This is a genomic window from Methylobacterium hispanicum, assembly GCF_022179285.1.
Taxonomy (GTDB): domain Bacteria; phylum Pseudomonadota; class Alphaproteobacteria; order Rhizobiales; family Beijerinckiaceae; genus Methylobacterium; species Methylobacterium hispanicum.
In genome coordinates this window covers 1-56,090 of record NZ_BPQO01000036.1, presented here as the reverse complement: position 1 = coordinate 56,090, position 56,090 = coordinate 1, and the positions used below count along the sequence as shown (strand labels likewise).

The 56,090-nt window shown below is 71.6% G+C and carries 49 protein-coding genes and 1 pseudogene (1 of these 50 running past the window's edge); 17 read left to right on the top strand and 33 right to left on the bottom strand.

Going from position 1 to position 56,090, the window contains the following annotated elements:
• Positions 1–707 carry the 3' end of a squalene--hopene cyclase gene (gene shc, locus MFF56_RS28075; protein WP_066922288.1) on the top strand. It extends 1,291 nt beyond the left edge of the window, so 707 of the gene's 1,998 nt are visible here — the last part of the coding sequence; its start codon lies off the left edge, out of view; it ends in the stop codon at positions 705–707.
• Positions 708–733: 26 nt separating this feature from the next.
• A complete protein-coding gene (locus MFF56_RS28070; protein ID WP_066922286.1) occupies positions 734–1,423 on the top strand; it encodes a phosphorylase in 690 nt (229 codons plus the stop codon).
• A gap of 143 nt (positions 1,424–1,566) precedes the next feature.
• Here MFF56_RS28070 and hpnH read toward each other — a convergent pair whose 3' ends face one another.
• Complete coding sequence (hpnH, locus tag MFF56_RS28065) at positions 1,567–2,730, bottom strand: adenosyl-hopene transferase HpnH (RefSeq protein ID WP_066922284.1); 1,164 nt, start codon at positions 2,728–2,730, stop codon at positions 1,567–1,569.
• Between the two features lie 596 nt (positions 2,731–3,326).
• Here hpnH and MFF56_RS28060 point away from each other — a divergent pair.
• Positions 3,327–5,975, top strand: a complete 2,649-nt coding sequence (locus MFF56_RS28060; protein ID WP_066922282.1) for an MMPL family transporter — start codon at positions 3,327–3,329, stop codon at positions 5,973–5,975.
• A gap of 98 nt (positions 5,976–6,073) precedes the next feature.
• On the opposite strand, the gene MFF56_RS28055 is transcribed toward MFF56_RS28060, so the two are convergent.
• The 6 genes from MFF56_RS28055 to MFF56_RS28030 form a co-directional block, all read right to left on the bottom strand.
• Positions 6,074–6,949 (bottom strand): hypothetical protein, encoded by an 876-nt coding sequence (locus MFF56_RS28055; RefSeq protein ID WP_066922281.1) that lies wholly within the window; start codon positions 6,947–6,949, stop codon positions 6,074–6,076.
• A 113-nt stretch (positions 6,950–7,062) separates the two neighbouring features.
• A complete protein-coding gene (gene hpnK / locus MFF56_RS28050) occupies positions 7,063–7,899 on the bottom strand; it encodes a hopanoid biosynthesis-associated protein HpnK (protein WP_066922278.1) in 837 nt (278 codons plus the stop codon).
• A gap of 123 nt (positions 7,900–8,022) precedes the next feature.
• Positions 8,023–9,447 (bottom strand): hopanoid biosynthesis associated radical SAM protein HpnJ, encoded by a 1,425-nt coding sequence (gene hpnJ / locus MFF56_RS28045; protein WP_066922276.1) that lies wholly within the window; start codon positions 9,445–9,447, stop codon positions 8,023–8,025.
• A gap of 58 nt (positions 9,448–9,505) precedes the next feature.
• On the bottom strand, positions 9,506–10,690 hold the full coding sequence (gene hpnI / locus MFF56_RS28040; RefSeq protein ID WP_066922274.1) for a bacteriohopanetetrol glucosamine biosynthesis glycosyltransferase HpnI: 1,185 nt from the start codon (positions 10,688–10,690) through the stop codon (positions 9,506–9,508).
• A gap of 64 nt (positions 10,691–10,754) precedes the next feature.
• On the bottom strand, positions 10,755–11,354 hold the full coding sequence (locus MFF56_RS28035; RefSeq protein WP_066922272.1) for an MlaC/ttg2D family ABC transporter substrate-binding protein: 600 nt from the start codon (positions 11,352–11,354) through the stop codon (positions 10,755–10,757).
• Positions 11,345–12,460: a flippase-like domain-containing protein gene (locus tag MFF56_RS28030; protein WP_066922270.1), complete on the bottom strand. Its 1,116-nt coding sequence runs from the start codon at positions 12,458–12,460 to the stop codon at positions 11,345–11,347. Before MFF56_RS28030 ends, MFF56_RS28035 begins: the two co-directional genes overlap by 10 nt.
• 206 nt (positions 12,461–12,666) lie before the next feature.
• On the opposite strand from MFF56_RS28030, the gene MFF56_RS28025 reads away from it, so the two are divergent.
• Positions 12,667–13,842: an amidinotransferase gene (locus MFF56_RS28025; protein WP_066922298.1), complete on the top strand. Its 1,176-nt coding sequence runs from the start codon at positions 12,667–12,669 to the stop codon at positions 13,840–13,842.
• Positions 13,843–13,910: 68 nt separating this feature from the next.
• On the opposite strand, the gene MFF56_RS28020 is transcribed toward MFF56_RS28025, so the two are convergent.
• The 10 genes from MFF56_RS28020 to MFF56_RS27975 all read right to left on the bottom strand — a co-directional run bounded on the left by MFF56_RS28020 (position 13,911) and on the right by MFF56_RS27975 (position 24,058).
• A complete protein-coding gene (locus MFF56_RS28020; RefSeq protein WP_066922268.1) occupies positions 13,911–14,114 on the bottom strand; it encodes a hypothetical protein in 204 nt (67 codons plus the stop codon).
• 79 nt (positions 14,115–14,193) lie between these two features.
• Complete coding sequence (locus tag MFF56_RS28015; protein WP_066922266.1) at positions 14,194–15,330, bottom strand: alpha/beta hydrolase; 1,137 nt, start codon at positions 15,328–15,330, stop codon at positions 14,194–14,196.
• A 153-nt stretch (positions 15,331–15,483) separates the two neighbouring features.
• On the bottom strand, positions 15,484–15,684 hold the full coding sequence (locus MFF56_RS28010; protein ID WP_066922264.1) for a hypothetical protein: 201 nt from the start codon (positions 15,682–15,684) through the stop codon (positions 15,484–15,486).
• 72 nt (positions 15,685–15,756) lie between these two features.
• Positions 15,757–16,215, bottom strand: a complete 459-nt coding sequence (locus MFF56_RS28005; RefSeq protein WP_066922262.1) for a response regulator — start codon at positions 16,213–16,215, stop codon at positions 15,757–15,759.
• 237 nt (positions 16,216–16,452) lie between these two features.
• The gene (locus tag MFF56_RS28000; protein WP_066922260.1) at positions 16,453–17,343 is read right to left on the bottom strand and encodes a dienelactone hydrolase family protein; all 891 of its coding nucleotides are present in this window, start codon (positions 17,341–17,343) and stop codon (positions 16,453–16,455) included.
• Positions 17,344–17,423: 80 nt separating this feature from the next.
• Entirely contained in the window at positions 17,424–18,860 is a 1,437-nt protein-coding gene (locus MFF56_RS27995; RefSeq protein ID WP_066922258.1) for a short-chain fatty acid transporter, read from the bottom strand.
• A gap of 73 nt (positions 18,861–18,933) precedes the next feature.
• Positions 18,934–19,620, bottom strand: coding sequence for a metallophosphoesterase family protein (locus MFF56_RS27990; RefSeq protein ID WP_238231858.1), 687 nt, complete (start codon positions 19,618–19,620; stop codon positions 18,934–18,936).
• 73 nt (positions 19,621–19,693) lie between these two features.
• The gene (locus MFF56_RS27985; RefSeq protein ID WP_238231857.1) at positions 19,694–20,725 is read right to left on the bottom strand and encodes an aldo/keto reductase; all 1,032 of its coding nucleotides are present in this window, start codon (positions 20,723–20,725) and stop codon (positions 19,694–19,696) included.
• 167 nt (positions 20,726–20,892) lie between these two features.
• The gene (locus tag MFF56_RS27980; protein ID WP_066922252.1) at positions 20,893–22,245 is read right to left on the bottom strand and encodes a sigma-54-dependent transcriptional regulator; all 1,353 of its coding nucleotides are present in this window, start codon (positions 22,243–22,245) and stop codon (positions 20,893–20,895) included.
• A complete protein-coding gene (locus MFF56_RS27975) occupies positions 22,232–24,058 on the bottom strand; it encodes a sensor histidine kinase (RefSeq protein WP_238231859.1) in 1,827 nt (608 codons plus the stop codon). Before MFF56_RS27975 ends, MFF56_RS27980 begins: the two co-directional genes overlap by 14 nt.
• A gap of 380 nt (positions 24,059–24,438) precedes the next feature.
• Here MFF56_RS27975 and MFF56_RS27970 point away from each other — a divergent pair, with 380 nt between their 5' ends.
• Together MFF56_RS27970 and MFF56_RS27965 are read left to right on the top strand one after the other, a co-directional pair.
• Entirely contained in the window at positions 24,439–25,782 is a 1,344-nt protein-coding gene (locus MFF56_RS27970) for a dicarboxylate/amino acid:cation symporter (RefSeq protein WP_066924413.1), read from the top strand.
• Positions 25,783–25,936: 154 nt separating this feature from the next.
• The gene (locus MFF56_RS27965; protein ID WP_066924416.1) at positions 25,937–26,686 is read left to right on the top strand and encodes a ComF family protein; all 750 of its coding nucleotides are present in this window, start codon (positions 25,937–25,939) and stop codon (positions 26,684–26,686) included.
• 4 nt (positions 26,687–26,690) lie between these two features.
• Here MFF56_RS27965 and MFF56_RS27960 read toward each other — a convergent pair whose 3' ends face one another.
• Positions 26,691–27,287 carry a GNAT family N-acetyltransferase gene (locus tag MFF56_RS27960; protein WP_066924414.1) on the bottom strand — a complete coding sequence of 199 codons (597 nt, stop codon included), beginning with the start codon at positions 27,285–27,287 and terminating at the stop codon, positions 26,691–26,693.
• A 263-nt stretch (positions 27,288–27,550) separates the two neighbouring features.
• Between MFF56_RS27960 and zapE the strand changes: the two genes are divergently transcribed.
• Together zapE and MFF56_RS27950 are read left to right on the top strand one after the other, a co-directional pair.
• A complete protein-coding gene (gene zapE, locus MFF56_RS27955) occupies positions 27,551–28,768 on the top strand; it encodes a cell division protein ZapE (RefSeq protein ID WP_066924415.1) in 1,218 nt (405 codons plus the stop codon).
• Positions 28,769–28,852: 84 nt separating this feature from the next.
• On the top strand, positions 28,853–31,786 hold the full coding sequence (locus MFF56_RS27950; protein WP_238231856.1) for a response regulator: 2,934 nt from the start codon (positions 28,853–28,855) through the stop codon (positions 31,784–31,786).
• A 55-nt stretch (positions 31,787–31,841) separates the two neighbouring features.
• Here the strand turns inward: MFF56_RS27950 and MFF56_RS27945 are convergent, their stop codons facing one another.
• The 7 genes from MFF56_RS27945 to ileS all read right to left on the bottom strand — a co-directional run bounded on the left by MFF56_RS27945 (position 31,842) and on the right by ileS (position 41,338).
• Positions 31,842–32,615, bottom strand: coding sequence for a ferredoxin--NADP reductase (locus tag MFF56_RS27945; protein WP_066925042.1), 774 nt, complete (start codon positions 32,613–32,615; stop codon positions 31,842–31,844).
• A 150-nt stretch (positions 32,616–32,765) separates the two neighbouring features.
• Complete coding sequence (locus tag MFF56_RS27940; protein WP_066925044.1) at positions 32,766–33,692, bottom strand: ring-cleaving dioxygenase; 927 nt, start codon at positions 33,690–33,692, stop codon at positions 32,766–32,768.
• 176 nt (positions 33,693–33,868) lie between these two features.
• Positions 33,869–35,152 carry a M16 family metallopeptidase gene (locus MFF56_RS27935; RefSeq protein WP_066925046.1) on the bottom strand — a complete coding sequence of 428 codons (1,284 nt, stop codon included), beginning with the start codon at positions 35,150–35,152 and terminating at the stop codon, positions 33,869–33,871.
• 71 nt (positions 35,153–35,223) lie between these two features.
• Complete coding sequence (locus MFF56_RS27930; protein WP_066925049.1) at positions 35,224–36,621, bottom strand: M16 family metallopeptidase; 1,398 nt, start codon at positions 36,619–36,621, stop codon at positions 35,224–35,226.
• A gap of 156 nt (positions 36,622–36,777) precedes the next feature.
• Positions 36,778–37,434, bottom strand: coding sequence for a hypothetical protein (locus tag MFF56_RS27925; RefSeq protein ID WP_066925055.1), 657 nt, complete (start codon positions 37,432–37,434; stop codon positions 36,778–36,780).
• A 186-nt stretch (positions 37,435–37,620) separates the two neighbouring features.
• Positions 37,621–38,124 (bottom strand): signal peptidase II, encoded by a 504-nt coding sequence (gene lspA, locus MFF56_RS27920; protein ID WP_066925051.1) that lies wholly within the window; start codon positions 38,122–38,124, stop codon positions 37,621–37,623.
• A gap of 238 nt (positions 38,125–38,362) precedes the next feature.
• On the bottom strand, positions 38,363–41,338 hold the full coding sequence (gene ileS, locus MFF56_RS27915) for an isoleucine--tRNA ligase (protein WP_238231855.1): 2,976 nt from the start codon (positions 41,336–41,338) through the stop codon (positions 38,363–38,365).
• A gap of 382 nt (positions 41,339–41,720) precedes the next feature.
• On the opposite strand from ileS, the gene MFF56_RS27910 reads away from it, so the two are divergent.
• Both MFF56_RS27910 and MFF56_RS27905 read left to right on the top strand, forming a co-directional pair.
• A complete protein-coding gene (locus MFF56_RS27910; protein WP_066918523.1) occupies positions 41,721–41,990 on the top strand; it encodes a hypothetical protein in 270 nt (89 codons plus the stop codon).
• Positions 41,991–42,185: 195 nt separating this feature from the next.
• Positions 42,186–42,464, top strand: coding sequence for a GCG_CRPN prefix-to-repeats domain-containing protein (locus tag MFF56_RS27905; RefSeq protein ID WP_238231854.1), 279 nt, complete (start codon positions 42,186–42,188; stop codon positions 42,462–42,464).
• 4 nt (positions 42,465–42,468) lie between these two features.
• Here MFF56_RS27905 and MFF56_RS27900 read toward each other — a convergent pair whose 3' ends face one another.
• On the bottom strand, positions 42,469–43,503 hold the full coding sequence (locus MFF56_RS27900; protein ID WP_066918527.1) for an LLM class flavin-dependent oxidoreductase: 1,035 nt from the start codon (positions 43,501–43,503) through the stop codon (positions 42,469–42,471).
• Positions 43,504–43,693: 190 nt separating this feature from the next.
• On the opposite strand from MFF56_RS27900, the gene MFF56_RS27895 reads away from it, so the two are divergent.
• Positions 43,694–44,896: a pyridoxal phosphate-dependent aminotransferase gene (locus tag MFF56_RS27895; RefSeq protein WP_066918528.1), complete on the top strand. Its 1,203-nt coding sequence runs from the start codon at positions 43,694–43,696 to the stop codon at positions 44,894–44,896.
• A 101-nt stretch (positions 44,897–44,997) separates the two neighbouring features.
• Positions 44,998–45,270 (top strand): hypothetical protein, encoded by a 273-nt coding sequence (locus tag MFF56_RS27890; protein ID WP_066918530.1) that lies wholly within the window; start codon positions 44,998–45,000, stop codon positions 45,268–45,270.
• A gap of 13 nt (positions 45,271–45,283) precedes the next feature.
• Here the strand turns inward: MFF56_RS27890 and MFF56_RS27885 are convergent, their stop codons facing one another.
• Both MFF56_RS27885 and MFF56_RS27880 read right to left on the bottom strand, forming a co-directional pair.
• Complete coding sequence (locus tag MFF56_RS27885) at positions 45,284–45,460, bottom strand: hypothetical protein (protein WP_238231853.1); 177 nt, start codon at positions 45,458–45,460, stop codon at positions 45,284–45,286.
• Positions 45,461–45,579: 119 nt separating this feature from the next.
• Positions 45,580–46,485 carry a histone deacetylase family protein gene (locus MFF56_RS27880; protein WP_197430418.1) on the bottom strand — a complete coding sequence of 302 codons (906 nt, stop codon included), beginning with the start codon at positions 46,483–46,485 and terminating at the stop codon, positions 45,580–45,582.
• A gap of 114 nt (positions 46,486–46,599) precedes the next feature.
• On the opposite strand from MFF56_RS27880, the gene MFF56_RS27875 reads away from it, so the two are divergent.
• Both MFF56_RS27875 and MFF56_RS27870 read left to right on the top strand, forming a co-directional pair.
• On the top strand, positions 46,600–47,754 hold the full coding sequence (locus tag MFF56_RS27875; protein WP_066918534.1) for a ceramide glucosyltransferase: 1,155 nt from the start codon (positions 46,600–46,602) through the stop codon (positions 47,752–47,754).
• A gap of 51 nt (positions 47,755–47,805) precedes the next feature.
• The gene (locus MFF56_RS27870; RefSeq protein ID WP_066918536.1) at positions 47,806–48,492 is read left to right on the top strand and encodes a glutamine amidotransferase-related protein; all 687 of its coding nucleotides are present in this window, start codon (positions 47,806–47,808) and stop codon (positions 48,490–48,492) included.
• An 11-nt stretch (positions 48,493–48,503) separates the two neighbouring features.
• On the opposite strand, the gene MFF56_RS27865 is transcribed toward MFF56_RS27870, so the two are convergent.
• Together MFF56_RS27865 and MFF56_RS27860 are read right to left on the bottom strand one after the other, a co-directional pair.
• A complete protein-coding gene (locus MFF56_RS27865; protein WP_066918537.1) occupies positions 48,504–50,372 on the bottom strand; it encodes a DEAD/DEAH box helicase in 1,869 nt (622 codons plus the stop codon).
• Between the two features lie 168 nt (positions 50,373–50,540).
• A complete protein-coding gene (locus MFF56_RS27860) occupies positions 50,541–52,001 on the bottom strand; it encodes a DUF2252 domain-containing protein (protein WP_308445286.1) in 1,461 nt (486 codons plus the stop codon).
• Positions 52,002–52,197: 196 nt separating this feature from the next.
• Between MFF56_RS27860 and MFF56_RS27855 the strand changes: the two genes are divergently transcribed.
• Both MFF56_RS27855 and MFF56_RS27850 read left to right on the top strand, forming a co-directional pair.
• Positions 52,198–53,316, top strand: a complete 1,119-nt coding sequence (locus MFF56_RS27855) for a phosphatase PAP2 family protein (protein WP_238231851.1) — start codon at positions 52,198–52,200, stop codon at positions 53,314–53,316.
• A gap of 89 nt (positions 53,317–53,405) precedes the next feature.
• Positions 53,406–54,083, top strand: coding sequence for a DUF4142 domain-containing protein (locus tag MFF56_RS27850; protein ID WP_238231850.1), 678 nt, complete (start codon positions 53,406–53,408; stop codon positions 54,081–54,083).
• Positions 54,084–54,130: 47 nt separating this feature from the next.
• Here the strand turns inward: MFF56_RS27850 and MFF56_RS27845 are convergent, their stop codons facing one another.
• Complete coding sequence (locus MFF56_RS27845; protein WP_066927719.1) at positions 54,131–54,400, bottom strand: hypothetical protein; 270 nt, start codon at positions 54,398–54,400, stop codon at positions 54,131–54,133.
• 163 nt (positions 54,401–54,563) lie between these two features.
• Here MFF56_RS27845 and MFF56_RS27840 point away from each other — a divergent pair, with 163 nt between their 5' ends.
• Complete coding sequence (locus tag MFF56_RS27840; protein ID WP_066927717.1) at positions 54,564–55,439, top strand: metal-dependent phosphohydrolase; 876 nt, start codon at positions 54,564–54,566, stop codon at positions 55,437–55,439.
• Between the two features lie 17 nt (positions 55,440–55,456).
• Here the strand turns inward: MFF56_RS27840 and MFF56_RS27835 are convergent, their stop codons facing one another.
• Positions 55,457–55,864: a PRC-barrel domain-containing protein gene (locus MFF56_RS27835; protein ID WP_066927715.1), complete on the bottom strand. Its 408-nt coding sequence runs from the start codon at positions 55,862–55,864 to the stop codon at positions 55,457–55,459.
• Positions 55,865–55,939: 75 nt separating this feature from the next.
• A pseudogene (locus tag MFF56_RS27830) lies at positions 55,940–56,090 on the bottom strand (glucose-1-phosphate thymidylyltransferase RfbA); the annotation flags it as partial.

Genomic DNA, 56,090 nt, shown 5'->3' with positions numbered 1-56,090 from the left:
GGGTCGAAGGGCTGCAGTCGAAGGACGGCGGTTGGGCGGCCTTCGACGCCGACAACAACCACATGTACCTCAACCACATCCCGTTCTCGGACCACGGCGCGCTGCTCGACCCGCCGACCGCGGACGTGACGGCCCGCGTCGTCTCGATGCTCTCGCAGCTCGGCGAGACCCGCGAGAGCTCCAAGGCCCTCGACCGCGGCGTGACCTACCTCCTGAACGATCAGGAAGCGGACGGATCCTGGTATGGCCGCTGGGGCATGAACTTCATCTACGGCACGTGGTCGGTGCTCTGCGCCCTGAACGCGGCCGGTGTCGATCCGCAGAGCGCCGAGATCCGCAAGGCGGTCGCTTGGCTCATCCGCATCCAGAACCCGGATGGCGGCTGGGGCGAGGACGCCTCGAGCTACAAGATCGACCCGGCCTTCGAGCCAGGCTCGTCCACCGCCTCCCAGACCGCCTGGGCCCTGCTCGCCCTGATGGCGGCGGGCGCGTGCGAGGATCCGGCGGTCGCGCGCGGCATCAACTTCCTGACGCGGACGCAAGGGTCGGACGGCTTCTGGAACGAGGAGCGCTACACGGCGACCGGGTTCCCGCGGGTGTTCTACCTGCGCTACCACGGCTACCCGAAGTTCTTTCCGCTCTGGGCCATGGCCCGCTACCGCAACCTGAAGCGCGGCAACTCGCGGCAGGTGCAGTTCGGCATGTGAGGAGCAGGCGACCGGAGGCGCACGCCTTGGCCAACCTCCCCGTCCTGACGGTCAGCGGCCTGGCCAAGGAGATCCGTCTGGCCGCCGGCCCCGGCGTCGAGGCGGTCGGCGCGGGCGGCGACCCCGAGCGCCTGACACGGCTCCTCGACGCCCGGACCGTGCCGGCCTGCCGCGCCGTCGTCAGCTTCGGGATCGCAGGTGGCCTCGACCCGGCCCTGAGGCCGGGCGATGTCGTGGTCGCGACCGGAATCGTCTCGCTGGCGGGACGGTTCGCGTGTGATCCCGTCCTGGTTGCCGCCCTCGCCCGCTCCCTCGCGGGCTCCGGCACGCGCCTCGTCCAGGCGGATCTCGCGGGCGCCGACGCGGCGGTGCTGAGCGTCGCGGAGAAGGCCGACCTGCACAGGGCGAGCGCCGCCGCCGCCGTGGACATGGAATCGCACGTCGCCGCCGCCTTCGCGCGTCGCCACGGCCTGCCCTTCGCGGCGCTACGCGTCGTGTGCGACCCGGCCGAGCGGGCCCTGCCCGCCTTCGCGGCCGCTGCCCTGACACCGGAGGGCGATCCCGACATCCGCGCCGTGCTCGGCGCCCTGCTGCGCGGGAAGGCCCGGGTCGGAGACCTGATCCGGCTGGGGCGCGACTCCTCTGCCGCCTTCGCCGCGCTGGCCCGCTGCCGCCGGGCGCTCGGGCCGGGGCTCGGGCTGCCGAGCGGCGCCTGATCCGGCTTTTCCGGACACAGGACTCCGCGCCCCGAGCACCCGCGCAGGGCCGCCAGCGCTTCAGGATCCCGCCTCTGCAAGGCATGAAAAAACCCGCGACCGGTGCCGGCCGCGGGTTTCGTCCGTTCGGCGATGCGCGCCGCTCAGGCGGCGCTGCGCTTGCGGGCTTCCTGCTTCGTGTCGACGCCGGAGGCTTTGATCTCGGAGAGCTTCTGGGCGACGTTGCGCGAGAACACGAACTCGGCCGGGCGCTGGTTCTCGAGGCTGACCTCGGGGGCCATCTCGCCCTCGGTCCGGATGCCGCGGATCGCGTGCAACACCGGCTTCCAGGGCTTGCGCACCGAATCGACGACCGAGGAGGCCTCGTAGCCCGAGTGGACCATGCAATCGGCGCACTTCTCATAGTTGCCGGTGCCGTAGGCGTCCCAGTCGGTCTCCTCCATCAGCTCCTTGAAGGTGGCCGCGTAGCCCTCGCCAAGCAGGTAGCAGGGCTTCTGCCAGCCGAACACGGTGCGGGTCGGGTTGCCCCACGGCGTGCAGTGGTAGGTCTGGTTGCCGGCCAGGAAGTCGAGGAACAGGCCCGACTGCTGGAAGGTCCACTTCTCGCGGCCCTTCTCCTTGCCGTGCCGGAACACGCCGCGGAACAGGTCCTTCGTGGCCTTGCGGTTGAGGAAGTGCTGCTGGTCGGGCGCGCGCTCGTAGGCGTAGCCCGGCGAGACCGTAATGCCGTCGATGCCCATGCGGGTCACCGAGTCGAAGAAGTCGGCGATCTTGTCGGCCGACGAATTGTTGAAGAAGGTGCAGTTGATGGTGACGCGGAAGCCCATCTCCTTGGCCTTCGCGATCGCCGCCACGGCCTTGTCGTAGACGCCGCGCTGGCAGACCGACTGGTCGTGCATCTCCTTGTCGCCATCGAGATGGATCGACCAGGTGAAGTACGGGCTCGGCTTGTACTCCTTGATCTTCTTCTCGAGGAGCAGCGCGTTCGTGCAGACGATGGCGAATTTCTTCTGGGCGATGATGCCCTCGACGATCTTCGGCAGATCCTTGTGGAGGAGCGGCTCACCGCCGGCGATCACCACCACGGGGGCGCCGCACTCGCGCACCGATTCCAGCGCCTCCTCGACGGGCAGGCGCTTGTTCAGGATCTCGTCCGGGTAATCGATCTTGCCGCAGCCCGCGCAGGCGAGGTTGCAGCGGAACAGGGGCTCCATCATCATCACCAGCGGGTAGCGCTTGCGGCCCGTGAGGTGCTGCTTGAGGATGTAGCCGCCGATCTTCGCGACGTACCGGAGGGGGATTCCCAAGATGCGGCTCCTGTGTCGTTGGCCCCGGGGTCGGGGGCTCTTTAACGCGAAAAATTCCTCAGTTCCAGCGATCTAGCCTGGAACCGGTCTCAAAGAGACCCTTCGGCCGCCCCGGGCCGCGATGTTTTCGAGGTTGAAGCAAAGCGGCCACAGATGCCGGCACTCCGGCCCCGCACCGCGGAGATCCCCGCCTCGGCGCTCCGCCCCGACTGAACCGGGGATTGCGTCGGGATTAGGACGAGGGTGCGCTCGTGAACCCGGCTTCCGCGCAGTGCCGTGCGCTATCGCACGGATGACCGCGACGAGGCAAACCCGCGCCCGACTGGTTTGCATTCGGGGCTGGGGCCGATTACTGAGCCTGCGATCGTGGCGCAGGCTCGCTCCGTCCGCAAGCCGGCCGAAGCGCCGCGCTCCGGATCCGGTCGCGTCGCAGGGTCGCCCGCGATGTCCGGGAACATCGGGCGCGGTTCAGGCGTCTCGAACCGTAGCAGTTGATAGCCTGGCGGGCGGTGACGCGCCGTGCCGGGCTGCCCGTCATGTGGAGGGACGTGCCCGCGCGAGCGGTGCGGTGCAGGTCCCAGGCAGGTAGGATACTCGTGATCGAACGTCTCGTCGCGTCCTCCGTCCGGCACCGCTGGGTCGTCCTCGCGCTGATCGCGGTCCTGACCGCGGCAAGTGCCGGACTGGCCGCCCACCTGTTCCGGATCAACACGGATGTCGAGCGGCTGATCGATCCGAAGGAGCCCTGGCGCCAGGACGAGATCGCCTACGAGAAGGCGTTCCCGCAGCGGACCAACACGGTGGTCGCCGTCATCGACGGGCAGACCCCCGAGCAGGCCGAGCAGGCCGCGACGGCTCTGGTCCAGGCGCTCGCCGTCCACAAGAACCTCATCGAGACCGTGTACCGGCCGGACGGCGGCCCCTTCTACGACAAGAACGGCTTCCTGCTGATGTCGCAGCAGGAACTGGAGAAGACGACCGAGCAGCTGGTGCAGCAGCAGGGCCTGCTCGGGCCGCTCGCAGCCGACCCGTCCCTGCGCGGCGTGATGCGCGTCCTCACCCTCGGCGCCCGCGGCGTGAAGAGCGGCGACGCCAAGCTGGAGGATCTCGAGAAGCCCATGGGGCAGATCGATGCGACGCTCCAGCGGGTGCTGAAGGGCGAGCCCGCCCGCCTCTCCTGGCAGATGCTGCTCTCGGGCGGGGAGACGCGGACCACGGACCTGCGCAAGTTCGTGATGATCCAGCCGGTGCTGGACTTCAACGCGCTGCAGCCCGGCTACCACGCGACCAAGCTGATCCGGAACGTCGCCAAGGATCTGAAGATCGCGCCCGAGTACGGCCTGACCATGCGGCTGACCGGCCCGGTGGCGGTCGCCGACGACGAGTTCGCGACGCTCTCCGACGACGCCTTCCTGAACAACGCTGTCACGGTCGGTGCGATCGTGCTGTTCCTCTGGCTGGCGCTGCGCTCGGCGCCGCTCGTGGTCGCGGTGATCATCACGACCTTCGCGGGCCTCATCGTCACCGCCGCGCTCGGCCTCCTGATGGTCGGCGAGCTGAACCCGATCTCGGTGGCCTTCGCGGCGCTCTTCGTCGGGCTGGGCATCGACTTCGGCATCCAGTTCGCGGTGCGCTATCGGGCCGACCGCTACGAGCAGCCGACGCTGGAGGCCGCCATCCGCGCCGCAACGCGCGGGGTCGGCTGGTCCCTGACGCTGGCGGCCGTCTCGCTGATCGCCGGCTTCTTCGCCTTCCTGCCCACCGCCTTCCGGGGCGTGTCGGAGCTCGGCCTGATCGCCGGCGCCGGCATGGTCGTGGCCTATCTGTTCGCGCTGACGCTGCTGCCCGCGCTGATCGCGGTGTTCAAGCCGCGCGGCGAGAAGGAGGCCGTCGAGACGACGTGGCTCGCCGGCGTCGACCCGTGGATCATCGCGCACCGCAAGGGCATCCTGATCGCGGTCGGCCTGATCACGCTCGCGGGCACGCCGCTGCTGTGGAAGCTGCCCTTCGACTCGAACCCGATGCACCTGCGCAGCCCGAAGGTCGAGTCGATCGCCACCTACCTCGACCTGATCAAGGACCCGGCCACCAGCCCCAACGTGATCGACGTGCTGGCGCCGAGCGTCGATGCCGTGCCGGAGCTGACCAAGAAGCTCACCGCCCTGTCCGCCGTGTCGAGCGCCAACAGCATCGACACCTTCGTGCCGCGCGACCAGGACAAGAAGCTCGCCACGATCGCCGAGACGGCCGAGTTGCTGGATCCGGTGCTGAACCCGGCCCGCCGCCCGCCGCCGCCGACCGATGCCGACAACGTGAAGGCGCTGAAGGACGCGGCCGCCGCGCTCAACGGCATCGCCAACGACAGCCCCGGCGGCAAGGCGGCCGGACAGCTCGCGGGCACGCTCGACAAGGTCGCGGCGGCGCCGGTCGCGACGCGTGAGGCCGCTTCGGTCGCCCTCACGGCGAACCTGAACCCGCTGCTGACGCGGCTGCGCAGCCTGATCCACCCCGAGAAGGTCACGCTCGACAACCTGCCGCCCCAGCTCAAGGCCGAGTGGGTGGCCGCCGACGGGCGCGCCCGCATCGAGCTGCACCCGAAGGGCAACTCGAACGACGACGAGGTGCTGCGCAACTTCGCCAACGAGGTGCGCACCGTGGCACCGCACGCCACCGGCGCGCCGGTCGCCACGACCGCGTCGAGCTACACGATCCTCGGCGCCTTCGTTCAGGCGGGCGTCACAGCCTTCGTGCTGATCTTTATCATCCTTTCGGTCGCCCTGCGCAAACCCTGGGACGTGGCGATGACGCTCGGCCCGCTGGTTCTCGCAACCCTGTGGACCCTGATGGCGCTCTACGTCGTCGGCATGCCGTTGAACTTCGCCAACATCATCGCTCTGCCGCTGATGCTCGCGGTGGGCGTCGCCTTCCACATCTACTACGTGATCGCGTGGCGGGCGGGTGTCACCGACATGCTGGCCTCGAGCCTGACGCGCGCGATCTTCTTCTCCGCGCTCACCACCGGCACGGCCTTCGGCTCGCTCGTGCTGTCGAGCCATCCGGGCACGGCGAGCATGGGCAAGCTTCTGGCGCTGTCCCTGTTCTTCACCCTGGTGGCGGCCTTCTTCGTGGTGCCGGCCTTCCTGGGGCCGCCCCCGGTGCAGCCCGACGCGGACCGCCCCGAGGGCGACGCCGCCGGCAAGGACCCGTTGATCGCGCGCAAGGCCGAGGCCGTGTCGGCGAAGTAGGCGGCTCCGTCCGGGGCTCGGCGAGGGCCGGAGATCCTCCGCCCCCCTGCGCGGGGACCGGGGGATCCGCCATCGGACGGCATCACCCGCCGGCCGTATCAGCCACCGGCGTGGCGGCGCAGGCGGATGACGGATTCGGCCACCGCCGCCTCGGAGACGGACGCCGCAAGCCGCGTCATGGCATCCCGAGCCGCATCCCACGGGTCGGAGCCGAAGGCCGACCGGACACGCTCCAGGGCGTCGTGGATTCCGGGCAGGGACGGATCATCGATGTAGAAGGGGTAATCCGCACCCAGGGCCGCGATCGCTTCGGGGTTGCGATCGACGACGACGACCGCGCCGCAGCGTGCCGCGATGATGCCCTTCGTGAATGGCTTGAACCCGTCGAAGCCTTGCCAGCTGCGCGCGGCGTAGTGGCAGGCGTAGCGCGGGACCTCCTGCATCCATCCTGTCTCGGCCGGATCGTCGGCCTTGTGGAACGTGCACAGGCCGGCCGCAACGAGGTCCTCCATGAAGGGCGCGTTGTAGAGCGCGCCGAAATACCCGGTCCCGAACTGCCTCGGCGGCTCGCCCGGGGCCGGCAGCCTCAGGTCGGCATGGTGCGGAACGTAGACCGTCGGGCGGCTGGGAAAATGCTCGCGGAAGAACGTTTCCTGCATCCGCGAGCTGGCGATCAGGAGGTCCGCGTCGATGCGGGCGCCCGGCGCGATCTTCAGGTCGACGGGGTCGATCGCGACGACGTTCCCGTTCCGGCGCAGCTGGCCGAGGGCCGCAGCACCGTTCTCCATCAGGTAGCTCTTGTTGACCACCAGCAGGCTGTCCCGGGCCCGCTCGGGCCGATCCGTGACGCCGAGGTCGTCCGCGTCGAGAAGCCCGGACCGCGCCACGATGGCGCAGAGCTGGTCGCAGCGCAGATAGGCCGAACCGAGCCGCCCGAGGCGGAGCCCTTTGACGAAGACCAGCTTTCTCGACATGCGCCACGCTCTAGGCCCGGATCTCCCGAGCGTTAGCCCCTGTCGAACCGTCCGATCAACGGCCGGGCGTCGCGCGAAGATCGGGCACGCCGGGCGGCCCCGTGCTGCCGACCCTAGAAATCGGAGAAGCCGCCCAGCACCGCGCCCGCCCGTTCCACCGCGGCGCGGGCGCGCGGATCGACGAGCGCGTCGCGCTCGGCTGCGTAGGCGTAGCCGGGCGCCTCACCGGCGAAGCCGCCGGCCGTCGCCGGGTGCGTGTAGAGCTCCGTCAGGCCGTCCGGCAGGGCGTCGAGGAGTGCCGCCACCCGGTGCGGCCTCATCGCACCCGACCAGGCAAGGCCGAGCGTCCGGTCGGGGACGAGGAGGCTCGCCTGCCGGGCCCGCACCGCCAGGAGCGCCGCCCAGGGTGCGGTGTCGAGCGCTGCCCGCGGCCGGAAGCCGGGCTCGGCCCGGCGCAGGATCTCGCGCGGCTCGCGCGGTACCCGAATCGCCCGCATCCCGTAGTCCCGCCCGATCCGCAGCACGAGGCCGGCGATCAACGGGTGGATGTGGAAGTGCTTGTGGGCGTTGACGTGGTCGAGCGGCAGGCCCGTCGCGCGGTAGGCCTCGAACTGCGCCCGGATCTCGACTGCGAGCTGGCGCCGGGCGGCGGGTCTCAGCGCGAGGTCGAGGCCGAGGCGCTCCATGTCGCGGCGCATCAGCCCATCGCCGTCCGTGAGGTCGGGCAGTTCGGATGCCGGCAGCGTCGGCCAGGCCTCGACCAGGACGAGGTGCAGCCCGACCCGCAGCGAGGGAAGGCGCCGCGCCCGCGCGACCGCGTCGGCGGCGCCGGGCGCGGAGACCATCAGGCTCGCGGCCGTGAGGATGCCGTCGCGATGGGCCTGCTCGACGGCCTCGTTGACTTCGAGACTCAGGCCGAAATCGTCGGCGGTGACGACCAGTCGCTTCACGGGCACTCTCGCGTCACGGGTGTCGAGAGGCCGAGCCCTCTCGCGGGGTCCAGGGCGGAGCCCTGGAAACGGGAAAGGCCGGGCTCGCGCCCGGCCTCTCTCGATTCGATCGGACGACCTGCCTCAGGCGGCGGCCTTGCGCTCCCGGAGGAAGTGCCAGAACTCGACGCCCTCGCGGAGCCGCCGCTTCATCATGTCGGGCGAGCGGACCATCTCGCTGACGATGGAGGCGATCTTCGGCGCCCGGAAGTAGAACTTCTTGTAGAACTCCTCGACCGCCGAGAAGATCTCAGTATGCGAGAGGTGGGGGTAGTGCAGCGGCGCGATCTGCACGCCGTTCTCATCGACGAGCTCGGCGTTCTCCACGTCGAGCCAGCCGTTCTCGACCGCCTGCTTGTAGAGGAAGGTGCCCGGATAGGGCGCGGCCAGCGAGACCTGGATGGTGTGCGGGTTGATGCGCTTGGCGAAGGCGATCGTCTCCTGGATCGTCTCCTTGGTCTCGCCCGGCAGGCCGACGATGAAGGTGCCGTGGATGGCGATGCCGAGGTCGTGGCAATCCTTGGTGAACCGCTCCGCCACCTCGACGCGCATGCCCTTCTTGATGTTGTTCAGGATCTTCTGGTTGCCGGACTCGTAGCCGACCAGTAGCAGGCGCAGGCCGTTGTCCTTGAGCACCTTCAGGGTCTCGCGCGGCACGTTCGCCTTCGCGTTGCACGACCACGTGACGCCGAGCTTGCCGAGCTCGCGGGCGATCTCCTCGGCGCGGGGCAGGTTATCCGTGAAGGTGTCATCGTCGAAGAAGAACTCCTTGGTCTGGGGGAACTCCTTCAGGCAGTACTTGATCTCCTCGATCACGTGCGCGACCGAGCGGGTGCGGTAGGTGTGGCCGCCGACCGTCTGCGGCCAGAGGCAGAACGTGCAGCGGCTCTTGCAGCCCCGGCCGGAATAGAACGAGATGTAGGGGTGCTTCAGATACCCGATGAAGTACTTCTCCATCTCGAGGTCGCGCTTGTACACGGAGGTCACGAACGGCAGCTGGTCCATGTCCGTCATGATCTCGCGATCCTCGTTGTGGATCACGACACCGTCGGCGTTGCGGTAGGACAGGCCCTTGATCTCGGCCATCGGCACGCCGTCGGCGACTTCCTTGACGGTGAAGTCGAACTCGTTGCGGGCGCAGAAATCGACCACCGGGGCCTGTTCCATGGCGCCGGCGGCGTCCACCGCCACCTTGGCGCCGATCAGGCCGGCGATCAGCCGCGGGTTGGCCGCCTTCAGGGCCTCGATGGTCTTCACGTCCGACTTGAAGGACGGGACCGAGGTGTGCAGCACCACGAGGTCGAAGTCGTTGGCCTGGGCCACGATCTCGTCGAGCTTGATGTTGTGCGGCGGCGCGTCGATCAGCTTAGAGTTCGGCACCAGGGCGGCCGGCTGGGCCAGCCAGGTCGGGTACCAGAACGACTTGATCTCGCGCTTGGCCTGGTAGCGGGAGCCGGCGCCGCCGTCGAACCCGTCGAAGGTGGGGGCCTGGAGAAAGAGCGTGCGCATGGGGTTCAAGGCCTCAGTGCAGTGCCGGATGACGAGAATTCGAGGATCGGCGTGAAGATCAGGCGGTCGGCGCCTCAGCATCCTTGCTGAGTTGCGCTTCCGGGATCAGCGTGCCGTCCGCAACCACCCGATAATCGTGACCTTTCCATGTCACCGCCCCCGAGACGAAGCCCCAGGAGAAGTTCATGAAGGAGAGGATGTCGCGGATCGGCAACAGCCAGTAGGGGTGGGGCTGGAGGCCGAAGGCCCGCTCCAGGCGGATGCAGAGCAGGACGCGGCAGGCGAGCGCGAGCGCCGCCACCGCGAGCGCCCCGGAGCCCGCGCCCGGGAGCAGCGCGCCGATGAGAGCCAGCGGGAAGGCGTGCGTGACGACGGAGCCGGCGTAGCCCGCAGGATCGACGTTGCGGATGGTGCGATTCCAGCGCAGCTCATGCCGCCAGAGACCGGGGATCTCGGTATCGACGCAAGTGTGCCCGATCGAGAAGTTCGGGATCGCGATCCGCCCGCCGAGGCCGCGCAGCGCCTCGCCCAGCTCATAATCGTCGGCGAGGTCGTTCCGGATGCGCTGGAAGCCGCCGATTCGGCTGAGCGATTCGGCCGTGAAGGCGATGGTCGAGCCGAAGCAGGGCTTGGCGAGGCCGAGGCCGGTGCCCATCAGGACGTTGGGCAGGAACTGCACGTCGATGGCGAGCGCGGACAGGTGGGCGTAGACCCCGCGGTTGGCCGGGACGCCGTGGTAGAGGCAGGTCACGCCGGTGACGCCCGGCTGGGACAGCTCGGCGACCACGCGCTCCAGGTAGTCGGGCGCCACCACCATGTCGCTGTCGGCGAGCACGATCACCGCGTGCGCGACGTGTTCGGCCATGTTGATGAGGTTCGAGACCTTGCGGTTCGAGCCGTGCTGGCGCGCGTCGATCACGAGGTCGATGCGCAGGTCCGGATGGGCCTCGCGCAGCCGCTCGACCACGCCGATCGCCGGATCTGCCGCGTTCTGCACGCCGAAGACGACCTGTACGGGGCCGGGATAGTCCTGCCGGCAGAAGGTCTCGAGATTCTGGTAGAGGTTGGGCTCCAGGCCGCAGAGCGGCTTCAGGATCGTCACGGAGGGCCTGGCCGCGCCCTCGGGAAGGCGCGGCGCGGGCTTGGCGGCGAAGCGGCCGCCGAGCCACGCGGACGTCAGTCCGTACACGCAACCGACCACCGCGAGCAGCAGGAAGATCGGCGAGAGCCAGGTCAGGTCCATCAAGTGCGCTCTGTCGCGGGGATCGGCCGCCCGGTCCGCGGCGGGATTGGACGGTGCGCGCCGTTCAAGGCGTCGGTTTGGCCGAGAGCATGTTTTCGGTGCGCTGACGCAGGAATTTCAGCAAACCGTCCGCGCCGCCAGCCTTCAGGGGCGGATTGAAGACGGATCGCTGCGACGCGACCTCACTCACGTTGCCGTTGAGCAACACGTCCGTCACCTTGCCCTCGGCATTGGTGACGAAGTCGATCTGCGACGCGTCGTTGTCGGGCGTGGTGACCTTGGTCTGCACGAGGCTGCCCGCCCCGCGCCGCTCGCTGCCCAGCACCTCGAACCTGCCGCCGGCCGCCTGCTTCAGGCGGTTGGCGTAGGTCGTCACGAAGTTGCGCCGGAAGGCCTCGGTCAACGCAGCCTGCTGCTCGGGCGTGAACGACGCCCATTGCGGGCCGACCGCGAGGCGCACCATGGCGGGGAAGTCGAAGCTCCGCTCCATCGCGGGGCCAACCGCGTCGAGGCGCTGCTGCAGCGTGCCGGCGCCGGCCTTCACGGCCGCATCGAAGCTGCCGTAGAGCGTCTTCACCGTCGCGAGCGCGGGATCGTCCGCGGCCTGCGCGGCCGGCGCGGCGGCGAGCGCCAGCGCGAGCAGGACCGAGCGGATCAGGCGCACTTCTTCAGGTCTCCCTCGGCCTCGGGGAGCCGGCTGGCGGGCATGCGGGGCGGAGCGTAGCTGTAGAAGGGGCCGAGCGTCGCCGGCTGCAGGACCGGCCCGAGCCGGCGTCCGAGTTCACGCCCGCGCCGCTCGTCGGCCGCGGGCTCCTCCCGGGAACGACGCTCCTCCCGGTGCCACTGCACGAGGCCCGGCACGCCGCAGAGCAGGTCGGCGACGCGCTTGATCAGCGAGAGCGCGAGCGCGGCCTCCGCCGGGATGCCGAACAGGGCGCAGAGCGCGATCAGGCCGCCCTCCTGGGCGCCGAGCGCGCCCGGGACCGCGAAGGCGGCGCCGCGCACGGCCTGGGCGAGGCTCTCGATCACGATTGCCTCCGCGAAGCTCACCGGGTAGCCCATGAAGTGCAGGCAGACCCAGACCTCGAGGGAGCCGATGATCCAGCCCGCGAGATGCACCGCGAGCCCCGACCCGACCTGGCGCGGGGCAGCGTAGAGCCGGCGCAGGTTGTCGTAGAGCACGTCGACGGCGCCGAGCGCGCGCCACTCGCGGCCCGAGGCGAAGCGGGTGAGCAGGCCCTGGACGACCCGGTGCCCGGCCCGGCGCTGGATCAGGTAGAAGGCGGCGAGCGCGGGGGCTGCCACCGCGAGGCCGCCCGCCACGGTGCGGGCGACGGGCCCGTCTCCGACGAGGGCGACCAGCAGGCCGAGCCCCATCACGGTGAACAGGAACTGGGTCGCGGCCTGGGTCATCAGGTCCACGAACATGCTGGCGCCGGCCAGCCCCCCGGTGACGCCGCGCTTGGTCAGCAGGCGCGCGCCCACGAAATCGCCGCCCACCGTGGCCACCGGCAGCAGGGTGTTGATGCCCTCGCGGATGAAGCGGATGTTGATGCAGTCGCGGAGCGACGGGCGGCCGTCTTGCGGGAACACGGCGTACCAGCCGAACCCGGCCCAGGCGACCGCGACCACGCGCGCCAGCACCACGAGCGCCGCGCCCCAGCCGGCCGCGACCACGGCGGCGGCCACGTCCTCCGGTCCGTAGGACCAGAGCAGACCGACGACCGTGCACAGACCGACGATCAGGGCGAGAGTCGTCAGGCGCTTCATGGTCTACTTTCAAGCTCGGGGTGGGCTTGATGCTGGAATCTCGCCGCGTTTCCGACCGAAAAAGACCGCCGCGGTAAGGGAGTGAGCCCAAGTTGCAGCAACGGTCGGCAATGTCTATCACCCGATTGACACAGTGCGGACCAAAGCGGCACGGGCTCTAGCGCCCTCGGTAGAACGACCGCCAAGACCGCCTCAAGGGGACAATGATGGACCGCGAATCACCCATCACGGCTGGGGAAGCCGTGCTCGACGACGCTCACGCCGCCGGGTACGGCGCCGGCCATGGGCCGGGCGCACCCGCGCCGCAGTCGCCGGTCATGGCCTGGAACGAGTGGGACCCGCTGGAGGAGGTCATCGTCGGCTCGCTCGACGGCGCGACCATCCCGACCCACCACCTCACGGTGATCTTCAACCTTCCGCGCGCCGCGCAGCCCTTCTACCGCTTCGCCAGCGGCTGGAAGTACCCCAAATTCATGAAGAAGCTCGCCCAAGCCGAGCTCGACAACTTCATCACCATCCTGGCGGGCGAGGGCGTGAAGGTCCGCCGTCCGGATTCGGTCGATTTCTCGAAGAAGTTCAGGGCCCCGCGCTGGTCGTCCCGCGGCTTCTGCGTCGCCTGCCCGCGCGACCCCTATCTCGTCATCGGCGACGAGATCATCGAGAGCCCGATGTGCTGGCGCTCGCGCTACTTCGAGGGCGACGCCTATCGCTCGCTGTTCAAGGAATACTTCCGCGCCGGCGCTCGCTGGACGTCCGCGCCGCGCCCGCAGCTGACCGACGACCTCTACAATTACGATTACCGGGTGCCGAACCTGAAGGCCGGCGAGCCCATGCAGTTCACCGTCAACGAGTTCGAGCCGGTCTTCGACGCGGCCGACTTCGTGCGCTGCGGCCGCGACCTGTTCGTGACCCGCTCGAACGTGACGAACCTGATGGGCATCGAGTGGCTGCGCCGCCATCTCGGCCCCGGCTTCCGCATCCACGAGATCGAGAGCCGCTGCCCGCAGCCGATGCACATCGACTCCTCGTTCATGCCGCTGGCGCCCGGCAAGGTGCTGGTGAACCCGGACTACATCGACGTCGAGAAGCTTCCCGCGGTGCTGAAGAAGTGGGACGTGCTGATCGCCCCGCGCCCCGACCCCGTCGAGGGCTTCATGAGCAAGATCTCGATGTGCTCGCCCTGGACCTCGATCAACGTGCTCGCCATCGACGAGAAGAAGATCGTCGTCGACCAGAGCCAGCCGACCCTGATCAAGGCCCTGAAGGACTGGGGCTTCGACCCGATCCCGGCGCCGTTCCTGTCCTACGGCCCGTTCGGCGGCTCGTTCCACTGCGCCACGCTCGACGTGCGCCGCCGCGGCACGCTGAAATCCTACTTCTAGGATCGGCCCGATCCGCGCAACGCGAGGGCGCGCCCGGCCGGGCGCGCCCTCGCTCGTTTCCAGGATCGTCAGTACGGCAGGCGGCGCACCGGCGTCCGGCGATAGGCGACGCGGGCGAGCGCGAGGGCGCCGCCGTACTGCAGGAAGCCGTTGGGCGCCATCTCGTGGGGGGCGAGCTGCCACTGCACGAGGAGGCGGGTCAGCGCGTTCAGCGCGACCAGCGCGAGGCAGAACGCGGCGGCTGAGAGGAGCGTCGCGACGAAATCCGGCATGGCATCCACCCTCGTTGTCGGGGGTGGAGCGTAGCAAACCCTGGGCCGCTGAAAAGCCCAGCTTGCGCCCGCGACGCGCTCAACGCTTGGCGGTGGGCGTGGTCTGGGCGGTCGGGTGCGGCTTCGGCGTCTCGACGGCGAGTCGCTTGACCGGCCAGCCGTCGCTCCAGCGCTCCATGTCGGCGAAGCGCGGATTCATCTTCAGGCCGGCCGCGTTGCCGCCCGAGAAGGCGGCCGCCGCCGCGAGGTCGAAGGTCTTCCAGAAGGCGAGGTAGTCGAGCGTATCGGCCCGCGCGTTGTTGATCTGCGAGACCAAGGTCTGCTGCTCGCCGGTCAGCGCCATGTCGGCCGACCATTTGAAGGGCGGCGGCTTCACGTCCTTGGCCTCCGGCTGCACCTTGATCGCGCCCGCATCGTAGGCGGTGTCCACCGCGGCCGGGGCGGAGAGCGTGGCGGTGAGCGCGGGGAAGCCGTGGTCGTCCGAGAGCGCGCGCAGGAACAGCTTGCGCTCGACCGGCACCGCGTCGGCCTCACGCAGCAGGCGGCGGGCCGCGACGTCGGCGGCGCGCGCGTCGCGGTCGCCGATCACCGTGAGGATCAGGGTCTCGGCGGGGATCGCCGAGAGGTCCGCGAGCGCGATGCCGCGCGCCTTCGGACCGCTGGCGATGCCGCCCGGCATCGTGCCGAAAACGAGCTTCGGCGTCGGCAGCCCGGACGCGGCGGCCTCGGCCGCGAGATTCATGGCGAGCGGCACGCCGGCCAGATGGCCGATCAGCGCGACCCTGTTCCGGTCCGGTTTCGCCTCGGGATCGTCCGCGATCTCGTCGAGGGCGCTCTTGATGAGGCGGCTCGCGTTGGCGGTCGCGTCGGCGGGACGCGTCCGGTTGACCTCCTGGAAGCGCGGGAACAGCACGAGCCAGCCGTTGCGCGCCAGATGGTCGATCCAGGCGCCGTAGCTCTGCGGGTTCACCGCGCCCCAGCCGTGCAGGAAGACCGCCACCGGCCGCCCCTGCGCCGGGGCGGCCCCCGCCGCGTGGAAGGCGAAGGTGACGCTGGTGCCGCGGCCGAGCGCGCGCTTCGTGACGCTCGCCCGGGCATCGCCGACCCCGCCCGGCCCCTCCTTCGGCTGCGCCGGAGGCGTGGCGGCCAGCGCGGGCGCTAGGCTGCCCAAGGTGAGCAGGCCGGCAAGGAGGATGCGGCGGGCGGTGAAACGCATGGATGGCTCGATCAGGCAAGATGAGCCGGCAGGGCCGGAGGCGGCTACATAACAGATTCGAGCCGTCTGGCGATTGCAGGACGGACCGACCGATGGGCGAAACCGTCCCGTTGTTCTCGCAGGATTGCGGGAGACCTCGACGCCGTTCGGGCCTCAGGCCGCGCGAACGTCCGGCGGCTGCGCGATCTCGAGGCGTCCGGCCAGGGCGAGGAGGTCGTCCGGCAGGTCCGTCCCGTCCGCGCCGTACAGGCTGCGCAGGTCGTAGGCGATCGCGTCGAGCATCAGCCGCTCGGACGAATCGACATCGTGAGGGCGGGCAAGCCGCGCGGCGTAGTTCTCGCTGACGATCTTCATGGCGGGCTCCGCGTGCTGGCGCTCACTCGTGCGCAGGGTGCACGCTCGGCACCGGTCAACGGGCAGCGGTGCTCAGGTTTCCCGGGGGCCGGACATAATTTTCCCGCCGGGCCCGATCACCTCCGGGCCCGCATCGCCGCCCGGCGATCGGCCGGCGGCCTGCTCGACCCAGGCCAGGATGTCCTCCGCCCGCCAGGGCTTCGGGATGAAGGTCGCCGAGACGCGCAGGTCGCTCGGCTGGTCGCCGGCATCGCCCGAGGTCAGGAGCACCCGCACGCGCGGCCAGGTCACGCCGATGATGCGGGCGAGTTCGAACCCGCCGATGGGGCCGGGCGTGCGCACGTCCGAGAAGACGACGCTGACGTCGTCGCCCCGGTCGTTGAGGATGGCGAGCGCCCGCTCCGCCGTCTCGGCCTCGATCACGCTGAAGCCGGTATCCTCCAAGAGGGTGGCCGCGAGGAAGCGCTCGTCGGGCTGGTCCTCGACGACGAGGATGACCGGCTTCTGTCCTGGCGTTCTCGGGTCGCTCATGGGCCGGGACACTCTACTCGGGCTGAACGGTGCGTCCGTCCATTCGTTCAACGCATCGTCGTCGCCGTCGGGGCCCGCATCCGTACCCGGATCGGCCCTCGAACCTGCTCACGCGACGCGCGCCCCGGGGAGCCCCATGCACGACGCGCGCCCGAGCAGGCACGGATCCGCCGGGGGACACCCTGGCATAAAGCGAAGTCGGGGGCCGTGTCCTCCAGGGCACAGCCCCGTTCATCTTCACCCGACGCCGTTCGCCTTCAGGAAGGCCAGCGCGCGCCGCCAGCCGTCCTCTGCCGGCTCCCGACGGTAACTCGGGCGGTAATCGGCGTGGAAGCCGTGGGGCGCCTCCGGATACACGACGAGTTCGACGGACTTGCCCGCGGCCTTCGCGCGGTCGCGGGCCTCCTCGACGGTGGCGACCGGGATCCCGGCGTCGGCCCCGCCGTAGAGGGCGAGCAGCGGCGCGTTGATCTCGGCGGCGACGTCTCCGGCCGTGCGCGGCTGGATCTCGGTGCGCTCGCCCTGCAGCGGGCCGTACCACGCCACGGCGGCCTTCAGGTCGCGCCGGTGCGCCGCGTAGAGCCAGGCGCCGCGCCCGCCCCGGCACCAGCCCATCGCGCCGAGGCGGCCGAGATCGCCCTTGGCGGCCGAGCCCGCGTATGCGGCGGCCGCGTCGAGGTCGGCGATCCACTGGGCGTCGGGGGTCTTCGAGATGACGTCGCGCACGATCTGCTTGGCGTCCGTCATGGTCGAGAGGTCGCCCTGGCGGGCGTAGAGTTCGGGCGCCACCGCGCAGTAACCCGCCTTGGCGAGCCGCCGGCAGACGTCCTTGATGTAGTCGTGGACGCCGAAGATCTCCTCGATCACCAGGACCACCGGGAAGGGGCCCGCACCCTCCGGCACCGCGCGGTAGCCCGGCATCGGCCCGTCGCCGGCCGGGATCCGCACCTCGCCGGCCTCGATCCCGGCGCTGTCCGTGCGGATCACCTGCGCCTCGACCCGGGTGGTGGCGAGCGTGAGCCCGCTCATCAGGCCGGTCATCACGAAGCCGCGCCGCGAGAACGGCTCCGTCACCAGTCCAGTGAGCCCCGCCGCCCGCGCCGCGTCGTCCGAATGGTCGTCCCGCATGGTTCCTCCGGTCGCATCCTCGCCCGGAGGGCAGCACGCGGAGGGGGCCGGGTCAACGCGGCGCCCCGTCCCGCCCCGCCTCAGGGCATGACCGGCGGGTGGTATTCCAGCGTGAAGGCGAGCGCCCAGAGCAGGAACAGCACCACTGGCAGGTGCACGATGAGCTGGAGGAAGCTGAAGCCGACGATGTCGCGCGCCTTGATGCCGAGGATGCCGAGGAGCGGCAGCATGAAGAACGGGTTGATCAGGTTCGGCAGCGCCTCGGCGGCGTTGTAGACCTGCACGGCCCAGCCGAGATGCACCTTCAGCTCGTTGGCCGCCTGCATCACGTAGGGCGCTTCCAGCAGCCACTTGCCGCCGCCCGAGGGGATGAAGAAGCCGAGGATCGCCGAGTACACGCCCATCGCCAGCGGGAAGCTGCCCTGCGTGTTGAGGGCCACGAAGGCGTGGGAGATGACGTCGGACAGGCTGAGGCCGGCGCCGTTCTTAGCGCCCGTCAGGATCGCCGCGATGGCAGCGTAGAACGGGAACTGGATCAGGATGCCGGCCGTCGCGGGCACCGACTTGGCCAGCGCGTGGAGGAAGCTGCGCGGGCGCCAGTGCAGCACGAAGCCCAGCATCAGGAACAGGAAGTTGTAGGTGTTGAGGTTCGAGATCGCGATCTTCCAGTCCTGGCGGGCGAATTCCTGGACGAGCCAGCCGAGCGCCAGGAGGCCGATCAGCACCGTCAGCACCGGCGCGTGTTCCAGCCACTCGCCGGGCTGGCTCGGGGGCGGTGCCCGGTTCTCCTCCTTCGAGACGTCGACGCCGAGATCCTGGGCGGTGACGGCGGTGTCGGGGCCCGGCGCCGACATCACGGCGATCACCGCCGAGACCACCACCAGCACCGCGGCGATGAGGAGCGACTGCCAGAGGAAGATGGTCTCGGTGAAGGGGATGACGCCCGTGATCGCGAGGAGGCCGGGCGGCAGGCTCTTCGGATTGGCCTGGAGCTGGGCCGCGGACGAGGAGAGGCCCATCGCCCAGGTGGCGCCGAGGCCGAGATACGCGGCCGCGCCCGCCGCGCGGTAGTCCATGCGCAGGTCGGTGCGTCGGGCGAGCGCCCGGGTGAGCAGGCCGCCGAAGATCAGGCTGAGGCCCCAGCTTAGGAACGAGGAGAGCATCGTGGCGAGCGCGACGAAGCCGATGGCGCCGCGCCCCGTCTTCGGCATCAGCGCCATCCGGTCGATCAGCGCCTGGACCGGGCCGGAGGTGGCCACGACGTAGCCGCCGATGGTCACGAAGACCATCTGCATCGTGAAGGGGATCAGGCTCCAGAAGCCGTCGCCGAAGCTCTTCGTCACCGCCTGGACCGGGGCTCCGTTGACGAGCGCTGCGCCCGCTACGATCACCACCGCGATCGCCACGAATACGAAGGCGTCCGGGAACCACTTCACGGCCCAGTCGGTGAAGCGGAGCGCGAGGCGGGCGAGCGCCGCCTCCTCGCTGCGGGTCCGGGTCTTCGCGGGTGCGTCCATCAGCGGCTTCCTCTCCGCGGCATATCTCCGCGGCGGGGATTAAACTGTCGGAGAACGGTCCCGCTTCAAGCCTTCAGGGCCGAGCACCGGTCCGAACCTGCAGGAACGTCAGGGCCGGCCCCTGCTCCGCGCCGAACACGCCCGCGGTGAGCGCTGCGCCGTAGACGGCGCCGGTGTCGAGGTTGGTCCGGTTCGTCCGGACCTCGGGCCGCCCGTCCTGGCACGGCGTGTGGCCGTGCACGACGTGGCGGCCGAAATCGTGGTCGTCACCGAGGAACGGCTCGCGGATCCAGAGCCTGTTGTGGGGATCCGGGTCGGGTGCCGGGGCGGAGGGGTGGAAGCCGGCGTGGACGTACCAGCGCCGCGCGTCCCCGTGGACGGTCGGCAGGGCCTCGATCCAGTCGAGCACGTCCCGCGGCAGGGCCGCCGCCTCCTTGACGCCGAAGGCCCCGAGGGTCGCGAGGCCGCCGTTCAGGAGCCAGTGCTCCTCGGCGCCGGGCTCGCGCAGGCTCCTCAGCAGCATGGCCTCGTGGTTGCCCATCAGGCAGACGACCGCCTCGGGCTCGCGCCACTGGACCCGGCGCAGGGTCTCGATCACCCGGGCGCTGTCGGGGCCGCGGTCGATGTAGTCGCCCAGGAAGACGAGCGTGCGGGCGCGGCCCGCGGCGTGCGCCTCGACGCGCTCCAGCAGCGCGTCGAGGAGGTCGGCGCAGCCGTGGATGTCGCCGACGGCGTAGGTGAGCGGCGTCTCGGCGGTCATGCGTCCGTTGTCGGGGGAATGCGCGCGGCGCGCAAGGGTCCGGGGGCGGCGCGCGCCCCCGGGATGGCCGCCCTCACCACGTCGTCGGCTTCGGGTTGCGCTCGTCGAAACCCTTCTGGTGCCAGTAGGGATAGATCGGCGTCTCCTGGCTCGCCGCATCGAGGCGCGCGATCTGCTCGGGCGCGAGCGACCAGCCGATCGCGCCGAGGTTCTGCTTCAGCTGCTCCTCGGTGCGGGCCCCGACCACGATGTTGCAGACCGTCGGGCGGGTGAGCAGCCAGTTCAGCGCGACCTGCGCGACGCTCTTGCCCGTCTCCGCGGCGACCGCGTCGAGGGCATCGACCACGCCGAAGAGGTAATCGTCCGAGACCGGCGGACCGCCCTCGGCGCCGCCCGCGGCGATGCGCCCGCTCCTGTTCTCCTGGCCCCGCCGGATCTTGCCGGTGAGCCGGCCCCAGCCGAGCGGACTCCACACCATCAGGCCCACGCCCTGGTCGATCCCCAGCGGCATCAGTTCCCACTCGTAGTGCCGGCCGATCAGCGCGTAGTAGCCCTGGTAGGCGACGTAGCGGTTGAGCCCGTAGCGCTCGGAGGTGGCGAGCGCCTTCATGAGCTGCCAGCCCGAGAAGTTCGAGGCGCCGATATAGCCGATCTTGCCGGAGCGGGTGAGGTCGTCCAGCGCCCGCAGGGTCTCCTCGACGGGGGTGAGCGCGTCGAATCCGTGCATGAAGTAGACGTCGATGTGGTCGGTGCCGAGCCGCCGCAGGCTGGCCTCGCAGGCGCGCACGATGTGGTGGCGCGAGGAGCCGACTTGGTTGAGGTCGTCGTTGAAGCGGAACGTGGTCTTGGTCGAGATCAGCACCCGCTCGCGCCGGCCCTTGAGGGCCTGGCCCAGCACCTCCTCGGAGGCGCCCTGCGAGTAGATGTCGGCGGTGTCGAAGAAGGTGACGCCGGAATCGATGCAGAGGTCCACCATGCGGGTGGCCTCCGCGACGTCGGTCTGTCCCCAGCGCTGGAAGAACTCGTTCGTGCCGCCGAAGGTGGCGGTGCCGAAGCTGAGCACCGGCACGGTGAGGCCGGAGCGGCCGAGCTGCCTGTATTCCATGGGACCCTCGCGTTCGATCGGATCGCGCCCAGCGGCGCGCCTGCCGATCTAACGCGACAGCGCGGTTCGGCTTCCCCGGCGCCTCCGCGATCCCGGCGCGCCCGGAGATTGGTCCGGTGCCGGGCAGGCCCGGTGCCGGGCAGGCCCGGTGCCGGGCGGGCCGGGCCTCAGCGGTAATCCGTCGGGTTCAGCCCGTGCCGGGCGATCTTGTCGTAGAGGGTCTTGCGCGGGGTGCCGAGCGCCTCGGCGGCGAGCTTCACGTCGCCGCCCGCCGCCATCAACTCGTCCCGGATCACGCCGCGCTCGAAGCGGTCCACCTGCTCCGCGAGGGTCGGGCCGGGCCCCGGGACGGCCTCGGCCGCGCTCGCCGCCCCGGGGCCGAAGCCCAGGGCGCAGCGCTCCGCGAAATGGCCGAGTTCGCGCACGTTTCCGGGCCAGTCGTGGCGCTGCAGGTGGTCGCGGATCGCGGGCGTCGGCGGCGGCGCCGCCCGTCCGAAGCGTTCGGCGGCCCGGCCCAGGAAATGCTGGAACAGCAGCGCCACGTCCTCGCGCCGCTCGCGCAAGGGCGGGATCGTGATCGTGATCACGTTGAGCCGGTGATAGAGGTCGTCGCGAAAGGTGCCCTGCGCGGCGGCCTGGCCGAGATCGACCTTGGTGGCGGCCACCACGCGCATGTCGATCGGGCGGCTCTCGTTGGTGCCCAGCGGCTCGACGGTGCGCTCCTGCAGCACCCGCAGGAGCTTCACCTGCAGGCCCATCGGCATGCTCTCGATCTCGTCGAGGAAGAGCGTGCCCCCCTGTGCGTGCTCGATGCGCCCGACCCGGCGCTTGAGCGCGCCCGTGAAGGCGCCGGCCTCGTGGCCGAACAGCTCGCTCTCCACCACGGTCTCGGGCAGCGCGCCGCAATTCATCGCCACGAAGTTCTTCGCGGAACGCCGGCTCCAGCGGTGCAGCGCGCTCGCCACCACCTCCTTGCCGGATCCCGTCTCGCCGAGCACCAGCACATCGACGTCGGCCTGCGCCACGTCGCGCACGAGGCGGCGCAGCCGCACCATCCCGGGCGAGACGCCGAGGAAGGCCGGATCCTCGTCCGCCGCCGCCTCCAGCCGCGCGCGCAGGCGCCGGTTCTCCAGCACGAGGCGCCGCCGCTCGAGGGCGCGGCGGACCGAGCCGATCAGCGCCTCCGCCGGGTAGGGCTTGGCCAGGAAGTCGTAGGCGCCCGAGCGCAGCGCCCGCACCGCCATCGAGATGTCGCCGTGCCCGGTGATCAGGATCACGGGCAGGTCCGGGTCGGCGGCGTGCAGGCGTTCGAACAGGGCACGCCCGTCGAGGCCCGGCAGGCGCACGTCCGTGACGACGACGCCCGGCGGCTCGGCCAGGATCGCTTCGAGCGCCGGCTCGGCCGCCCCGAAGGCCTCCACCGCGAAGCCGTCGAGCTCCAGGCTCTGGCGGTTGGCGCGGCGCACGTCCTCCTCGTCGTCGATGAAGACGATCCGCTCCGATCGATCACCCTCGCTCACGCCGTCTCCCCCGAAGCTCCCGCGTCTGCGTCCCGGCCCGGACCAGCACGATGCGGAACACGGTGCCCCCGCCCTCCGCCGCCTCCACGCCGAGCGTTCCGCCGCACTCCTCCACGATCCCGCGCGCGATGGCGAGCCCGAGGCCGAGCCCGTCGGGTTTCGTCGTGAAGAAGGCGTCGAAGATCTGTGCGCGAACGGATTCCGGGATGCCGGGGCCGTTGTCGCGGACCGCGAGGGCTACTTGCCCGTCCGCGCCCGTCACCTGCAACTCCACACGGCGCCCGGGGCGCTTGGCGACCGCATCGAGCGCGTTCTGCAGGAGGTTCACCAGGACCTGCTCCAGCCGCGCCCCCTCCCCGATCGCCGTGAGGCCGGCCTCGGCCCGCACGTCCAGCTCGGTGCCCTCCTCCCGGGCGCGGTGGGTCACGACCTCCAGGCTGCCGCGCAGGATCTCGTCGACCGCGACCGGCTCGCGCCGGCCGGAGGCCCGCCGGGCGAAGCCCTTGAGCTGGCGGGTCAGACCGCCGATCCGCTCGACGAGCCGGCCGATCGCCGCGACGTTCTCGGCCGCGTCGTCCACCCGCCCGCGCCGGACCAGGATGCCGGTGTTGTCGGCGTAGGAGCGGATCGCGGCCAGCGGCTGGTTGATCTCGTGCGCCATGCTGGCGGCGAACTGGCCGAGCGCGGCGAGCCGTCCCGCCTGGGCGAGTTCCCGGCCGAGGCGCTCGCGCTCGGCCTCGGAGCGGGCGCGCTCGAGGATCTCCTCGCGCAGGCGGTCGTTGGCCGCGCTCAGTTCCCGGGTGCGCTCGCTTACCCGTGCCTCCAGCTCGATCCGGCGCGCGCCCTCTTCCGCGAGCCGGGCCTGCGTGCGGGCCCGGCGGCCGATCAGGGTGCCGAGGCCGAGGCAGACGAGACCGGTCGCCAGCAGCGCGATCACCCGACCCTGGGTGCGCTCGCGCTCGACCGCCGCCGCGATCGGCGTGAGCGTGCGGATGCGCCAGTCGGTGTCGCGCACGGGCGCGTCGAGCATCAGCATGAGCTGGGCCGGCGCCGCACCGCGGCCGAGGCGGACGAGGTCGTCCCCCGCCGGGTGCAGCGGCAGCGGGTCCAGCGGCGCGTCGCCGAATTCCAGCGCCTCGCGGCTGCGGTCGCGCGCCGCGGCATCCAGCGCTGCGAGCGTGCGGAAGCGCCACGCCGGATCGCTCGCCACCAGGACGATGCCGCGGGCATCCGTGACGAGCACGCGCTCGCGCACCTCGCGCCACGCCGCCTCGACCCCGTCGAACTCCACCTTCACCACCACGACGCCGACACCCTCGCCGACCCGGCGCGCGAGGTAGAGGCCGGGCCGTCCGCTCACGGTGCCGAGGGCGAACTGGGATCCGGAGCCCTCCGCCACGGCCGCGCGGAAGTAGGGCCGGAAGGCGTAGTTGTTGCCCACGAAGCTGCGTCCGCTCGCGGCGTTGCTCGCCGCGACCGTCAGCCCGTCCGGCCGGATCACGTAGATCACCGCGGCGCCCGTCGCCCCCGCGACCTCCGCGAGCCGTGCGCTCACCCGGTCGGCGAGGCCCGCGCCCGCGTCCGGCCGCAGCACGGCGGCGATCTCCGGGTCGGCCGCGAGCGCCAGCGGAAGGGCGCTCTGGCGCTGCATCTCGGTGTGCAGGGCGCCGGCCTGTATCGTCAGCGTGGCGCGCGCGGTCCGGCGCAGGTCGGCGAGCGCCCAGCGCTCGGCCACGCGTCCCCCGGCCCAGGTCGCGGCCAGCATCGCCAGCACGCAGAGCCCGAGCAGGAGCCACTGGAGGGCGCCGCGCAGCCCGTCATCCGCGCCCCTGTCCGCATCCCTGCTCGCGCCCGCATCCACGCGCCTGTCCGGCGCGCTCACGGCTCGTCGCCCGGTGCGGGAAACCGGAACGCGGCGGGTGCGCGATTGCGGAACCTCGGAACGGCCGACGGCGGGCGAACACGTGCCATGCAGAAAAATGCTTCCCCGACAGGGCTTTAACAAAATCTTCACGCGGTTCCGGAGCTGGCACGCCCGTTGCCATTCACCTGGCGTAACGCAGTCCTGCCACCCGCGCATGACTGCAAGCCCCCGGGCCAAAAGCAAGAGCGCGGTCTCCCGGATGCCCACGGCTCCGAGGACCGGGAAACGACAGACCCAACCTTCGAACCGGATCCTGAGGAGATGCCCTGATGGCCGCCGTACCCTCCCCACTCACCGCGCCGCACGCCCCGGCCAAGCCCAAGCCGATCTACCGCACGCTGTACTTCCAAGTGCTGGTCGCCGTGGCCATCGGCATCACGCTCGGCCACTTCTACCCGCAGATCGGCGCCGACATGAAGCCGCTCGGCGACGCCTTCATCAAGCTCGTCAAGATGATCATCGCGCCGGTGATCTTCCTCACCGTCGTCTCCGGCATCGCCGGCATGACCAACCTGGAGAAGGTCGGCCGCGTCGGCGGCAAGGCGCTCATCTACTTCATCACCTTCTCGACGCTGGCGCTCATCGTCGGCCTGGTCGTGGCGAACCTCGTCCAGCCGGGCGCGGGGATGCACATCGATCCGAAGTCGCTCGATCCGAAGCAGATCGCGATGTACGCCGAGAAGGCGAAGACGCAGTCGATCACCGACTTCCTGATGAACATCATCCCCTCGACCGCGGTGGGTGCGTTCTCGGGCGGCGAGATCCTGCAGGTCCTGTTCTTCTCGGTGCTGTTCGGCTTCGGCCTCGCCTTCCTGGGTGATCGCGGCAAGCCGGTGCTCGACTTCATCAAGATCCTGTCCGAGGCCATCTTCGGCGTCGTCCACATCATCATGAAGGTCGCTCCCATCGGGGCCTTCGGCGCCATGGCCTTCACCATCGGCAAGTACGGCATCTCCTCGCTCGCCAACCTCGCCTACCTCGTCGGCGCCTTCTACCTGACCTCGGCGATCTTCGTGCTCGGCGTGCTCGGTGCGGTCGCCCGCTACAACGGCTTCTCGATCATCAAGCTGATCCGCTACATCAAGGAGGAGCTGCTCCTGGTGCTGGGCACCTCGTCGTCCGAGTCGGCGCTTCCCTCGCTGCTCGAGAAGATGGAGCGCGCGGGCTGCTCGAAGCCGGTGGTCGGCCTCGTCGTCCCGACGGGCTACTCGTTCAACCTCGACGGCACCAACATCTACATGACGATGGCGGCGCTCTTCATCGCCCAGGCGACGGACACGCCCCTGTCCTACGGCGAGCAGGGCCTCCTCCTTCTCGTGGCGATGCTCTCCTCGAAGGGCGCGGCCGGCGTCACCGGCTCGGGCTTCATCACCCTGGCGGCGACGCTGGCGGTGGTCCCCTCGGTGCCGGTGGTGGGCATGGCCCTGATCCTCGGCGTGGACCGCTTCATGTCGGAGTGCCGCGCGCTCACCAACTTCATCGGCAACGCGGTGGCCTGCATCGTGGTCGCCCGCTGGGAGGGCGAGGTCGACGAGGCCCAGCTCGCCGCCACCCTCGGCCGCAACGCCACCGGCAAGTCGGCCCCCGCCCCGGCCCTGCAACCGGCCGAGTGAGGCCTGCGCGCCGCCTCGCCGCGGCGCGCAACCGGACGGACGGAGCCCCGCGCCGAGAGGCGCGGGGCTTTCCTTTTGGGGCGGGTACCCTGGACGAAGCGGGGCCGTCCCGCCGATGATCGATCCGACGACTCAAGCCACCCGGGATGCGCCGATGCAGCCCCGCACCGCCCTGCGCGGCCTCGCCCGCGCTGCGCTCGCGCTGGTCTACCCGCCGAGCTGCGCCGGCTGCGGCGGCGCGACCATGGATCCGGGCGCCCTCTGCCCGGACTGCTGGTCGGCGCTGCGGCTGATCGAGGCGCCGCTCTGCCCGCGCTACGGCACGCCGCTCGCCCTCGATCCCGGGATCGGGGCGCTCTACTCGCCCCGCGCCATCGCGGATCCGCCGGTGTTCGAGCGCGCCCGTGCGGTCGCGCTCTACGACGACACCGCGCGCCGGATGGTGCACCGCTTGAAGTACGAGGACCGGCTCGACCTCGCGCTCGCGATGGGCCGCATGATGGCGGCGAGCGGACGCGAGCTCCTGGCCGAGGCCGATTGCGTGGTGCCGGTTCCGCTGCACCGCTGGCGCCTGTGGCGGCGGCGCTTCAACCAGGCGGCGCTACTGGCCCGGCCGCTCGCGCGGGGCGCCGGGCTGCCCTACGAGCCGCGGGTGCTCGCCCGGGTCCGGGCGACGCGCCCGCAGGTGGGCCTGAGCCGGGCGGGTCGCGCCGAGAACCTGCAGGGCGCCTTCCGGGTGCCGCCGGAGCGCCGGGGGGGGCTCCAGGGCCGCCGGGTGCTGCTCGTGGACGACGTCACCACCACGGGCGCCACGGCGAACGCGGCCGCCCGGGCGCTGATGCGCGGCGGGGCCGCCGCGGTCGATCTCCTCACCTTCGCGCTGGTGGCCGAGCCGCTGGGCTGAGCCGTCAGGCCGCGTTCTCCTCGGGGATGGCCGGCTGGATCACCGAGAGCGTGAAGTCGTAGGCCTCGGCGATGCCCTCGTACCAGAGCGAGAAGGGCGTCGCCTGGACGAGGCGGAGGTCGCCCCGCGTCTCGCGGGCACCCCGGTGCAGGTCGGCGCCGAGCTTGGCCGCGAGACGCAGCATCGGCTTGTTCCGGTCGAGGCAGCGCACGTGCAGGGTGCCGACGCCACGGTTGCGCGCCGCGCGGGCGATGCGGCCGAAGAGAGCCGTGCCGATGCCGCGGCGGCGGAATTCCCGCTCCACCGCGAAGGCGGCCTCGGCTTCGGCACCGAGCATGAATCCGCTGCGCGGCCCGCCGGACGGGCGCAGCTCGCCGAGGCCGCGCAGCACGCCGTCCACGAAGGCGCCGACCACCAGCCCCTCGGCGGTGACGGCACGCTCGGCGTACGCGCGCACGCCGGCCTCGCCGACGGCGCCCATGAAGCGGTTGGCCCGGGTCTCGGGATCCAGCCGCAGGAAGTAGTCGAGGACGGCCGGGCGGTCGCCCGGCCAGAGGCGCCGGATCGTGTGTCCGGGCGCCGCGTGTTCTGGCAGTGCCATACAGGATCTCCGGTCGGCGGCGCGATGCGCGCGGGATCGGACGTCCCTCCCAAGGCCCGGCTGATGTGGCACCGAACCGGGAGTTGTGCAATGCAGCAAATTGCGCAGCCGTACGGCCGAGCCATGCGTCCTGTCCCATGGGCCGGCGACAGGCGCCCCCTATCGTGAAGGCGCACGGGTTGATCGCACCCCCTCCCGGAGGGCAGATCGGCGCCTGCGGGGACGCCCGCCCGCTGCGCGAGACCAGGCCCGGAGGCCGCACCGTGACATCGAGTTCGAGCCCGCAGCACCCCTCCCTCAGCGGGGCCGCCGCCCCCTCGGGGCCCGTGCAGCAGCGCTACGACGCCCTCGTCCGCTCGGGCGCGATCGAGCGCGACGCGGCCCAATTGCAGGTCGTGCGCGCCCTCGACGGGCTCCTGCAGGCGCTCGCGCGCCGGCAGCGTGCCCGCAAGGGCAGCGCGCTCGGCTGGCTGTTCGGCCGCAAGGAGACGGCCGCCCCCCCGCGGGGCCTCTACATCTGGGGCTCGGTCGGGCGCGGCAAGACCATGCTGATGGACCTGTTCCACGAGGCGGCACCCGGCCCCAAGCGGCGGGTGCATTTCCACGGCTTCCTGGCGGACGCGCACGAGCGCATCCACAACTACCGGCAGGCGCTCAAGCGCGGCGAGGTGAAGGGCGACGACCCGATCGGCCCGGTCGCCGACGCGCTCGCGGGCGAGGCCAGCCTGCTCTGCTTCGACGAATTCACGGTCACGGACATCGCCGACGCGATGATCCTGGGTCGGCTGTTCAAGGCCCTGTTCGCCCGGGGCGTCACGGTGGTGGCGACCTCGAACGTCGAGCCCGATCGGCTCTACGAGGGCGGTCTCAACCGAGCGCTCTTTTTGCCCTTCATCGCCGAGCTGACCGAGCGCGTCTCGGTGATGCGCCTGGATTCACGCACCGATTTCCGCCTGGAGAAGCTCGGCGGCGCGCCCGTCTACCACGTGCCGGCCGACGATGCGGCCCGGGCGGCGCTGGACGCCGCCTTCCGCAGCCTCACCGGCAAGGCCAGGGGACGGCCGGGGAGCGTCCGGGTGCAGGGACGCGACGTCGCGGTGCCCGAGGAGGCCGCGGGGGTCGCCCGCTTCGGCTTCCGCGACCTCTGCGCCCGGCCGCTCGGCGCCTCGGACTACATGGCGCTCGCGCGCAGCTTCCACACGCTGATCGTCTCGGACATACCCGTGATGGGCGAGGCCCAGCGCAACGAGGCCAAGCGCTTCATCACGCTCATCGACACGCTCTACGACGCGCAGGTGAAGCTCGTCGCCTCGGCCGATGCCGAGGCCCAGGCGCTCTACACGGCGCGCGAGGGCCGCGAGGCCTTCGAGTTCGACCGCACCGTCTCGCGCCTGATCGAGATGCGCTCCTCGGAATACCTCGCGCTGCCCCACGGCAGGGCCGAGCCGAGCGGGTCGAGCGCCGGGCTGGTCGAGACCTGAGCCGGCGCCCGGACCGAACGCGGGGTCGCTTCCGCGTGCGCGCGATCTATGTCCTCCCGGCCCATCCCGCACGCGACACGTCCCATGCCCACTGCATTCCTCCGGCTGCGCCGTTCCCGCTGGCGCGGCAGCGCCCCCTTCGCTGCCCTGCTCGGCTCGCCGGTCGCCTTCGCGCTGCTGCTCGTCGCGCTGGTGGCGGGCGGATGGAACTACCTCGCCGGGGAGGCGAATCGGGCGGAGGCCGCGGGCGGCACCGGCACGATCGCCGGCCTCGAACGCCTGCTCTCCGCCGTGAAGGATCTGGAAGCGAGCCAGCGCGGCTACGTGCTCGTCGGCAGCGATGAGCATATGGGCCCCTACAACCGGGCGCTCGCGGAGATCGAGACGGGCCTCGCCCGGCTCGGGCGAACGGCGCAGGAGCCGCTGCGGGCCGGCGCGCCCGCGCTCGCCGAGCTGATCGCGCGCAAGCGCGACTTTGCCGCCCGCGTGATCGCGGTCCGTCGTGAGCAGGGCTTCGAGCCCGCCACCGCCCTGGTGCGCACCGGCGACGGCATCGCCCTGATGGAGGCGATCCGCGCCGAGGTGACGGGAATCGAGGCGGCGACCGAGCGTCGTCTGGCCGACCTCAGGGACACGGAATCGCGCCGCTCGCTGCTGCTCTCGCTGGTCTCGGGCGTCTGCGCGCTCGCGGCGATCGCGTTGCTCGCGCGCCTCGCGCTGGTACGCCGACGGGAATCGCTGCGCATGTCCGCGCTGCTCGACGGGGTGCTGGCCAACGCGCCCGTCGGGCTCGGCTTCCTCGACCGCGACCTGAAGATCCGACACATGAACCGGGCGCTGGCGCAGATGAGCGAGCGCGGCTTCGGCGCCGACCTCGGCGCGCCGATCTGGGCGATGCTGCCGACCCTGCGCGAGGCGCTCGCCCCGAAGCTCGCGGCCGCGCTGGAGGAAGGCCTCGTCACGCCCGACGTGCCGGTCGCCGTGCCGACGCCGAGCGCGCCGGGCGGCGTGCGCCGCTTCTCGATGAGCTTCTATCCGCTCCGCGGCAGCGGCGGCGAGGGCTCGCACGTCGAGGGCGTCGGCCTCGTCGTGGTGGACGAGACGGTCCGCCACCTCGCCGAGGCACGCCTTCGGCGCAGCGAGGAGCGCTTCCGCTCGCTCATCGAGGCGAGCGCCGCCATCGTCTGGACGGCCGCGCCCTCGGGCGGTCTCCATCCGCGCCAGGCCGGCTGGACCCGGTTCACCGGGCAGGACGACGCGGCCTATGCGGGCCTCGGCTTCCTCGACGTGGTCCATCCGGAGGACCGCGAGCACACGCGCGCGGCCTGGACGCGGGCCGTCACGACGCAGACGCCCTACGAGGTGGAGCACCGGATCCGCCGCCGCGACGGCACCTACAGGGCGATGAGCGTGCGGGCGATGCCGCTCCTGGAACTCGACGGCACGATCCGCGAATGGGTCGGCACCCATACGGACGTCACCGAGGCCAAGGCCGCCGAGGCCGCGATCCTCGCCGCCCGCGAGGCCGCCGAGGAGGCCAATCGCGCCAAGAGCCAGTTCCTGGCCAACATGAGCCACGAGCTGAGGACGCCGCTCTCGGCGGTGATCGGCTATTCGGAGATGCTGCAGGAGGAGTTGGAGGATCTCGGCGAGCCCGATCTCATCGCCGACATGCGCAAGATCGAGGCCAACGCGCGCCACCTGCTCGGCCTGATCAACGACGTGCTCGACATCTCGAAGATCGAGGCCGACCGGGTCGAGATCTACGCCGAGACCTTCGACGTCGCGCAGGTGGTGCAGGAGGTGGCGTCCACCGTTGAGGGCTTGGTCGAGAAGCGGGGCAACACCCTCGCGCTCGAGCTCGGGTCCGACCTCGGCAGCGCCCACACCGACGTGACGAAGCTCCGGCAGTGCCTGATCAACCTGCTCAGCAACGCCGCCAAGTTCACCGAGAACGGCCGTATCAGCCTGCGGGCGACGCGCGCGGGACCCGACCTGCGCTTCGCCATCGCGGACGACGGCATCGGGATGAGCGCCGAGCAGGTCGGCCGCCTGTTCCAGCGGTTCACGCAGGCCGACGCCTCGACGACGCGGCGCTTCGGCGGGACCGGGCTCGGCCTCTCGATCACCAAGGCCTTCGCGGAGATGCTGGGCGGTGCGATCACGGTGGCGAGCGAGGAGGGCCGGGGTACCACCTTCACCCTGAGCATCCCTGCGACCTTCCACGCCCAGGACGAGGTGAGTGCGGAGGTGCCCCCCCCCGACGGAGGCGACGGGCGCACGATCCTGGTGATCGACGACGACGCGGCCACGCGCGACCTCCTCGCCCGCTTCCTGGAGCGCGAGGGCTTTCGCGTCGCGACCGCCGAGGATGGGCGGCAGGGTCTCGATCGTGCGCGCGCGTTGCGGCCGCGCGCGATCCTGCTCGACGTGACCATGCCGCGCCTCGACGGCTGGGCGGTGCTGCGGGCCCTGCGGGCCGACCCGGAACTCGGCGCGACGCCGATCGTGATGGTGACGGTCCTCGACGAGCAGAACCTCGCCTTCTCGCTCGGCGCGACGGACTACCTGCAGAAGCCGATCGAGTGGGCGAGCCTGAAGGCCGTGACCGACCGCTTCCGGCCGACGACGACCGAGGGGCCGATCCTCGTCGTGGACGACGACGCGGACGCGCGCGGCAGGGTCGTGGCGGCCCTGGAGCGCGAGGGCCTGCCGGTGCGCGAGGCGGCGCATGGCGGCCTCGCATTGGAGGCGGCCGGGCGCGAGCGGCCGGGCCTCGTCCTGCTCGACCTGATGATGCCGGAGATGGACGGCTTCGCCTTCCTGCGCGCCTTCCGGGCCCGGCCCGATTGGGCTGAGGTGCCGGTCGTGGTGCTGACGGCCAAGGATGTGACGGGCGAGGACCGGCGGCGGCTCGCGGGCCAGGCCGACCGGGTGATCAGCAAGGGCAGCCTCAGCCTCGCCGATCTGGCGCGCGCGGTGCGGGATCTGGTGCCCGAACCAGCGGAGGCGGGCTGAGGACGCCCGCCTCGTGAACCCCGTCCCTCTCGCAGGGCGCGGGGTTCCGACGGGCCTACTTCTCGACGAAGGCCTTCTCGATCACGTAGTGGCCGGCTTCGCCGTGATTGCCCTCCTCCTGCCCGCGGCCGGAGAGCAGTTCGCGGGTGTCGCGGATCATCTCGGGGCTTCCGCAGAGCATGAAGCGGTCGTCCTCGTTGGAGAGCGGCGGGAGCCCGATATCCGCGAACAGCTTGCCCGAGGTGATCAGGTCGGTGATCCGGCCGCGATTGCGGAAGGGCTCGCGCGTCACGGTGGGGTAGTAGATCAGCTGGTCGGCGATCATCTCGCCCAGGAATTCGTGCTTCGGCAACGTCTCGGTGATGGTCTCGCCGTAGGCCAGCTCCTGCACCTGCCGGCAACCGTGGACGAGCACCACCTTCTCGAAGCGGTCGTAGGTCTCCGGGTCCTTGATGATCGACAGGAAGGGCGCGAGCCCGGTGCCGGTGCCGAGCAGGTAGAGATGCTTGCCCGGCAGCAGGTTGTCGAGCACCAGCGTGCCGGTGGGCTTCTTACCGACGATGATCGGGTCGCCGACCTTGAGGTGCTGCAGCTTGCTGGTGAGCGGGCCGTTCGCGACCTTGATCGAGAAGAACTCCAGCTCCTCCTCGTAGTTGGCCGAGACCACCGAGTAGGCGCGCAGCAGCGGCTTGCCCTCGACCTCGATGCCGATCATCGTGAACTCGCCGTTGCGGAAGCGGAAGCCCGGATCGCGCGTGGTGCGGAACGAGAACAGCGTGTCGGTCCAGTGGTGCACCGACACCACCCGCTCCTCGAAGAACTTGCTCATGGACGGATCTGTCCCCGAATCTTTCTCGAAACCCTTTGTGGCGGGCTATCTCGCACCTGCGGCAGCCGCGTCAAGGCATAGCTGGCACGCGGGCGCCCACGGGCCCAGCCACTTGGAATCACTCTTAAAACCGGGCTGGTGCGTGCGCCCTCAAAGCGGCTTCAGTCCCGCCTCGATCTCGGCACGCCGCGGCTCCAGAAAGGGTGGCAGGGCGAGCCGCTCGCCCAAGCGATCGAGCGGCTCGTCGGCCGTGAAGCCCGGGCCGTCGGTGGCGATCTCGAACAGGATGCCGTTCGGCTCGCGGAAGTAGAGGCTGCGGAAGTAGTAACGGTCCACAGGCCCGCTCGTGGGCATCCGGCGCTGCCGCAGCCTGTCGGCCCAGGCTGCGTAGTCCGCGTCGGGGATGCGGAAGGCCACGTGGTGGACGGCGCCCGCGCCCTGCCGGGCCGGCGCCGCGGGATCGTGCAGAAGCTGGATCTCGGCGGCCGGGCCGCCCGCCCCCATCCGGAACACCCGCACCGGCCCCTCGGGCAGCTCGAAGCTGCGGTCGTGCGTCATGCCGAGGATCTCGGTGAGCACCGCCTCGGTGCGCTCCGGCGCCGGAACCGAGAGGCGGATCGGCCCGAGCCCGCGGATCTGGTGCTCGGTCGGCACGGGGCTCTCCGCCCAGGGATGGCCGGGATCGGTCTCGTCCGCCACCAGCGCGAGGCGCTGGCCCTCCGGGTCATCGAAATCGAGGGTGAGGCGGCCGTCCCGCTCGAGGGGGGCCGCATGGTCGACGCCCTGGCGCCCGAGATGCGCGCGCCACCAGTCGATGGATGCGGCGGGCACCCGCAGATGCGTGCGGCTGATGCTGTTGCTGCCGCGGCGCTCCGGGGCTGCCGGCCAGTCGAAGAAGGTGATGTCGGTGCCGGGCGAGGCCAGCCCGTCCGCGTAGAACAGGTGGTAGGCCGAGACGTCGTCCTGGTTCACCGTCTTCTTCACCAGGCGCAGGCCGAGCACCCGCGTGTAGAAGGCGAAATTGTCGGCCGCCCGCGCGGTGATCGCGGTGAGATGATGGATGCCGGTGAGCTGCATGGGATCGGCTCTCGAAGAGTTCGGTCGCGGTACCTATCCCTTGTGAGCCCGTTGGGATCCCGGAGGATGGAAACCCTTGGGCGGGGCCTCGGGGCAGAGCCCCGAGCTCGGCTTCGCCGAACCACGAGGGCTCCGCCCTAGACCCGCCAAAGGTCGTGGACCTTTGGGATCCAGGATCAGAAGCCCGTGGGGCGGCCTGCGGCGACGACCAGCATCTTGCCGTCCGCGAAGGTCCTGGCGGCGGCGCGGCGGATGTCGGCCTGGGTCACGCCCGACACCATGTCGTTGCGGCGCGCGAAGTAGTCCATGCCCAGGCCCTCGAAGGCGATCTGCACGAGCTGGTGCGCGATCTTGGTCGAGGTGTCGAAGCCCAGCGCGTAGGAGCCGGTGAGGTAGTCCTTCGCCTTCTGCAATTCCTCATCGGACGGACCGTTTGCAACGAGCCGGTCGATCTCCTCGGAGATCACCGCCAGTGCCTCGCCGACGCGCTCGTTCTTGGTGGCGGTGTAGCCCCAGATCATCGCGGTGGCGCGGTGGCTGACGAGCGAGGTGCCGACCGAGTAGGCCAGCCCGCGCTTCTCGCGCACCTCTTGGAACAGGCGCGAGGTGAAGGCCCCTCCGCCCAGGATGTGGTTGAGCACGTAGGCCGGAATGAAGTCCGGGTCGCGCCAGGGCACGCCGGCGAGCCCGAAGCGGATCACCGATTGCGGCACGTCGAGATCGACGACCTCGCGCCGGCCGAGGCCCTGCACCACGGTCTTGGGCACAGCGCGGAGCTCTCCAGCCTCCGGCAGCGCGCCGAAGGCCCGGTTCAGACCTTCGGCGAGCTGGGTCGCGGTGATCGCGCCGACCGCCGCGACCTTAACGGCACCGCGCCCGATGATCAGGGCGTGCATCGCCAGCAGGTCGTCGCGGGTGATCGCCGCCACGCTCTCGAGCGTGCCCGAGGACGGCCGGCCGTAGGCGTGGCCGGCGAAGCCCTCGCGGAAGAACCGGCGCGAGGCCAGCACGCCCGGGTCGTTCTGCTGGTAGCGCAGGCCCGCGATCATCTGGGCGCGCACCCGCTCGATCGCGTCGGCGTCGAGGCGCGGCTTGGCGAGCGCGAGCGCCAGCAGGTCGATCGCCTCGTCGGCGTGCTTCGTCAGCATCTTCAGCGAGCCGCCGATCGCGTCGGGGCCGGCATGGAAGGACAGCTCGATCGCGCGCGCGGCCAGCCGCTCCTGGAAGGCGTCCGAGGTGAGGTCGCCCGCGCCCTCGTCGAGCAGGCGGGCCAGCATCTGCGCGCAGCCGGCCTTGCCCTCGGGATCCTGGGCCGCGCCGCCCTCGAAGGTGAAGGCCAACGCGATCATCGGCACGACCGGCGACTCGACGTGCCACGCCTCGACGCCCGCACCGCCAGGAACGGGCAGCGCCTTCGTCGGCGCGTTGACGGTGCGGGTGTCGGTCTCGGCCAAGTTCATTGGGAACCTCGTTGTTCTCGTTCGGCCGCCTGAGAGCCGCGGCCGCCTCGGATGCGCTGCGGTTCGCGCCGCTACTCGGCGGCGATGGCGACCGGCGCGTCGGCGTCCTTCGTCTTCGTCAGGTAGCCGGTGACCGAGCGGGCTGGCGTGAGCCAGCGCTCGGAGGCCGCCGAGAGGCGGTCCTTGGTCACGGCCTCGATGTCGGTGGGCCAGCGGCGCACCTCCTCGACGGTCTCGCCTATGGCGAGCGCCGAGCCGTAGATGCGGGCGAGCGAGGACTGGCTGTCGGAGGAGTAGACCGTCTCGGCCACGAGCCGCGTCTTGGCGCGCTCGATCGCCTCGGCGCCCAGCGCCTCGGCGGGCGCGCGGCGCAGCACGCGGTCAACCGCCTCCTCCAGCTGCTCCAGGCCGACGCCCTCGGCGGGCACCGCGTAGACGGAGAAGCGGGTGTCGTCGATCGCCGAGCCCATGTACCAGGCGCCCGCATTCACCGCGAGGCCCTGCTCCAGCACCAGCTTGCGGTAGAGGTAGGAGGTCGAGCCGCCGCCCAGCACCTCGGCCAGAAGCTCGAGGTCGTGGCAGCCGCCGTCGCGGGCGGTGATGCAGGAGGGCGTGAGGTAGAGGCGCTGCAGCGTCGGCTGCTCGACCTTCGGATCGGCCACCGCGAGGCGGCGCATCGCCCGGGGCTCGGGCTCGCGCGGGCGGCGGCGCTCAGGGCGCGCGCCCTGCGGCGCGACCTGCCCGTAGGTCGCCTCGGCCTGGCGGCGGACTTCCTCGGGCGTGACGTCCCCGGCGACCACCAAGATGGCGTTCTCGGGCGTGTAGAAGCGCTTGTAGTAGGCCAGCGCGTGCTCGCGGTTCAGCCCCTCGATCTCGTGCATCCAGCCGATGATCGGGATGCCGTAGGGGTGGTGCACGAAGAGCGAGGCGGCCATCGCCTCGGAGAGCTGCGCGGACGGATCGGTCTCGACCCGCATGCGGCGCTCCTCGAGCACCACGTCGCGCTCGGGCGCCACCACGGCGTCGTCGAGGACGAGGCCCGACATGCGGTCGGCCTCGAAGGCCATCATCGTACCGAGATGGTCGCGGGCGACGCGCTGGAAATAGGCGGTGTAGTCGTAGCTGGTGAAGGCGTTCTCCTGGCCGCCGAGGCCCGAGACCGCCTTCGAGAAGGCGCCCACGGGGTGCTTCTCGGTGCCCTTGAACATCAGGTGCTCGAGGAAGTGGGCGATGCCGGACTGGCCGATCGGATCGTCGGCCGAGCCGTTGCGGTACCAGATCATGTGGGTGACGACGGGCGCGCGGTGATCCGGCACCACGATCACGTCGAGGCCGTTGTCCAGGCTGAAGCCGGTGACGGCCGGGCCGCCCGCCTCGGAGCGCCCGTGAGGCGCCGCGTCCGCGCGGCCGGCGCTGACCGACGGCGTCTGCGGGAAGAAGGTGGGCGTCCCGTGCCTGAACAGATGCATGCCAGTGTCCCTGTGGCGCTCGGCCTCCCCGCACACCGTGACGCGCGAGTCGGGCCGACCGTGTCCGGCCTGTCCGATCCGCAAGTTCCGAACCGGTAGCCGCCTCTCATGTTGCGTTTCCGGACCCGCGTCGCAACCGGGCCACGGTGCGACGGATCATTGCCGCCGCAGCTGCTCGCGCTGGTAGACGCCCGGATCGGACTCCTCGCGCTCGCGGCTAGGGTTGTTGATCGGCTCGCTGTTGGCGCGCGTGTTGGGGCGCGGCGACTTGCGGTAGCCGGTCGGTGGCTCGGTGAGGGTGTAGCGCGAAGGCTCCGTGACCGAGGGCTCCGCCGTCTCCGACTTGTCCTTCATCAGGTCGAACGGGTTGACCCAGAAGGAGTCGCGGTTGTTGTCGCCGGGCTTGTACTCGTTGGAGCGCGGGATCTGCGCGTCGGCGCGCCGGCCGCCGCGGATCTCGTCGGGCGAGAGCGTGGCGTTGTTGTCGTCGTAGCGGCCCTGCACCTGGTTGCCGCGGGGCACGCGCCGCTCCTCGGCCTCGCGCTGGCGGGCGACGATCTCGGGATCCTTGGGCCATTGCGGGTTGGCCGCCCGCTGGCGCGGCGCGGGCAGCGCCTTGCCGTCCATCTTCGGCGGCATCACCAGCGGCGCGCGCTCGCGGTAGTCGATCGGGGCCTGCTCCTTCTCGACGAGGCCCAGCGTGCCCAGCGTGTCGCGCATCAGCGAGCCGCTCTCCTGCGCGCCCGCGCCGGTGGCGCCGAGGGAGGCCGCCAGAGCGGCCACGGTGACGAGAGTCCTGCGATACCCGGTCATGCTGCCCCACAGATTGGCCGGGCGCTCCGGACCGCGCCGGCGGTCCGGGCGGCCGCGCTTCCGGCGGCCTGATCCGACCATCTCGGCCTGATCCCGGTTTCCGGCGATCGTATGGCGCCTTGACCGGGCTGTGCCAGAGCGGTGGTACACACAACCTGCAATGTGCTGTGGGTCGTGTTGCGCCGATCACACGGGAGGGGCGGGATCGGACGATCCAGCCGGTCCGCGCTCCGGTAGCAGGCTGTCAAGGATCAGCCCGACGACGCCCGCCACGATCGCCGCGTCGGCGACGTTGAAGACGTACCAGGACCATTGTCCCGCGTGCAGGTGCACGAAATCGAACACCGCGCCGTACGCCGCCCGGTCCACGGCGTTGCCGAGCGCTCCGCCCGCGATCAGCCCGAGCGCAAGACCGAGAAGCCGCGAGCCCGCCCGGTGCATCCAGACGGCGAGGCCCGCCGCGGCCACGACCGACAAAGCCACGAGCAGCCAGCGGCCGAGCCCGCCCTCCTGCTGGAACATCCCGTAGGAGACGCCGCGATTCCAGACGACGACGAGGTCGAGATAGGGCCCGAAGCGCCAGGGCTGCGTCAGCACGAGGTCGGTGCCGAAGTAGAGCCAGAGCTTCGAGGCCTGATCGAGCGCGAAGGTGAGGACGAGGGCGAGGAGGCCGAGGCGGAACGGGGTCATGGGCCGGCCCACGCAGCGTCCCCTCCCCCCTCTGCGGGGGAGGGTGGCCCCTGCGTCAGTAGGGGTTGGTCGGGACGTAGTCCCGCAGAGAGGGGACCCCAGCTTACGATATGGGCGTGGCCTTCATGCAAAGCGGAGCCCTCGTCGGCACCGCCGCTCCCCTCTCCCCCCCTGCTTCGCAGGGTACCCTCCCCCGCAGAGGGGGGAGGGAGGACGCGCGCAGGGGATGGCAGGACCATCACGCCGCGCTCGCTTCCGGGTGGGCGGCGTCCCACTCGCGCAGGGCCTGCGCGTCGCGGGGGGTGACGTCGCGATACTCCGCGTCCCGGCCGACCTCGGGCGTCACCCGCCAGGAGCGGGCGCATTTGCGCCCCTCGGCCGGGCGCGGCTCGACCGCGACGCCCCGGACCTCGTCGAGGCGGAAGGCCTCGGCCGGCCCGTCCCCGGCGACGACGGAGATATCCGAGGTGATGCAGATGTCGGCGAAATCGACGCCCTCGACCGCCGCCAGCAGATCCGGATCGGCGACGTACACGCGAGGGGCTGCCTCCAGGCTCGCGCCGATGCGCTTGGCCGCCCGCTCGATCTCGAGGGCGCCCGTCACCACGCGGCGCACCCGCCGGATCTTCTGCCAGCGCTCGGCGAGCACGTCATCGCGCCACTCGGCCGGGGTATGCGGCAGGGTCTGGAGATGCACCGAGCCGGTCTCGGAGGGGTAGCGGTCGAGCCACGCCTCCTCGGCCGTGAAGGCGAGCACCGGGGCGAGCCAGATCGCGGCCCGCCGGAAGGCCTCGTCGATCACCTGCAGGGACGCCCGACGGCGCACCGAGGAGAGCGGGTCGCAATAGAGCGCGTCCTTGCGCACGTCGAAGTAGAAGGACGAGAGGTCGCCGGTCATGAAGCCGTTGAGCAGCGCCACCACCCGCTTGGTGTCGAAGGCCGCGTAGGCCTCGCGGATCTCGGCGTCGAGCTCGGCGAGGCGATGCAGGATCAGCCGCTCCAGCTCGGGCATCTCGGAAAGCGGCACGTCGTCCCCCTCGACCCGGTGGGCGAGCGAGCCCAGCATCCAGCGGAGCGAATTGCGCAGCTTCCGATAGGTCTCCGCGAAGGTCTTGATGATCTCAGGGCCGATGCGCAGGTCATCGGTGTAGTCGGAGGCCGCGACCCACAGGCGCAGGATGTCGGCGCCCGAATCCTTGATCACGCTCTGGGGGGCTACGACGTTGCCCTTCGACTTCGACATCTTCAGGCCCTTGCCGTCGAGCACGAAGCCGTGGGTCAGGACGATGTCGTAGGGCGCCCGCCCCCGGGTGCCGGAGGATTCGAGCAGCGAGGACTGGAACCAGCCGCGATGCTGGTCCGAGCCCTCGAGATACATCACCCGGTCCTCGCCGCCGTCGCGGCGGCGCGTGACGCCGGAGAGCCCCGGGAAGGCCTCGGGATCGTCCAGCACGAAGGCGTGGGTGGAGCCGGAATCGAACCAGACGTCGAGCACGTCCGTCACCCGCTCGTAGGCCGCCGGATCGTGCTCGGGCGCCAGGAAGCGGGCGCCGTCGGCGTCGGTGAACCACGCATCCGCACCCTCCTGTCGGAAGGCCTCGACGATGCGGGCGTTGACGCGCGCGTCGCGCAGGACCTCGCCGGTCTCGCGGTGGACGAAGACCGTGATCGGCACGCCCCAGGCCCGCTGGCGCGAGACCACCCAGTCCGGGCGGTTGGCCACCATGCCGGTGATGCGGTTCTTGCCCTGCGGCGGCACCCACTGGGTGTCGTCGATGGCCTGCAGGGCGACCTCCCGGAGGGTCCGGTTGCCGAGGCTGTCCACCGGCCGGTCCATGGCGATGAACCATTGCGGCGTGTTGCGGAAGATCACTGGCTTCTTCGAGCGCCAGGAATGCGGGTACTGGTGGCGCAGCACGCCGCGGGCGATCAGCGCGCCGGCCTCGGTCAGCGCCGCCATCACGGCCTTGTTGGCGTCGCCCTTCTCGCCCTTGGCGGTGAGCACGCGCGTCCCAGTGAAGCCCGGCGCGGCCTCCGTGAGCACGCTGTCGGCATCGACCGTGTAGGGGATCGCCGTGTCGATGCCGCGCTGGCGAAGCAGGCGGCCGCTCGCCATCCAGAGCTCGAAATCCTCGCGGCCGTGGCTCGGCGCGGTGTGGACGAAGCCGGTGCCCGACTCGTCGGTGACGTGGTCGCCTTCGAGGACGGGGACGTCGAACCCGTAGCCGAGGTCCGCCAGCGGGTGCGCGAGGGTGAGCCCGGCGAGTTCCGTGGGCGACACGTCCGCGACGCGCTCGAAGCCCTCGACACGCGCGGCCTTGAATACGCCTGCCGCGAGCGTGTCGGCCAGGATGTAGGTTTCCCCGGCCCTGGCCCAGTTGTCCTCGGGCGCCGCCGTGACCCGGTAGAGGCCGTAGGCGACCTTCTTCGAGTAGGCCACGGCGCGGTTGCCGGGGATCGTCCAGGGGGTGGTGGTCCAGATCACCACGCGCGCGCTGGCGAGCGCCCCCGCCCCGCCCTTGCGGATCGGGAACGCCACGAAGATCGTGTCGCTGACGTGCTCCTCGTACTCGACCTCGGCCTCGGCGAGCGCTGTCTTCTCGACGACCGACCACATCACCGGCTTCGAGCCGCGGTAGAGCTGGCCGGAGACGGCGAACTTCATCAGCTCGTCGGCGATGGCGGCCTCCGCCGGGAACGCCATGGTGGCGTAGGGGTGCGCCCAATCGCCGGTGACGCCGAGGCGCTGGAACTCCGCGCGCTGCACGTCGAGCCACTGCGCCGCGAAGGCGCGGCATTCCTGGCGGAACTCGATCACCGGCACCGCGTCCTTGTTGCGGCCCTTGGCGCGGTACTGCTCCTCGATCTTCCACTCGATCGGCAGGCCGTGGCAGTCCCAGCCCGGCACGTAGTTGGCCTCGTAGCCGAGCGCGCCCATCGAGCGGACGATGACGTCCTTCAGGATCTTGTTGAGCGCCGTGCCGATGTGGATGTTACCGTTGGCGTAGGGCGGGCCGTCGTGCAGCACGAATTTCGGCCGGCCCTGACCGCGCGCGCGCAACTGCCCGTAGAGGTCCGTCGTCTCCCAGCGCTCGAGGAGCAGCGGCTCGCGCGTCGGCAGGCCGGCGCGCATCGGGAAGTCGGTGCGGGGCAGGAACAGGGTCTTGGAATAGTCGCGGGTGGCCGCGGTGTCGGCGGGGGTCGCGTCGCTCATCGGTCGTCCTGGGAAGGCGTCGGGCCCGCGATCGGGCCGTGCGGCTCATGTCTCGGCGGTTCCGGCGCCGCTAGCGCCGGCAGGGGTGCGGGGGATCCCGCGTCCCGGCATCCGCGATGCCGCGTCTCCCGCGGCACTCAGGCGGAGGCCGGGCCCGTAATTCGCGTCGCCGGACGGCCGCGGAAGAGAACTGCGCCTACTCGCATGGGGCGGCTTCTACCAGCGGGCGCCCGCCCGCGCCAGAGCTCGCAAATCGGTATCGCTCCGCAGAAATCCCGCCCGCACGGCTGCCACCAACGGCGAGCTTGACCGTTGACGAAGGCGCGCTCCCGCGCGGTCAGGTGGCCGGTACGGAGCACGCCAGCAACGAGAGGACACCGCCATGAAGCACTTCCTCGTCGCCGCGACGCTCGCGGTCTCGACCCTCGCCCTCGGCGGCATCGCCCAGGCCCAGGGCCTCGTCGGCGGCGTCAACCGCGGCGCGGCCGAGGGCAACCGCGTCGGCGGCCCGGTCGGCGGGGTCGTGGGCGGCGCCGTCGGCGGCGCTGTCGGCACGGTCAACGGCGCCCTCGGGATCGACCCTGGCCGGCGCGCCTACCGCACCGACCTGCCCGGCCGGCGCAAGCACAGCCGCCACCGTCGCCACCGTTGAGCGGCACGCCTTCGCGCCCGGCTCGCCAAGCGAGGACGGGCGCGGAGGCCGTTCAGGCGAACGGTCCCCCGAACCTGTCGAAAACGTCATCTGCCGCCAATCTTCCGACAGGGAGCGAGCGTCCTAGATCGGCACACGGTCAAGGTGTCGCTTTCCGCGACATTGCGCCGATCGGACCACAGGAGGACAACGCAGATGTCCAGAAGGACTCTCCTCGGCCTTGCCGCCGCCCTGACGCTTGGCGGCCTCGGCGCCGGCTCCAACGCCCAGGCGGCGCCGCTCGGGATCGGCTCGGCCTCGGGCCTCGCGGATCAGGCTCCGATCGAGACGGTGGCGCAGGGCTGCGGCCCCGGCTGGGCGCGCGGGCCCTACGGGCGCTGCCGCCCGTTCGCCGGGCCGCCGCGCGGCTTCTACGGCCGCCGCTGCTTCCTGCGCCCGACGCCATACGGGCCGCGCCGCGTCTGCCGCTGGTAGGCGATCAGCCCGAACGGTCGCCGGGGTCGGGCCGGACCGACAAGCCCCACGCCTCGGCGATCAGCATGTAGGAGCGCCGCCGCGCCGCCTGATCGTGGATGCTCGACACGATCATGATCTCGTCGGCCTCCGCCTCCGCGGCGAGCGCCGTGAGCTTCGCCCGCAAGGTCTCGGGCGAGCCGACATGCAGGCGCGCCCGCCCGCGCTCCATCCGCAGGCGATCGGATTCCGTGTAGGGATGGTTCTCCGCCTCCGCGAGGCTCGGGATCGGGCCGTAGGCGCCGCGCTCGCGGCGCAGGGTCGCCAGCCGCGCGCTCATGGCGAGCCGCTCGGCCTCCGCGTCGGTCTCGGCGCACACCGCTGCGAGCGCCAGGATGGCGTGCGGCCGCTCGCCCAGGCGCGAGGGCTGGAACTGTCGGCGATAGGCCCGCAGGACCTCGGCCGCGTCGGAGCTGCCGAAATGCTGCGCGAAGGCGAAGCCGCAGCCGATCCGGGCCGAGAGCGCCCCGCTGTAGTCGGAGGACCCCAGCAGGAAGACCGGCGGCAGCGGCACGCCCGCGGGCATCACCGTGATCGTCCCGAACGGGTGGCCGGGCGGGAACCCGCCGCCGCCCCAGAGCAGGAGTTCCTGCAGCCGGTCGAGGAAGTCGTCGCCCTCGGACGGCACCTCCCGGCGACGCAGCGCCCGCGCCGTGATGCCGTCCGTGCCCGGCGCGCGCCCCAGACCGAGATCGATGCGGCCCGGGAACAGGGCTTCGAGCAGCTTGAAGCGCTCGGCCACCATCAGGGGAGCGTGGTTCGGCAGCATGATGCCCCCGGAGCCGACCCGAAGGTACCGCGTCGCCGCCGCGATCTGCCCGATCATGATCTCGGGCGCGGGGCTCGCGACCGAGGCGAGGGCGTGGTGCTCGGCGAGCCAGTAGCGGTGGTAGCCCAGGCCATCCACGTGCCGGGCGAGCGCGAGGCTGTCCTGCAGCGCGTCGGCGGGCGTGGCGCCGGCATTCACGAAGGAGAGGTCGAGGACGGAGAGGGGCAGCATCGCTCCAAGATGAGGCCGCGCCTGCCCGATCGCGAGGGGAACCGCGGCACGGGAGCCCTGCTCGCTGCGCGTGGCATGTGGTGTTCCGCACGTCCGGCAGCATCTTGCCGGCTCAGGCCCCCGCCCCTAGGGTCCCGCCGCCGCGGACCCGCGGCCGCCGCAAGATTTCGAGACCCCGGAGCAAATCCCCATGGGCTTTCTGGCCGACGCCCTCTCCCGCGTGAAGCCGTCCGCGACCATCGCGATGACGCAGAAGGCGCGCGAGCTGAAAGCCTCCGGCATGGACGTGATCAGCCTCTCGGTCGGCGAGCCCGACTTCGACACGCCCGACCACATCAAGGAGGCGGCGATCGAGGCGATCCGGCGCGGCGAGACCAAGTACCCGCCCGTCTCCGGCATCGTGCCGCTGCGCGAGGCCATCGCCCGCAAGTTCAAGCGCGAGAACGGCCTGGACTACAAGCCCGCCCAGACCATCGTGGGCACCGGCGGCAAGCACGTGATCTACAACGCGCTGCTCGCCACCCTGAACCCCGGCGACGAGGTGGTGATCCCCCGCCCCTACTGGGTCTCCTACCCGGAGATCGTGACCCTGTGCGGCGGCACGCCGGTCTTCGCCGAGACCGACATGGCGCACGACTTCAAGCTTCAGCCCGAGGAGCTGGAGCGGGTGATCACGCCCAAGACCAAGTGGATCATCCTCAACTCGCCGTCGAACCCCTCAGGCGCGGCCTACGCGCACGACGAGCTCAAGGCGATCACCGACGTGCTGATGCGCCATCCCCACGTCTGGGTGCTCACCGACGACATGTACGAGCACCTGACCTACGGCGATTTCGAATACGTCACCCCCGCCCAGATCGAGCCCGGCCTCTACGAGCGCACGCTCACCATGAACGGCGTCTCGAAGGCCTACGCCATGACCGGCTGGCGCATCGGCTACGCGGCCGGCCCCGAGCACCTGATCAAGGCGATGGACTTCATCCAGGGCCAGCAGACGTCCGGTGCCACCACGATCTCGCAATGGGCGGCGGTTGCCGCGCTCGACGGCACCCAGGAGCACCTCGCCCGCTTCCGCGCCGCCTTCCAGGAGCGGCGCGACCTCGTGGTCTCGATGCTGAATCAGGCCTCGGGGCTCAAGTGTCCGATGCCGGAGGGCGCCTTCTACGTCTACCCGTCCTGCGCCGCACTCATCGGCAAGCGCACGGAGGGCGGCAAGACCATCGAGACCGACCAGGACTTCGTCACCGAGCTCCTGCAGAGCGAGGGCGTGGCCGCGGTGCACGGCTCGGCCTTCGGCCTCGGGCCCAACCTGCGCATCTCCTACGCCACCTCGAACACGGCGCTGGAGGAGGCCTGCACCCGCATCCAGCGCTTCTGCGCCTCGCTGCGCTAGAGCGGTGGCGCGGCACTCCCATTCCGCGGGAGCGCCGCGCGCCTCAGGAACGCGGCGGCGGTAGCGCCGTTTCTCCCGGGCACTTCATCTGGGAGAACACCATGCGCATCGCCGTCAGGGCGTCGGCCATCGCGATCATGACGCTCATGAGCGTCGGCGCTGCGGAGGCCAAGGGCTGCATCAAGGGCGCCATCATCGGCGGCGTGGCCGGACACTATCTCGCCGAGCGCGGCGTGGTCGGGGCGGTCGCGGGCTGCCTCGCCGGCCGTGCGCTCGCCAAACGTCAGGCGCGGCGCGACGTCGATTACGGCTCCCGCGTGCGCGATCCCGGCTACGGGCAGCGCGGCTATCCCCGGCGCGATTACAGCTACTGAGGCGCGCGCCGCCTCAGCGCCTGCCGACGGAGCCGGTGACCGCCGGTTCCGTCGCCTGCCGCGCGACGTCTCCTGGGCGGGCGGCATCCCGCCGTCCGTGATCGAGCTTGTCGGCGGAGATCAGGGCCGCGGCGATCATCGCCAGCAGCGCGAGCGTCACCTTCATGCCGTCCCAGATCCGTCCGAGCATCGCCGCCACTCAACAGTCGAACCGGCGCGCCGCCGCCTCGGCGCGACAGGTCGATTGTGCGCCGCACGCTTCACAAAAGGTTTAAGCGCGGGCCCCGTCCCCGATTCATTCCGGCCGCGTCACGTCTCGGCCACGGCGGCCAGAGCCTGGAACACGAGGGCGTGGCGCGCGGCGAGGGCGTCCACGTCGTGGGTGTAGCCGCCGCCGATCACCGCCACGAGCGGGATGCCCCGTGCCCGCGCCTGGCCCACCACGTAGCGGTCGCGGGCGTAGAGCCCGTCGTCGCTCAGCGCGAGGCGACCGAGCCGGTCGTCGCGGTGCGGATCGACGCCGGCGTTGTAGAAGACGAGGTCCGGCCGCAGCGCGTCGAGGAGCGCGGGCAGGCGCCCGGCGAGCACCTCGAGATAGGCCGCGTCCTCCATCCCGTCCGGCAGCCCGATGTCGAGGTCGCCCGGGATCTTCTGGGTCGGGTAGTTCCGCTCGCAATGGACCGACAGGGTGAACAGGTCCGGCGCGTAGGCGAGGCAGTCGGCGGTGCCGTCGCCCTGGTGCACGTCGAGATCGACCACCAGCGCCCGGGTGATCGCGCCCTCGTGCCGGAGGGCGCGCGCCGCCACCGCCACGTCGTTGAACACGCAGAAGCCCGCCCCCTGCTCGCGCCGGGCATGGTGGCTGCCGCCGGCCGTGCTGCCGGCGAGCCCCTCGGCGAGCGCGAGGCGCGCGGCGAGCAGCGTGCCGCCGACCGAGGCGCGCGAGCGCCGGACCACCGTCTCGTCCGCCGGCAGGCCGATGGCCCGCTCGACCGCGCGCGGCACGGCGTGCGCCAGCACCGCATCGATGTAGGCGGGCGCGTGCGCCTGCGCGAGCAGCGCCGCCGAGGCGGGCTCCGGCTGCACGAAGCCGAGCGGCGCCAGCCCCCGCTCGGCCACCACCTCCGCGAGACGGCCGTATTTCCGCATGGGGAAGCGGTGGCCGTCCGGCAGGCTGGCCTCGTAGGCCGGGTGGAACACGATCGGCGGGATCATCCGGGTCCGGCACCGCAGGGAACGTGCCCGTCATAAGACTGATACGGCGCGACTGTTAGGGGGCTGCGCAACGGCGCGGCGGCAGGTCGCGGCCAGCACGGGGACCACAGCCGCATGATCGAGGCGAACGCAACCGCGCTGGCCCTGGCGTTCTGCAGCCTGCTCACCCTGGTCAACCTCGCGAGCTTCGGCATCGCCGCCCGGCGTATCGGCCGGCTGCGCGGGCCCTCCGCCTTCCCGGCCGGCGCCCCGGTCTCGCTGGTGCGCCCGGTCTGCGGCGTGGAGACCTTCAGCGAGGAGACGCTGACCCGCGGCCTCCGCCTCGACTATCCCGCCTACGAGGTCGTCTTCTGCGTGGCCGACGCGGGCGATCCGGTCCTGCCGCTCGTCCATCGCCTCATCGACGCGCACCCCGCGGTGCCGGCCCGGGTGGTGATCGGCGACGAGCGCGTCAGCGACAACCCGAAGCTCAACAATTGCGTGCGGGGCTGGGAGGCGGCGCGCCACGACTGGATCGTGCTGGCCGATTCCAACGTGCTGATGCCGCCCGACTACCTCCAGCAGATGCAGGCGGCGTGGCGGCCCGACACCGGCCTCGTCTGCTCGACGCCGATCGGGGCACGGCCTGGCAATCTCTGGGCCGAGGTCGAGTGCGCCTTCCTCAACACGCTCCAGGCGCGCTGGCAGTATACGGGCGAGGCGCTGGGGCTCGGCTTCGCGCAGGGCAAGAGCATGCTCTGGCACCGGCCCTTCCTGGAGCGCCACGGCGGGATCCGCGCGCTCGCCGCGGAGATCGCCGAGGACGCGGCCGCGACGAAGCTGGTCCGGGCGGCCGGGCGCCGGGTCCACCTCGTGCCGGCCCCGTTCGAGCAGCCGCTCGGCCCGCGCCGACGCCGGGAGGTCTGGTCGCGCCAGCTGCGCTGGGCGCGTCTGCGGCGAGTGACCTTCCCGCTCTTCTTCGCGCCGGAGATCGCGAGCGGGGTGCTGGCACCGTTCCTCCTCGCCGGCTGCCTCGCGGGCACCGCGCAGGCCTGGGCCGGGATCGGCGCGCTCGCCGCGATCTTCTACGGCGCCGAGTACGCGCTGGCGGCCCGCGCCGGCTGGCAGCGCTCACCGCGCCTCCTCGTCTGCTTCCTCGTGCGCGACGCGATGATCCCGCTGCTCTGGGCGCGCGCCTGGATGCGCAACGCCGTGGTCTGGCGCGGCAACCCGATGGACATCCGCCCGAGACCGGCACGCCGCTTGCGCGCAAGGGCCAGCGCGGCCTAACGCCCTGGGACCGCCGGGTTCTCCGACGGGGTCGCGACGGACGAAGCACGCTTGCGCATCGCCATCATCGAGACCGGACGGCCACCCGACAGGCTCTCCGGCTTCCCCTCCTACGCGGCGATGTCGGCCGACCTGCTCGGGCCCGAACACGCGTGCGCAACCTTCGACGTGCGCGCTGGCGCCTGGCCCGAGCCTGACCGCTACGAAGCCTTCCTGATCACCGGCTCGGCCGCCGGCGTCTACGATCCGCTTCCCTGGATCGCGGACCTCGTCGCCTTCCTGCGGGCACTGCCGCCGGAGCGGAAACTCGTCGGGATCTGCTTCGGCCATCAGATCATGGCCGAGGCCTTCGGCGGCCGGGCCCGGAAGTCGTCCCGCGGCTGGGGGCTAGGCCTGCACGCCTACGAGGTCGTCGCGCGCGCCCCCTTCATGGACGCGGCGAGCCGGATCGCCGTGCCGGTGAGCCATCAGGATCAGGTCGTCGTGGCGCCGCCGGGCGCGCGCGTGCTGGCCGCCAGCGCCTTCACGCCCTACGGCGTGCTGGGATACGCCGACCGCGCGGCCCTCTCCTGTCAGTGCCATCCGGAGTTCGGCCCGGACTACGCCCGCGCCCTCACCCGCGATCACCGCGCCGCGGTCGCGGATCCGGCCCTGGTCGAGCGGGCCCTCGCCAGCCTCGATGCCCCGCACGACAGCGCGCGCCTGGGCGGCTGGATCCGACGCTTCCTGGCCGAGTGAGGCGGTCCGCCTCAGCCCTCCGCCCGGCGCCCAGCCGGCGCCCAGCTCCTGCGGCGCTGGCGGGCGGACCAGGCGTAGCGGGCATCCCCGTCGAGCAGGTGGGCGTGGTCGGAGAGGCGGTTGCGCTCCAGCCAGGCGAGCGCCGCCTCCAGCTCCGCCAGGGTCATCGAGGCGCGGTCCTTGCCGGTCACGCGCTTGAGCACCGCGTTGTACCTGTGGGCGAGGTTGCCGCCGCGCGGCGCCTGCCACGCCGCCTCGTCCTCGACGGCCTGGGCCGCCACCTGCGCGGCGAGGCGCTGACGCAGGGAGCGTTCCGTCAGGGAAGGCACGCCCTCCCGCGCCGGCGGCGGCTCCCGGGCGGGCGCATCGGGCGCCGGGGTGCGCGGGCGCAGCATGGCGTAGCGGATCCCGAGCGCGTTGCTCTCCAGCGGCGTGATGCCCCGGGGCGTCTCGTCCCGCCAGCGCACCGGCTCGGGCGTCACGGCGGTAAGGCGCGGCTTCTCGGGCGGGCGCGGCGCGCTGCCCTGCTCGGTCTCCAGTTCCGCGCGGAACTTCGCGAAGAGCGGGTCGTCGGGGTGGAAGACCAGCGCCTGCTGGCCGTCGTAGGGCCCGGCATTCGGATCGACGCGCGTCGCACGGGCCAGCATCTGCTCCAGCCAGGGGCGCGAGCGGATATGGGTAAGGGCCGCCACCACCGCGACCTCGGGCGCGTCGAGGCCCTCGTAGGCCATCGCCACGGTGACGAGGATAGCGGGTTCCGGCAGCAGCCGGAAGGCGGCGAGCGCCGCGTGCGCGTCCTGGGCCGAGGAGGTGGCGATGCGCACGTCCCGCTCGGCCTGGGACCCGGGCATCCAGCCCTGGATCATCGCCTGGTAGCGCCGGGCGCTCGCCTGGTCGGGGGCGACGACGAGCAGCTTGCCGAGACCGAGCGCCGGCTCGGCCGGTCCCAGCCCACGCTCGGTGCGCCGCCGCGCCCGGATGCGGCGGGTGGCGTGGAAGGCCTCCCCGAGGAGGTCGCGGGCGAAGCCCGTGCGGAGCGCCGTGAACAGGGCCGGCCGCGTGGTGACGCGCACGCCTCCGCCGAGCCGGTGCGGACCCACCCGCGGTGCCGCGCCCGCCTCCTGGCCCGCCTCCAGCCAGCTCGCCTCACCGTCGAGCGCGCCGAAATTGACCGGCAGCACCGCGCGCTCCGCCAGCGCCTGCACCCGCGAGTAGCCGATCACCGCGAGGCCCGGCGCCTCCGTGTCGACCTCCGGGGCGCGGCCCGGGCTCGCCGGGCGGTAGGGCAGCCCGAGGATGCGGCGCCCGTCCGCCCGCTCCAGGGTGCCCGAGAGGAAGAGCCGCATCGACGCGGCCCGCATCAGCGGCAGCATCGCCCGGCTCCAGGCGCCGGCCTCGGCCTCCTCGTCGGAGGTCTCCCCGCCCCCACCGCGGGCGGCGCTCGGCACCGGCAGGTGATGGACCTCGTCCACCACGAGCAGGGTGCGGTGCGCCCGTGCCTCGGCGAGGTGCAGGGCCGGTGCCGCGGCGACCGCCTGGTAGGTGGTGACGTAGCCGCCGAGGCCCCGGGCGGGATCCGGCTCGTTGTCGGCGGCGCGCACGCTGACGGCGTGGCCGAGGCTCGCACGCCACGCCGGGTCGGCGAAGGCCTCCTCCGCCTGGAGGCGCAGCGAATCGCGCGGCACCACCCAGACGACGCGGTCGATCCGGCCGGCCGCGATCAGCTCGGCGGCGGCGATCACCGGCAGCAGCGACTTGCCACCGCCCGGCGTCACCGCGGCCAGGATATCGCTCACGCCCGTGGCCTCGCCGCGGGCGATGGCCGCGACGAGCGCCTGGAGGGCGCGCTGGTGGGAGCGAAGCGGACGGGACGCGCTCACGGGCCGGCGGGCGGCGTGGGGATCATGCCGGCACCGTGGCGGATGGCGGACGGTTTGTGAATCCCGGGGATAACCACGCGGCTGTGCATAAGCCGCCCGAGGACAGGATCGGCACGAGGACGGGGCTTGCGTCCCTAGGGAACGATCGGGCCCGCCCGGCGTGCCGCCTCAGAGATGCGGATCCTCCGCGGCCTCGAGCCGTCCGCTCGCGATCGCGGCGCGAAACAGCTCGTGATCGGCGGCGTTGCGGTCGCCGTAGGCCTGCGCCCAGTCCGCGATGGCCTCGCGCAGGTCGGTGTTGCCGTCGTGCCCGCAATAGCCGCAGATCGCGGCGGCGTCCCCGGTGCGGGCATGCGCCCGGGCGAGCAGCGCGCCGTAGGCCCAGGAGAAGGTGAGGAGCGGCTGCCCCCGAAGGCAGGCCACCGGGATCTCGCCCTTCATGTTCTTCATCTGGCGCACGTAGAACGGCCGGCCCTCGATCGTGGTCCAGCCGAGCAGCGGGTCGCCGACCGCTTGAAGCAGCCGCTGGCCGTAGATCACCCGCTCGCCCTCGTGGCTGGCGTAGGGCTCCGGCATGCCGGGCAGGTAGGGCGCGTGGGCGGGGCGCACCGCCTCCTTGACCTGCAGGAAGAGCACGTCCTGGTCCGAGTTGCCGCAGAGCAGCGCGAGATAGGCCCGCGTGCCCACGCTGCCGACGCCGACCACTCGGTGGGCGACGTCCACCACGTGATAGCGGCTCAGCATGAACCGGCGCTCCCGCGGCAGGGTCTCGGCGTAGTGCTCCAGGCCCGTGATCACAGCCTCGCGCACCCCGTCCGGCACGGGGGTGAGGATCGGCGGGTCGTCCCGCAGGCGCCACGCGCCGTCGATGCGGCGCTCGGCCACGCTGTCGAGCAGGCTGCGGTTGTGGCGCTTGCGCGCCTTGGCGACCGCCTTGCGCACGACCTCCTGGGAATCCGCGTCGATGTCGATCCCCGAGATCGCGAGCTGGTCGGCGCGGGTCGATTGGTACCAGACCTCGAGGGAGCCCTGGGGCGCCAGCTCCGTCATGGTGTGCTGGTAGCCGGACACCGCCGCGATCACCGCGCGGCGGCGATGGTCGGTGGGTACCTCGTCGGTACGGGTCGCGACCTCGATGCTCGCCGCGAGCCGTTTCAGGTCCCATTCCCAGGGGCCGACCGTCACCTCGTCGAAATCGTTGAGGTCGAGCACCACGTCGCGCTGCGGCGTGCCAAACAGGCCGAAATTGGAGATGTGGGCGTCGCCGTTCATCACCACCGAGATCTGGCTCGTGGGTGTGCGGGCTAGGTCCCAGGCCATGACGTGGGCGGCGCCCCGGAGGAACGCGAAGGGTGAGCTCGCCATGCGGGCGACCCGCAGCGGGATGAGGTCCGGCTGGCGGCCCTGGTGCGCCCGCTCGATCAGCGAGACCGGATCGGGCCGGTCCTCGGGCAGGTCGAGGGTGCCGTGGCCCGCGTGCGGCACGGCCTCGCGCAGGGTCTTGCCGGCGGCGCGCCGCTTCGCCCAGGGCTCGCCGCTCCCGCGCAGGTCGATCCGCGGGTAGTCGGCCAGCGGCTCCAGCACGACGTCCTCGGGCGGCTCGCCGCCGTGGTCCTGCCGCGCCTGCATGTCGTCGAGCCCGAGGCCGCTCTGCCGATCCATGGAAACCCGTCCCGCCAACGATCCGACATCTAGGGTGCAAAAATCGACCGGCATCCAGGGATGACGCCGCACCGCTGCACGTGCCTAGCACTCAAGCCTTGCCGGAGAACCAATGCGGGCGTCGCGCGTATCCATCGGTGCATCGGCAGGGGGCGACACGAGGATGATGGACCGACCGCGTCGCGGCAGCCTGGACGTTGCCGAGCCCGACGACGCGACGGAGGTCCCGGACGGGGCGAGCGATACGGACCGGCGGACACGCGCCCTCGACGCTCGGGCCCGCGGTGCGCGCCCGCGCTCGGCGGAATGGGCCGGGACACGGCGGCGGCTGCTCGCGGCCATCGCCGCGCCCCACCCCCTGCTCTGGCTGACGACGCTGGCTCTGGTCGTGCTCGACGCCGTCTGGCTCCACCGGGCCGGCATCCGGCTCGATCCGCTCGCCCCGCTCGGAGTCGCGGCGCTGGTCGCCGTCCTCCTCGCCGTCGCCGCCTGCCTCGGCCCGATCAAGTCCGAGCCGTCGCTGCGCGCGATGGCGCTGGCGAGCGCAAGCCTCATCGCCTTCACGGTGCCGGTCGCCATCCTGCACTACGCCGCCGCCACCCTCCGGCTGCCCCTGATCGACCACGCACTGGCGCGAGCCGAGCGGGCGCTCGGATTCGACTGGCCGACCTACCTCGCGTGGCTGAATCTCCACCCGGATCTCAACTGGTGGCTGTCTCTCGCCTATCACACGAGCGGGCCGCAGATCGCGGTGGTGGTGATCGTTCTTGCGGCGACCCGCCGTCTCGGCCGGCTCTGGGCCTTCGTGCGCCTGTTCTGCGCCACGCTGCTCTGCGTGGTCGTCGTCTCGGCCGTCCTGCCCGCGGTCGGCGCCTACGCGCATTACGCACCCGCCGAGCTGCCGGTTGCCGGAATCGAGACGGTCGGCGCCCTCTGGCACCTTGACGCGCTGGAACAGCTGCGCGCCGGAACCTTCGATACCCTGGTGCTCGGCGACGTCCGGGGCCTCGTGACGTTCCCCTCCTTCCACGTCTGCCTCGCGATCCTCACCGCCTGGGCCCTCGCGCCGGTCCGGTTCGTCGGGGCGCCGGCCCTCTTGCTCAACGGAGCCGTGATCGTCGCGACGCTGGGGTCCGGCGGACACTATCTGCCGGACCTCCTGGCGGGCGCCGCAGTGGCCGGCGCGGGTCTTCTCGTGCATCGCGGCCGGCGCCAGGGGCTCACGCGCCGTCCCGTCCGGCCGGTGAATGCGGGGGTGATGCGGCCGAGCCCGATCGCCTAGGAACAGAGAAGGCAACTCTTGGTTGCACCAACGACGCACCTGCCGCCCGCGCGGCCGAACCGTACGCGTCGTCCAACCGGGAGCCCCCGATGCTGCGCCGTGACTTCCTCGTACACATGTTGACGGCCACCGCCGCCCTGGCGGTGACACGGACGGCGATCGCCCAGCCGACGCCATCGGGCGCGCTGCCCACGCCGGTCTACCTGGAGATGGCCACCAAGGGCGGTCTCTTCCTCGAGAACACGGCTCGCGACGCCCATGCCAGGACCCGCGATCCGGCCGTGAAGCGCTTCGCGCGGGCCGAGGTGACCGAGCAGGTCAACCTTGCCAACCGGATCGACGGCTACACCGGCGGCGCGCCGATGGCCGCGGGCCGGGCTGGGCCGGGCGGATTGGTGGGTGGCCTCGTCGGGGCACCGCTGGCGGTTGCGGGGGGCGCCGTCGGCGCCGCGACCGGCATCGCGGGCGGGGCGCTCGGGATCCCGGGCGGTGCCGGTCAGCCGGGCGGCATGACCACCGACGCACAGAAGGCGCAGATCCTCGAACAGCTCACCGGCTTGCAGCCGGGCCCGCAATACGACGCGACCTTCGTGGCCGCCTCGCTCCAGGGCCATCGCGAGGCCCGGATGATCCACGGCGCCTATGCGCAGACCGGCGAGGATCCGGGCCTGCGCCGCATCGCCCGCGGAGCGATGCCGTTGATCGACCTGCACATCGCCCAGCTCTCGCGCCTGCAGGGCGGCATGGGCGACGGCCGGGCGGGCTGAGCCGAACATGGATCCGGCCGGTCCGGGGACCGGCCGGCGCCGTCGGCTCAGTAGGGGTAGCCGTAGGCGGGCCGCCGGTCGGGGGCGCGCCGGTAGACCCGCGGCTCGTCCTCGTAGCCGTAGGTCTGCACGTAGGGGTCGAAGCGCGGCGGCCGGTAGTTGCCGTTGTTCACGCCGGCGGAGCGGTCGTTGCCGTTGAGGGCGGCGTAGGGCGAGAGTCCGCTGCCGGCATCGCTGTTGCCGCCGAAGGCGAGGGCCGCAGCGGGTGCGCCGACCGCGAGGGCGGCGGCGAGGAGTGCGGTGCGGGCGCGTAGCATGGAAACCTCTTGGTCCGGTGAGGCGATCGTACAGCATCGAACGGCGCCGCGTGATGGGAAGTTCCGCGGACCCGACCACGCTCCCCTGCAACCGCCGCCGCGGCTCCGACTTGTCGCTCAGCGGGCCGGCGCTTTCCGGCCTTGGACCGGTGCCGGACGGGTCATGCTGGAACTGACGCAGCTCCTGGCGAACGCGCTGGGTCACCACCTCGCCCACACCTACACGCGCATGTTCGGCAGCCGCGAGCCCCGCTACGCGGAGGTGATCGACGAGGCGGCGCGGCTCACCATCGAGCGGCTTGTCGGCAGCGACGCGCTCTACCACGACGCCGACCACACCGCGCTCGTCGCCCTGGTGATGCAGGACATCCTGCGTGGGCGCTTCGTCAGCCACTCGGTCGGGCCGGAGGCGTGGCTGCACGCGATCCTGGCCGCGCTCTACCACGATATCGGCTACGTGCGCGGGATCTGCTCCGGCGACGGGCCGGGGCGCTACGTGGTCGATGCGGCGGGCAACACCGTCGCCCTGCCGCGCGGCGCCTCCGACGCGGCGCTGGCCCCGTGGCACGTCGAGCGCTCGAAGATCGCCGTGCGGGAGCGCTTCGGCGGGCACGACCTCGTGGACGCCGAGCGCGTGGTGCGGGCGATCGAGCTGACGCGCTTTCCCGTGCCGCACGACGCCGACCACGCCGAGACCGGGAGCGAGGCCGGCCTCCTGCGCGCCGCCGACCTGATCGGGCAGCTCGGCGATCCGCTCTATCCGCGCAAGCTCAACGCGCTGTTCCGGGAGTTCGCGGAGGTCGGCCTCGACAAGGAGTTCGGCTACGCCGATCCAGCCGACCTCGCGGTGGGCTACCCGGCCTTCTTCTGGTCGAAGGTCGAGCCGGTGCTCGGCGACGGCATCCGTGCCCTCGACGCGACCGTCGAGGGGCGGCGCTGGGTGGCCAACCTCTACGCCCACGTCTTCGCCATGGAGCACGACCGGCGTCGGATGGGCCCCGAGCCGGGTCAGCGCCCGGAAGCCTCGGCTCCGGCCTGACCCCGTTCCGGTCGGACTCAGGTCCGGTTGAACTTGCCCTCGTACTTGAACTCCGGCGCGGCCTTCAGCTGATCCTTGCTCGCGCCGATGATGGCTTTCCATTTCTTGCCGTCGGCGTCGTAGCCGAGCGCGACGGACTCGGGCTTCACCGCCACGTAGCGCTCACCCACGCCGAGAAATCCGCCGACCGACAGGATGTAGCCGGCGAGCTTGCCGTTCTCGATGACGATGTCCTTGATCTCGCCGACGCTGTTCTGCTGACCATCGACCACGTTGAGACCGATCAGGTTGTAGCTGAGCACCGCGTCCTTCGGCACGCCGGTGAATTCGGGCCCGCGGGTTGGCGTCTTCTGGTCGCCGTCGAGCGCCTGGGCAGGACCGCCGAGCGCGGTGAGGGCGGCGAGCACGAGAGCGAGGCGGCGCATGGGGAACTCCACGGTGCGGGCGGGTGTGCCTGGGCAATCACCCGCCGGTCCGCATCGTTCCCCGCCGCCCCGGCGTCAGGCCGGCGGCGCGGCGTCGTGCTCGCGGGCGAGGCGCAGCAGGTTCTGGCCGTAATTCGTCTTGGCGAAGAGCTCGCCCCGCGCCACCAGCTGCTCGCGCCCGATGAAGCCCTGCAGGTAGGCGATCTCCTCCAGGCAGGCCACCTGC

Excerpts from the sequence above, each read along its gene's own strand:
- MFF56_RS28055 (WP_066922281.1), bottom strand. The coding sequence starts at position 6,949 with ATGTCGAGAAAGCTGGTCTTCGTCAAAGGGCTCCGCCTCGGGCGGCTC.
- hpnJ (WP_066922276.1), bottom strand. The coding sequence starts at position 9,447 with ATGCGCACGCTCTTTCTCCAGGCCCCCACCTTCGACGGGTTCGACGGC.
- hpnI (WP_066922274.1), bottom strand. The coding sequence starts at position 10,690 with ATGGACCTGACCTGGCTCTCGCCGATCTTCCTGCTGCTCGCGGTGGTC.
- MFF56_RS28030 (WP_066922270.1), bottom strand. The coding sequence starts at position 12,460 with ATGAAGCGCCTGACGACTCTCGCCCTGATCGTCGGTCTGTGCACGGTC.
- MFF56_RS28025 (WP_066922298.1), top strand. The coding sequence starts at position 12,667 with ATGGACCGCGAATCACCCATCACGGCTGGGGAAGCCGTGCTCGACGAC.
- MFF56_RS28020 (WP_066922268.1), bottom strand. The coding sequence starts at position 14,114 with ATGCCGGATTTCGTCGCGACGCTCCTCTCAGCCGCCGCGTTCTGCCTC.
- MFF56_RS28015 (WP_066922266.1), bottom strand. The coding sequence starts at position 15,330 with ATGCGTTTCACCGCCCGCCGCATCCTCCTTGCCGGCCTGCTCACCTTG.
- MFF56_RS28010 (WP_066922264.1), bottom strand. The coding sequence starts at position 15,684 with ATGAAGATCGTCAGCGAGAACTACGCCGCGCGGCTTGCCCGCCCTCAC.
- MFF56_RS28005 (WP_066922262.1), bottom strand. The coding sequence starts at position 16,215 with ATGAGCGACCCGAGAACGCCAGGACAGAAGCCGGTCATCCTCGTCGTC.
- MFF56_RS28000 (WP_066922260.1), bottom strand. The coding sequence starts at position 17,343 with ATGCGGGACGACCATTCGGACGACGCGGCGCGGGCGGCGGGGCTCACT.
- MFF56_RS27995 (WP_066922258.1), bottom strand. The coding sequence starts at position 18,860 with ATGGACGCACCCGCGAAGACCCGGACCCGCAGCGAGGAGGCGGCGCTC.
- MFF56_RS27990 (WP_238231858.1), bottom strand. The coding sequence starts at position 19,620 with ATGACCGCCGAGACGCCGCTCACCTACGCCGTCGGCGACATCCACGGC.
- MFF56_RS27985 (WP_238231857.1), bottom strand. The coding sequence starts at position 20,725 with ATGGAATACAGGCAGCTCGGCCGCTCCGGCCTCACCGTGCCGGTGCTC.
- MFF56_RS27970 (WP_066924413.1), top strand. The coding sequence starts at position 24,439 with ATGGCCGCCGTACCCTCCCCACTCACCGCGCCGCACGCCCCGGCCAAG.
- MFF56_RS27965 (WP_066924416.1), top strand. The coding sequence starts at position 25,937 with ATGCAGCCCCGCACCGCCCTGCGCGGCCTCGCCCGCGCTGCGCTCGCG.
- MFF56_RS27960 (WP_066924414.1), bottom strand. The coding sequence starts at position 27,287 with ATGGCACTGCCAGAACACGCGGCGCCCGGACACACGATCCGGCGCCTC.
- MFF56_RS27950 (WP_238231856.1), top strand. The coding sequence starts at position 28,853 with ATGCCCACTGCATTCCTCCGGCTGCGCCGTTCCCGCTGGCGCGGCAGC.
- MFF56_RS27945 (WP_066925042.1), bottom strand. The coding sequence starts at position 32,615 with ATGAGCAAGTTCTTCGAGGAGCGGGTGGTGTCGGTGCACCACTGGACC.
- MFF56_RS27940 (WP_066925044.1), bottom strand. The coding sequence starts at position 33,692 with ATGCAGCTCACCGGCATCCATCATCTCACCGCGATCACCGCGCGGGCG.
- MFF56_RS27935 (WP_066925046.1), bottom strand. The coding sequence starts at position 35,152 with ATGAACTTGGCCGAGACCGACACCCGCACCGTCAACGCGCCGACGAAG.
- MFF56_RS27930 (WP_066925049.1), bottom strand. The coding sequence starts at position 36,621 with ATGCATCTGTTCAGGCACGGGACGCCCACCTTCTTCCCGCAGACGCCG.
- MFF56_RS27925 (WP_066925055.1), bottom strand. The coding sequence starts at position 37,434 with ATGACCGGGTATCGCAGGACTCTCGTCACCGTGGCCGCTCTGGCGGCC.
- lspA (WP_066925051.1), bottom strand. The coding sequence starts at position 38,124 with ATGACCCCGTTCCGCCTCGGCCTCCTCGCCCTCGTCCTCACCTTCGCG.
- ileS (WP_238231855.1), bottom strand. The coding sequence starts at position 41,338 with ATGAGCGACGCGACCCCCGCCGACACCGCGGCCACCCGCGACTATTCC.
- MFF56_RS27910 (WP_066918523.1), top strand. The coding sequence starts at position 41,721 with ATGAAGCACTTCCTCGTCGCCGCGACGCTCGCGGTCTCGACCCTCGCC.
- MFF56_RS27905 (WP_238231854.1), top strand. The coding sequence starts at position 42,186 with ATGTCCAGAAGGACTCTCCTCGGCCTTGCCGCCGCCCTGACGCTTGGC.
- MFF56_RS27900 (WP_066918527.1), bottom strand. The coding sequence starts at position 43,503 with ATGCTGCCCCTCTCCGTCCTCGACCTCTCCTTCGTGAATGCCGGCGCC.
- MFF56_RS27895 (WP_066918528.1), top strand. The coding sequence starts at position 43,694 with ATGGGCTTTCTGGCCGACGCCCTCTCCCGCGTGAAGCCGTCCGCGACC.
- MFF56_RS27890 (WP_066918530.1), top strand. The coding sequence starts at position 44,998 with ATGCGCATCGCCGTCAGGGCGTCGGCCATCGCGATCATGACGCTCATG.
- MFF56_RS27885 (WP_238231853.1), bottom strand. The coding sequence starts at position 45,460 with ATGCTCGGACGGATCTGGGACGGCATGAAGGTGACGCTCGCGCTGCTG.
- MFF56_RS27880 (WP_197430418.1), bottom strand. The coding sequence starts at position 46,485 with ATGATCCCGCCGATCGTGTTCCACCCGGCCTACGAGGCCAGCCTGCCG.
- MFF56_RS27875 (WP_066918534.1), top strand. The coding sequence starts at position 46,600 with ATGATCGAGGCGAACGCAACCGCGCTGGCCCTGGCGTTCTGCAGCCTG.
- MFF56_RS27860 (WP_308445286.1), bottom strand. The coding sequence starts at position 52,001 with ATGCAGGCGCGGCAGGACCACGGCGGCGAGCCGCCCGAGGACGTCGTG.
- MFF56_RS27855 (WP_238231851.1), top strand. The coding sequence starts at position 52,198 with ATGATGGACCGACCGCGTCGCGGCAGCCTGGACGTTGCCGAGCCCGAC.
- MFF56_RS27850 (WP_238231850.1), top strand. The coding sequence starts at position 53,406 with ATGCTGCGCCGTGACTTCCTCGTACACATGTTGACGGCCACCGCCGCC.
- MFF56_RS27845 (WP_066927719.1), bottom strand. The coding sequence starts at position 54,400 with ATGCTACGCGCCCGCACCGCACTCCTCGCCGCCGCCCTCGCGGTCGGC.
- MFF56_RS27840 (WP_066927717.1), top strand. The coding sequence starts at position 54,564 with ATGCTGGAACTGACGCAGCTCCTGGCGAACGCGCTGGGTCACCACCTC.
- MFF56_RS27835 (WP_066927715.1), bottom strand. The coding sequence starts at position 55,864 with ATGCGCCGCCTCGCTCTCGTGCTCGCCGCCCTCACCGCGCTCGGCGGT.